We start from the raw sequence: 57,671 nt of genomic DNA on the forward strand, positions 1-57,671 counted from the left end.
CGTCGCCGTACCAACCAAGACTGGAGCACCTTTGGCTTGAATCTCTTTAATCTCGCGGATGATACCTTTATACTTTCCTAACTTGGTTAAGAAAATTTGGTCATCCATGTCGATACGCGCAATCGGCTCGTGCGTTGGAATCACGATGACATCTAAATCATACGTTGATTTAAACTCTGCTGCTTCGGTATCAGCGGTACCCGTCATACCCGATAATTTGTCATAAAGACGGAAATAGTTCTGGAAAGTCGTCGTCGCAAGGGTTTGGTTTTCCGCCTGAATCTCGACGTTTTCTTTGGCCTCTACCGCTTGATGTAGACCTTCTGACCAGCGGCGACCGGGCATGGTACGACCGGTGTTTTCATCAACGATAATCACTTCGCCGTCATCAACGATATAATGGACGTTTTTGACAAACACATGATGGGCACGAATGGCCGCTTGGACGTGAGCCAATAGCGGTAAACGACTTGGGCTATAAAGACTTTCGTTTTCGCCAAGCTCGCCCACTTCGATTAAGAAGCGCTCAATTTTTTCATAGCCTTTTTCACTGATTTCGATTTGACGATTTTTTTCATCAATCCAGAAATCTTCTTCTTCATTATTCTTATTGGCCTCTTCGTCTTTTGAGCGAATCAGCACCGGGATAATGGTATTAATCAGCGCGTACATACGTGAAGAATCTTCGGCTTGACCTGAGATAATCAGCGGCGTACGAGCCTCATCGATTAAAATAGAGTCAATTTCATCGATAATACAGAAGTTTAATGGACGCTGCTTTTTCTCTTTTAAACTAAAGACCATGTTATCGCGCAGATAATCAAAGCCATATTCGTTATTGGTACCGTAAGTAATATCCGCTTGATAAGCGTCGATTTTTTCTTGCGGCGGTTGTTGTGAATAAATGACACCGACGGTCATGCCCAAAAAGCCAAATAATGGACGGTTCAATTCAGCATCACGTGCCGCCAAATAATCGTTGACCGTAACCAAATGCACACCTTTACCACTGATGGCATTGAGGTACATAGCCAAGGTACCCATCAAGGTTTTACCTTCGCCCGTTTTCATCTCAGCGATTTTGCCTTCGTGCAAGGTGATACCACCGATCAGCTGCACATCATAATGACGCATGCCATTGACGCGTAATGACGCTTCACGGCAGACGGCAAACGCTTCGGGTAGTAATGCATCTAAGCTTTCACCTTGTTGGTGGCGTGCTTTAAACTCTTCGGTTTTTTGTTGTAATTGCTCATCAGACAGGGCTTGTACCGCAGCCTCTTGTGCGTTGATTTTGCTGACCACTTTGCGCATGCGCTTTAATTCGCGGTCATTTTTAGTGCCAACCACACTGCCTATAATCTTTGATAACATAATTTTTTGACCTATGGAAATATTCGATAATTAGTGCGCATTAGCCAAAGCTTCGCCCGCTGCCGCCTTGTCATTACAGTCATCACCTGACTAAGTACCTTTTGTTAACAAAGCACCTCTTAATAAGGTACTGCCTAATGAAGTGTCGCCTAATGAAGTATCGCCCAATTAAGTGTGACGTCATTATATATGGTTATGACGCCGATGGATACAAGGGCAGCGAGTAGATATTTGCCGACGTAAAAGCGCGGCAGGACGTGCTAAAATAGTAATTACACTTTCACACTTCTTAGTTTTTTGACTGCTAAATTTGCGCGCTATGATCACCCTTTAATAAAGCTATTTTGGTAAAAATCAACCAGAATCTTGCAAATCAACCACTCATAAGCGAGTGTTTTTCTCATCTATTTTTTACACTGATCTGTATATACCGTCGTACATCTAACGCCAGCTGATTAAACAACCCATTGAAGCATTATAAGAGACTCTGCATGACCGCTAAGCCATCCGCTCAAAACCTTAACGCCGCCAAACCTACTCCGTCAAAGTACGCAATATCAAAACAACAGACCGCGACACCTTTGACCGCCGATCAGTTGATGGTAGGCGATGCCGTTTATCACTTGGCAGATCATACGCCGATGATGGTGCAATATCTAACCATGAAAGCCAACTATCCACAAGCGTTACTGCTGTACCGCATGGGTGATTTTTATGAGTTATTTTTTGATGATGCCAAGCGCGCGGCACAAATATTAGACATCACCTTGACTCGCCGTGGTACGGATAAAGCGGGCAATACCATTGCCATGGCAGGTGTGCCTTTTCATGCGGCCGATAGCTACATGGCAAGGTTGATAGCGGCTGGGCAAACCGTCGTTGTGTGTGAGCAAATTGACGAATCAGCCACTGGCACTAACAACACGAATAATCATTCCAATGCTCCGACGATGGGCGATAAGCAGAAAAAAGATAAAAGCAAATCTGCTGCTGGCAGTATTATGCGCCGTGAAGTGGTTAAAACGCTGACCGCAGGGACAATTACTGATGATGCTTTAATTGCGCCCAATCATACGCCAACTGTGGTCGCTATTGATATCGAGATACCTAAATCGAACAGCAAACAACCTGTGCAAGCTGCCATTAGCCAAATGGATTTAGCCGCTGGAACACTAACGACGCAAACGCTTAGTGCCAGCTATAATAACAGCCATGATGATGTTAAAAATTTGCAAACGCAAATGCTGACGGTGCTGGCACGCTTTGCACCTAGTGAATGTATCGTTAGCGAAGCACTTAGTGAAAGTCTTCACGAAGATTGGATGCTGTGGCTACGTCAACACCTCGACTGTCCTATTATCCAAGTGGCGGCAAATGACTTCCATCGTGAGCATGCCAGCGCAACCCTTTGCCAGCAGTTTGACGTGCAGCGCCTTGATGGACTAGGAATCAATGACGCACTTCTTGCTCAATCTAGCTGTGCAGCGCTCATACATTATGCGCGGCAAACTCAGCAGCGTCATGTGCCACAACTCAACCAGCTAATCATAGAATACAGTGACGATTATTTGATTATTGATGCCAATAGTCAGCAAAATCTTGAGCTATTTACCCCCGTTAGCAGTAATGGTACGTCATTAATATCTGTCCTTAATCATTGTCAAACGCCGATGGGTCGACGCTTACTGGTGCAGCAAATGAAACGCCCACTGCGTCAGCATGCGCGCATTAATTTACGCCTAGATGCCATAACCAGTTTGTTAAATACTGATAAACAGTCTGAGCAAAGCTCGGGAAATATCTCATTAGTTACCAACATACGCGAAACCCTAAACGCCATTGGCGATATCGAACGTATTAGTAGCCGCATTGGACTAATGAGTGCCAAGCCGCGTGACCTGCGTAAACTTGCTGAGGGTATTGCTAGTAGCGACCAGCTTACGATGCTACTGACGAATGCAGGTATTCGCCATGAGCAAGCAGGACTGTTGCCGATGCTAATGCAACAATTGCCTGCGCAGTTACCTGCCATACAGTCCGTCGCTGAGCTGATTGAGCGAGCCATTATCGCAGAGCCACCTGCCCATATTCGTGATGGTGGCATGCTCGCCACTGGCTATGATACTGAGTTTGATCGCCTGACTCATTTACATGACAATATTCAAGTGACTTTGGATGAAATGGTCGAGCGCGCACGTTTAGAGAGTCAATTACCCAGTCTAAAAGTGGGTTTTAATAAAGTGAGCGGTTTTTATTTTGAACTGCCTAAAATGCAGGCAAAGAATGCACCAGCACATTTTATCCGGCGGCAAACGCTCAAAAGCAGCGAGCGCTTTATCACTGATGAGCTAAAAGAAGTCGAAACCGAGTATCTAAGTGCGCAGACATTAGCATTAACTCGTGAAAAGCAGCTATATCACGAACTCTTAACTGAACTCAGTAGCCATTTAGCCGAACTGCAACAGCTGAGCGCGGCTATCGCGCAAATAGATGTGCTTAGTAATTGGGCACAGCTTGCCATAATTTATAATTGGCAACGACCAGTCATGAGTAACGACTCAAAAGACAATAGTAGCTTAGAAAAAATTGATAGCCAAACTAGTATTGATATCAAAGCAGGTCGCCATGTCGTCGTCGAAGCGGCATTAAATCCAATCCATACGAGCAATAATATTCATCAAAGCAGTACCAAACATAGCAGCCATTTCGTTGCCAATGATTGCGCATTGGGCAGTCATACCAATCCTGAAAGACTGTTAATGATTACCGGTCCTAATATGGGCGGTAAATCTACCTATATGCGCCAAACGGCATTGATTGTTTTACTTGCGCATTGTGGCAGTTTTGTCCCCGCATCAAGTGCTCATATTGGTGATATTGATCGTATCTTTACGCGTATCGGCTCAGCGGATGATTTGGCTGGCGGTAAATCGACCTTTATGGTGGAAATGATTGAAACCGCCAATATCCTTAATCAAGCGACCAACAGATCGCTGGTATTGATGGATGAAGTCGGACGCGGTACGGCTACCACTGATGGTTTAGCGATTGCTCATGCTTGTGTTAATCGACTGGTCGAGATTGGCTGCCTGACCTTATTTGCCACCCATTATTTTGAGCTGACAAAATTGGCAGAAAAAAATATAGAAAATAATGCAAGCAATTGTGCCAATATTCGCAACGTCCATGTCGCCGCCAGTGAAGTTGATGGTCAATTATTATTACTCCATCAAATCAAAGACGGTGCAGCAAGCTCTAGCTTTGGACTGCATGTAGCAAAAATGGCGGGGATTCCTACTGAGGTATTAAATGATGCTAAACGTTATTTAATAGACAATTTGAAAGCGGAAAACGAAAAAACCATTGATGATAAAAATGAATTAGCTAAGTCGTTAACGGATAAACAGCAGCAGAATCATGAGAGTAAAGTAGAAAGCGTAAGCGTCAGCAATACTCATCAAACTCAAAACTCAGGTCATAATCCACAACAGAATCAGTTATTTAGCTTACAAGATGAGCTAAGCGCCATTAATCCTGATACCCTAACGCCAAAGCAGGCGCATGACTTACTTTATCATCTAAAGGAAATCATTAGTCATTAAAGGGAATTGTCAATTAGTGGTAAAAGCGCTAAAATGTGCCTTATTTTTAATCTATTCTATTTCGCACAATCCAATAACAGGTAGACAGTACTATGACCTTTGTCGTTACAGAGAACTGCATTCTTTGCAAATACACCGACTGTGTGGAAGTCTGTCCTGTAGACTGCTTTTATGAAGGACCGAACTTCCTCGTCATCGACCCTGATGAATGCATCGACTGCGCACTATGCGAGCCTGAATGTCCTGCCAATGCCATCTTCTCAGAAGATGAAGTACCAAAAGGGCAAGAGATATTTACTCAGCTGAACGAAGAGCTGGCACAAAAATGGCCAAACATCACTGAGATGAAGGGTCAATTACCAGAAGCTGAAAAGTGGGATGGCGTGGAAGGTAAAATTCAGTATTTAGAGAAGTAGATAACCATATACTATTATCACAAATCTAATGCTTCAAATTTAAAAAAGCCAAACGTTATGTTTGGCTTTTTACTTGTGCACATATAATAGTCTAAGGTCGCAAATCGACAATATCTATCACTTGCTGATGCGTGATGTCTATCAAGATCACCATATCTTGCTCATAAGCCACTAAGGGTAGCCAGCCAGTCGCTGCTGGGTAGTCAATCATAACGCTATCGACGCTTTGAGTGGAGTTATTCTTCGACAGCTCAGTCAAGTCATGAGCTTTGGCTGCCATAATAGCCCACTGATTATCTAATGGTTCGTACAGGTTGGGCTGCTTACTCGGTGCAACTCCAGTCTCTAACTCTGAGAATAAGCGCTCACTTCTCTCCTCTGCATTTGCTACCGCTCTGACAGCAACGTATTTCGGTACGCCCCAACCTAGCGTGCTATAACAGGTCTCAGCTTCATCTAGACTTTCTTTCAGTATTTCATTAGCTTGGACGACTTCAAAGCGACTGGTATCAAAAGCAATATACACAGGTCTACTGATAGCGATATTGTAGATGCCGTAGGTGAATGCAGCGAGCTGCAAGACAATAATCACTCCCAAATCAAGCTTTAGAGATTTTTTGCCTTTTTTAGCAATGATTAACGTTAATAAAGGTCCTAAAACAACATCGATACCCAACATCATAATAAATATGTACGTCACACCTACTGCTTTAGCTAAGGGCGCTGGATGCCATACTATGAATACAATATATAGGCTCACCAAAGCAATAAAAACAGAAATACCTAAATGATAAACAAATGCTTTAAGGCGAAATTTTAGAGATGAATGTAGCATAATTTATGTCAATTTTTGAGTGTATATGATTTATAAGCAGAACTATCTTGCGTAAGTTATTAACGTATTCAAAAAGATATGAAGCAGTATAAGCTGTTTTAGTCTTGGCAGCTTGCTGGGAGCTTATCTGTGCCAACTGACCCACTACACACCCACTTGATCACTTGCTGGTTATTTGAGGTATTGATCTCAGGCGTAAGTATCAAGGTCTTACCTGCATTAGTGCCTGTATCGAAGTTTACCGTAATGACCCCAATATCTGCCGTGACAGCGACACCATTAGTCGCCACGTATTTGCCCTCAAGTGCGTTTGCCTGACTGCCGATGATACCAGTGACCGCTACCGCTGCCGCATCGGGGAATACTTTATTTTCAAACACCCATGTGGCGATGTCACTACGTATGGTATCCGACACTACAAAGCCTTCTACCGCCTGGGCGCGCGCGGTATAAGTTAAGTAATTGGGTAAAGCGATGGCGGCTAGAATACCGATAATAGCAATTACGATCATCAGTTCTATTAAAGTAAAGCCTGAATGAGAGCTACTGGTAGGACTAGAATGTGCGATGGTGTACATAATAACTCTCTCATGGAACAACATAAGTATATGACTATCTATAAATATGTCATTGCACACAACGTACCATTATACCGGATGGGCAAAAATGGACAGATAGAAAGCACTACACATAACAAAATTATAGATATAGGTCAAAAACTGACAAAAAAAAGCCCTAGCAATAGCTAAGACTTTTTTATGACCATAAGACTTACAACATAGTTATGCCAACTAACCATTACTGGCAACTAGTAGGCAAACGTGAAGCTTCTAAAGCCGTTGTTGTGGTTGTTACAGCACCAGCTACTGCTGCTCCTGCACAAGTCCAGCCTTTAATTTGTCCGGGCGCGCCTGCTGCTGGCGTTAAGGTCATACCTTTACCAGCATTGGCACCACTAGAGAAGGCTACACCAATTGTAGTTGGCTTTGCTCCTTCAGCCACACCACCTTCTGTAATAACAATATCTTTTGCCTTAATGTATTTACCTTCTAATAAATCAGCACCAGCTACGGTTGTTGGCCATGTACCAGTGTCAGCATAAACAACACCAATATCAGACTGTAGACCAGATGTTATTTTAAAGCCTTCAGCAGCTTGTGCACGAGCGGTATAGTCTTGATAAGCAGGTAGAGCGATCGCAGCCAAAATACCGATAATGGCGATAACGATCATTAGCTCGATTAGGGTAAAACCTTTTTGTGCAGTGTTCATAAGAACTCCTTTTTGGGTATATAAAGATAATTGGCTATCGTTAACACAGCCGCTTTTTATCTTTAGGGATATAATGTATTTTTCTCTTATTATAATTGCTGCAGGTAGCGTGCCAAAATATCACTATTATCGTTTTTATGGCTAAAACAGAGCCATAACTTCTAATTTTGGTATTACTTAGACTTTCATTTTCTTGTTATCCTTACATACCGTTACCAATGTTGCTGCCAACCTACTTAAAATTGTCAGCTAGTTATATTTCAGGAGTGAAAAGTAAACACATCTGACAAAATTTGTCACTTATCTATAAAATTTATTATTTATTCCATTCGTCATCGGTGCCGCAAGTATTCACAGTTTTGATTACTCGACACTTAACTCCTAAGTAATTCAAATTCATGCTGCCGTCATTAGCCATCTGACTACCAGTTTTGGGCGTGGCAATAATCATCCATTTTGAAGTTAATTCATTATCAGGTGGTGTTAGTGGTATGGGATTGATAGCCAAATCATATAGTGCTGTACCCTGTCTCGGGTATCCAACCGCAAATTCTGCTTTAATATCCCTGCTAATAGCTTTATAACTACCCTGTGCTAACTTACGACTCTCAATCTGACTGGCGATATTTTGCATCTCGCTCATCATATCGGTACGATTAGTTTTGATGACGTAACTCTGATAACTAGGATAAGCGATCGATGCCAGTATGCCGATCAGAGCAACGACTATCATCATTTCTATTAATGTAAAGCCTTTATCCTTATTGTTTAGACTTTCCATTACCACTCCTCCTGACCTGTACCGCAGGTAGTCGCATTTAGAGCGATAGTGCTGCTACTTTGACAGCGCACGCCTGTGCTGGTCATTAGCATGCTTTTCGCACGATTAAAAGTTCCTGTTTTATTAGGTGTTGCCACCATCTTCCATGCTCTACCCGTCGCATTATCAATAGCTGTCCCAGTAGTCACCAGTGAATTGGTCGTCACTGTACCATCACTAGGATCAGTGCTAGTGGTGCTATCAATCAAGGTGATTTTGTAACGATGGTTGGTATCCGTACTGCCTTGTGGCACATAAATGATTTTACTATCGTTATCGTCGTAACCATAGTTTGTTTGATTATTAGCGCTGTTGATGACTTGGGGTCTAAAACCCTTATAAGTCAATGCAGACGCTCGCCAACGCTCGAGCTGAAGCTCTAATTGGAGCATCTTCGACTGCACCTCATTTTCAGCGTTTCTAATGACGTACTGTCGATAGCTCGGTATCGCCACTGCCGCAAGAATCGCGATAATCATAACGACAACCATCAGTTCAATGAGCGTAAAACCGCGGCTCTTGCCACTAAGTCTCTTATCAGTATGATTAAGCATTAGTTACTCTCATACCATTGCGTTGGTTTTAGCACATAACGCTCTTTGAATAATATGCTTGCCATAGAACCATCGCCTTTGTCTTTTGTGATACCAGCATACGGGTCATTACCATCTACATAGCCGCCTACTGGTGGCTCTTTGGGACCCTTACCTTTTTTACTATCATCACCATAATCAATAAGATCATTAGCACGACCTGTCAAGCTTTGCGTACCAATGAGCACGGTCGTGTCTAAGTTATTGGCATTCACCGCACCAAGTGTCAGCTCTTGAATACCTTTACCTGCTGGTGTAAAGCCGCCTGTACCGGTTTTAGAGCTGTTATCCATACAGACGCCATAAGGCAGGCAATACATTTGTTGCTCTGAGCCACCAAGCGTTTGTGCCTCACAAATACTATTGTTGCCATAAGACATGTTAGGGTCATATACGGACATAAATAAATAATTGTTCATGACACGATAGTCGCCCATGGCTTTTACATGCGAGACGTTTTCAAATCCTGCAAAACGCGTTAGCGGATAATACCAACCTCTTTTGTCTTCTGAGCTATCTATCACTGAAAGCTCTTCGACCATTGCTGCTTTTGCCGTTTTGGTGTTTTCAGCAAGCTTACTACCACCTAGCTCTATCAAATCATCTTTTTCGTTTAATTCTTTGATAGTGAGTGTTGAGGTAGCACTACTTTCTAAAAGATCATTACGAGTTACATCAGTATCAATAATCCCATATAAACGATTGGCTTTGCTTTTATCACTACTAGTTACATCGCGGCGCTTAGCTAATGGTGAACTGCGATCGCCAGAAGCAATATTGACAAGGGCAAATATCTTGCTTTGCTTATCTCTATAAAAGCTCACTACTGGACGAGCATAGAAGCGATATGGTAATGCAGTGACATTTTCGGAAGCATTAAGCACTCGAACCACGCGTACTTCTTTAAACGCTTTTTTCTTTTCGTTAACGAAGTCAGCACGGAAGACGTTGCCACCTAAATCGGCAAAGTATAAATGGTCAAATAAACCATCATTATTGCGATCTAGTGGCGTAACGCCAGCGACGATACTGTGATTGTACGGATTGTCCCACGACCACAGCTTCTCGCCTGTTTTTGCATCGGTCACATAGATAGAACTGCCTTTGGCTGCCGTAGTCGGTACGAATTGTGGATCTTCGTACTGCATGTCATAACCCCCACCAAATACGATGACGTCTTTGTACTTAGTGTCACTAGCGCCTTCATTTACTCGAGCCGTGGTGACTGTATTCCAGATCTGCCCAACATTATTATAATCACTGTTATTAACAGTGACCTGAGTACCAGTGTCATTTCTATGCAGTTTTGCTGTTGTACTAGTAATATCTGGCGTAATACTAAATAGGATTTTTGGCGTATTTTTGTCAGCTAAGTCTAGAGCATATAATCCTTCTCCGCCCATTCGGAAACCACCATAAGCCGCCATTGACAAGAAATTGCTCGTATTGGTGACGTCATTTACATTACTGCTATCAGGTTTATATAAGGAAACTTTGCGAGTTTTTTGATCGCCTGATGTTGTACTGCTATAACGATATTTGGCACTGACTAACCATGGAGCATCAATCCCAAAGCTTAAATCGCCCATCGCTTCTTTTACTAAAGCTTCTGGTTGTTTACGGAACATCTCATGTAATACCAGTGCCCATTCTTCTTCGCCTGTATTGGCATCTACTAAATGCAAGGCACCATCCATCGAGCCAAATAATAAATAATCTTCTCGGTTATTTGCAGTGATGTTACCTGACTCATTCACTTCGGCACTATAAGAAACTAATGCAGGCTTCGAGTGCACGACTCCACCAACTTGACGAACTGGTTGAGTTGGGAAGTATATTGCTTCCTTCATATTCATTTTATCAATATATAACGGCTTAGTAGGGTCGTCTTTATCTCTATAGTCAGTTAAGTAATCAACGTTGTAGCCTAAGAAGTTAAGCATGATACGCTTGGATTGTAGAAGCGTTTTGCCTCCAGAACTATACACGCCGTCATTTATCTGAGGAAAACCGGTCGGCACTCCATTGTCACCAACGCCAATTTTTACCACACCCTCAGGAATTTTTGTATTATCAATTCCTTTATAGTTTTCGAAAAATACATTGCGTGTGCTAGCAGGGGAACTAAAGTCTGGAGCTACTAAGCGAGCATAAAAACCCCCACTATTCACAGCAGAATTACCTGCTGCACTTATAGGTGACTGGGCCCATAGATCAGCTGCGGCATCATTTAGCGTCCCACCTGCATCACTATACAGTCGTCTGTTGCCCTGACCATACAATGTACCGTTTTTAGTTTCATACTTTTTAAGGTTGCCTGGCCATACTTTAAACGTATCTCCTACTTTAGGCTCTAACATAGGCAGATAGGCATAGGGCAACGTCGTACTGGTTTGATAAGGGTCATCTGGGACAGTAATCGTACCAGCTGGTGTGGTATTAATAGTTTGATTTAAATCCGTGATAAATTTCTGCACACTATTAGCAATATCAAGTGAGGTTTCTGCGTAAAAGAAGCCGCCATTGCCATAGTCAGGGCCGCCCCATTTACAAGCATTTTTTGCATCTATATTAGTTGTTGCGTCACAATTATAAGTACCGTCGGATTTTTTAGGGATACCAGCAAATGATGAACCAAATCCTGCTACTGCTGTTCTAATACTTGCCCCAGATGGATTTTTAGTTTTGTCATGCAGTTTTTTGGCATATTCACCGATATATTCCCAGCCCCCTGTTTCACCAGCAAATAGATTAGATTGCAATTTTGGTGACACTAATCCAGACGGCACACCATTAATTTCATACAAATTGGTTGATAATGATTTGTTCATAATCTTACGCGCCATACCAGGCTTGGTCGAGTTTGGCGCGCCATCGGTTAAGAAGTAGATACCATTACTGTCACAGGACTCTGTACTACTGCCTTTAATATAAGCGGTACCATTAGCATTTTTAGTGTCTGCTGCTGAATATCTCAGACCACCTACTTCATTTTCTGTACCGGGGCTTAGGGAAAATGGACTGGTTCGATAAGATACTAGACCTCTTATACTTTCGCCATAACCCCATACAGTACCGACGATAGGCTCGATATCAAGGGGTTCTTGATCTACCTTTAACCAACCACCATAGCGCCATCCAACAGGTAGAGCTTCATAAGTGTCCCAAAGATTGTTTATAGAAATATCTTTACCAGTTAAACTTTTTATCTTCGTTTTAAAATCAGCTTTGCTAGCGATTTTTAACCATGCGCCTGCAACATCAGGATTTGGGTAGTAAATGCCTTTATCTACTGTTCCTTGGGAGATATTGCTGCCATCGCGTCCTGGCCAGTTATTTACACACTGCTCAACGACCGCTCCAATCGCTGACGTTTTATCTGTACCTAGCTCAACGCAGACAAAATAAATCTGCTTGTCGGCCCCACCATTTTGCTTAACCATATAACCATCATAAATGATTCCTACATTTTTGACGGTATTATTATCTACACCAGTTCCTGTACCCATCATATAAGCGCCAGCTTCTGCATAAGCATGGGCAGTAGGTGTACCACTCGAAGATTTGGTAACGTCTGGATAGCTGTTACTAGAGAGCTTAAGATTAGAGTTTGCCGTACCGTCCTCATTCGTAGTGGTATCAAGCGATTTAAAACCTGCCAATGCCTTAATAATTTTTTTGCGTTGTTCAATAGTCAGAGGTGCCGAAGGTACTAGTATACGTCCAGAGTGACCATCAACTAATACGTTAGTTGCTGTACCAATGGTAATAGTCTTCCTCTCGTTTCCGTCTTGATACTCAGCTTTGGACGAAAAGTGTCCAAGACCCATATAGACTTTATTACTAATTTGATCGCTTACTAACAATGGTATTAATGCGTCTTTTAATCGCGATAGCCGATCTAGTTCTGTAACCGTTTTGGCACTCGCTCCCTGTCCAAATGTCTTTGTACAGCCACGCACATAATAATCAATCGTTTCAGAACCGATAGTAACCGTTTTCTTTTTAGACGTTAGACCTTTAGTTGATGCATTTTTTAGGTTATAAGCCCACTCAAAAATACTATTAGTATTTCTATCCCTATCATATTCACCTACTACAACACGATCGCATAATGGTACATCTACATCACCAGGGCTTCCATATTTATTGTTTTTAGGAAGAACCAACGAGCTGATCCCCATCGAGCCTGAAGTATCGATCATCATCATCAAGTTAGTACGCGCAGCAGAAGCTGGCTGATAAATACTTAGGTCACCGATACTGCTTACTTTGCCATCTTGATTGACAGCGGCTTGAGACATGCTCATACACATCATGCCGAGTACAGCAGCACTTAAGCTAGAGACGCGCCACCAAGAGTTAATATGTTTTTGAGCAGCGGATTCGATAGCCGTCACTTTGGGCGCGCGATAACGATTGAGGTGTTTGAGTTTCATAATGTTATCTCCTGAGCACGGCTACGATAGACGTGACGATATAAATATAGTAGCTTTTAAATCAGTTATAGATCTATAGCAGCGATTCAACTATATAACCGCTACTTTCTTATATGTCCCTATCAAATATCTCTACATAAAGGGTTAGTGCTGTCTGTTTTACCCCCACTACCAAAGTAGTCACATAGCTCACTACTTTGAATATTGGCCAAGTCAACTTGCTCTACCAACATCTTGTTAGGAATATTATTGTCTTTCATACATTTCATCACACCATCTGTTTGGTCTGAAGCATTTTTTGCAAAACATTCTTTGATTTTATCATCCTTCGCCTTTCCATACGCAGGTAGCACTGAAGTCGAATAAATATCGAACGTAAACATTTTTGCGGTTTTCTCATCAGAATCTGTACCGAGATTCATATGCTCAAAATTACCACTATTTGCAGTAGCACTAACGTTCTTTATCATAACTTGCGTCATTGTCGTATTACGATTACTGGTATAGTCAGTAGCTTTGGTAGGGTCACAATAACCTGTTGTATTGTCGACCAACTTACCCGTATTACGACGTATAACGGCATCATCAATATTGAAAAAAGAAGAACGTGGACGGTAACAAAAATCGATAATATCATCGTTGTTATCTTCTAAGATATAGTAGCCAAATATCCCTGTAATACCCATAATTTGCTTATATTGCTCACTGGCTGGAGAACCATTAACCGATATTTCAATCTTATTATTGACACTGTCCGCAGACTGCAAAAGCAAAGTGTTTATCTGATCGCTGGTTGCAAGTTTTAAATCGGTATTACTGTTGCGTACCGCTATGACTCCAACGAGCATAATCAGTATTAAAAACAGTAAAACCACAATCAATACTGCCCCGCGCTGGCTGGAATCTAATGAAGGATAAGTATTAGAATGACTGATATTCATGGCAAATTTTCACCTTTATTCATACGTACAGGACAGAGAGATTATCAACCTTACTTAACTAACACTGTTAATCACATTCACAATTCTAGCATTACGTAACAGGGTATTGGTTTCATAAACACGGCGTAAATATTTTGGTGCATTGGTTTCTGATTTTAGTGTCTGTGTCGTGCCAAGTATACTGAAGGCACTTGCACTATCATCAGGACTATTAGAGGTACTGCGGGTTAATAATGCGACTTTGATATTGGTAATATAGGGCTTTTCTGTCGTAAGATTCATGTAATCTTTTACACTCATTTCAGTATAGCTATAACTTACTACACCACTATTAACTACTGAATGTTTGACACCTAAACGAATATTAAATTGATCGACATTCTTTATAATAGTTTGCCCTACTTCCATAAAGTTAGTAAGCACTCCATTACTTGCTATACGCCCAGCATCACAGTTGAGATTGAGATTTTTTCTATCTTTGTTGGTTTTTACACTGTCTTCGGTTAAAAAATAACGGGTAATGACACGTTCGTTTAACTCAATTTTCTCACCTTCACAGTCATACAATATTTGACCCGTTGTGTTGGTATACTGGAATGTAAGCTGATCACTTTTCTCACCAGTGTTAGATAAAGAACCATCCCATTTATGAATCCCACCTGCAGAATCCATGTCATGACTGCGCGTCAAGTAACCTTCTTCTAATTGAGTACTTGTTACAACATTTACTGCATCAGCATTGGTTGCGCTTGCCGTCAGCACAACTCCGCCCATCACAGTTTTATCATTAAGAGGCACGCCATCATTGCCAAGATTGGCAAGCCTTAATTGTTGTTCAATAGATTGAATGCCAAATACTGCTGAATCCTGAATCTCAGAACCAGCACTCTGTACACGATCCACACGTTGGCTGGTAATAAATACTTGAATGATAGCAGCCGATATCAATAACCCTAAAACCAGCGATATCATTAGTTCAATAAGTGTAAAGCCTCGCTGATATTTGATATCTTGTATCATTATGTGTTTCATTAATACGTCTCCACAATGATACAGTTACTGCCGCTTTTATAGATACCAGATGCATCAGCACAAGCATTTGCATTAGTAGCATCCATCGCAGCGGTAGTGTCGCCCCAAGCTGCTATGATACATTTCACTTCAGAGAAATTAGCTGTTCCAGGACAAGTTACCATTTTCACATTAATACCATAGCTGTATAGCTTATCGTATGCGTCTTTAGACTCATTAATGGCTATTTGCTCAGCGGAACAATCTGTACAGCTTTCACGAGTTTTAGAAGCATCATTAATGGTAACTTGATAGGTAGCAATTTGTTGTGAGTTGGCACGCATATTTTCTGCTAGCCCCCGAATGATGCTTAAAGCTTGAGTACGTATTAAGCTCTCATCAGTTGCACTTATAGCACGCATCTGCAATGCACTAAATCCTAATACGGCAACAGATAGCAATAAGACAGCGACTAATACTTCTATTAGTCCGACACCTTTTTGTTGGCTAAACTGACTCATTAACATGATCCTCCAAGCTTGCTACTCACAATGCCTAGCTTAGTGATATTGACTTGTTTAGAATTAGCAGCTGCATTATCATCGCAGATAGTATATATCCACCTGCCTGAATCAACTGTTTTATTCGGTTTGAACTGAACCTGATTATTATTAGGTTTTATCTTACTTTTAACATCATACTTATAAGTTGAAATAACATTTGAATTATTATCTGTTATTGTAATATCACCCATATTATTTCCATTATTCTTATAAGAAAGTGTCACTTCTTGGCGACGAATAATGCTCTCATTACGAGACTCTTTTAATGCATTTTCCAACATTGAGGCGGTTGATTTGACACGCTGATTAGCCAACTGATTACTGATGCTGGGCGCTGCTATACCGACAATAATGGCAAGCACAGCAATCGTTACCATTAGTTCAATCAGGGTAAATCCTGAGTTGGTTGTTCGTAGCGTAAGTGGTAGATTATTTGTAGATGCGTTCACATCAAATCCCTATTTATAACGGCAATTTTATAATAACTATTGTTTGTCTAATACCAATACTGAACCAAAAACATCAACAATGAATTCATATTGTCATATCATTTTTGCCCGTCTTTTTATTGTTATTCAATCAAAATTATGCAATTTATGTTCCATAATATTTAACAAAAGTTTTGCATAGAAATAACAATAGCCATAGCAGTTATGCAAGCTATTTAGAAAATATCATTTTATAAGCAATGCTATTGAGTGATAAGCACAGTATTTTGGAATATTAATAACAAATAAACATATATTATTTTAATAATATATCGTTAAGGCAACATATTAGCAACATATTAGTAGTTAGCAATAGAGAGGAACAGATTTTAAGACTGATTTCCATGCGCTAAAGCATAGGCAGAAAGATGGTATTTATAATTGGTTTGAATATCTGACATGGTGACTGTTTCAGCCGAGGTAAGCAGTGTACGTCCCAATGCTTGTAAACTAGCACCCGTGGTCGCAACATCATCAAACAATAATAAGCGTTTCACAGGAGGCTTTTCGATTAAAACAAAAGCATTGTCTAGATTACTCAGGCGCTCAGCACGTGTAAGCCCTTGCTGACTGACAGTGTCGTCAATACGCTTTACACCATGCCATAAAGGTATCTGCCAATGCTTAGACAATTGCGCGGATAAAATACTAACAGGATCGAAGCCACGCTTGACCAGTCGTTGCTCGGTTGTTGGCATGGCGACAATCACGCTATTATCATGATGACAACCATGAGGACGTGGTAGCTGACGTATAGCATGTAACAATAACGGCAATTTGGTCATGTCTTCATGATGCTTAAAAGCTCTGATCGCTTGACGCAGCGGATACTCATAATAAGTCGCCGTTTGGATAGATAAAACCGTACCAGCAGCAATATCAACATTGAAGGGTTTCGGCAACCACGCGATACTGTCATGACAATGCGAGCAAAGTAGTCCGCTGTTAAAACGGTGGTTGAATTGCTGGCGCAAATTAGCAAAAAACGAAGGATCGTTTGGCAAGGGGTTTAGAGAGTGCGGTATAGAATCAGCCGTTGGCAAGCTACTAATATTTGATAAAAGGTAATTTTGAGATAGCTGAGATTGGGGTGTGCTGCGATAAACACGGCACAACTGGCAGCGTATATCGAGATACTCTGCCAGCCATAGTCCAGTTTGATAAGGCGCTAAAAGTCGCATGGACGATTATCAAAATGTGCGCTGATATTAGAAACCTTTCCAATCATTCAGTACGATACCAAAACCAATAGAGGTATTTTCGTGGTTATAATCGATGATGGATTCGCCATAGCCTTGGAAAACCTGAACGAAGCCATTAACATTCTCTGATAATGGATAAATATAATCGACTTGCGCCGCCCCTTTATTGGTGCTTGGATTGTAGCGCAATGTACCGCTCAGGCTCTGTTGATCAGGCAAATCATATAAGAATTTGATATCACCATAACCCATGTAGTCCTCGATATCTGGATTGTCTTCACTGCTGCTGCTTTCACTATTCACTCGAGCCCACAGGCGCGGTACGATTGATAGCTTACCCCACTCTGCCCCTGCCATGAGATAAGCACGGTTCCATGAGCGTGATAACGGATCGTCTTGTCCATTAGAATGATGAATGGCACCAGCACCAAGCATACGAAGACGACCACCAAAAGGTAAATCTGCTGTCACTGGCTGAGTCAAAAATATTTCAGGCTGATAGTCGGTGGCACGGAATGGTCGCGAGTTGTCTTCGTTATAAACTTGCCAATGTGACTCTTGGGTATAACCAAACCATAAATCGGCACTGGTATCAAACAAATCTTCCATCACTTTGGTCTTTAATGACAGCTGGAACTTTAGCTCTGTATTACGGGTGTCATTAGAGGTGAATGTTTCACCGGGCTCATCTGGATTACTAGGAGTTGGGCTAAGATTAGGGTCAAAGGTATAAAATACTGGCAATACATAGGTTGGTCGGTATGGTCTGACGGTCCAAGTCCCACGCTCACTGTTTTTATCTAGATCATAGGATAAACTAAGCGGTGTATATTTTTCGATATCTTTTTGAGTGACCCCAACATTTTCTAAAACTTGTGCTTCTCTTTGTGTCAGCCCAACGGTGTCTAAACCTTCATTAATAGCAGGCGCGCGCGCAACTGAGTCAGTAGCGGCATTATTAGCACCAGCAATGGTAGATTTCTCTTCTACAAAGACAACTTGCGGATTACCTGAAAGCGTACTTTGAAAGGTTTTTGCCAAATCTACTGGCTGCTTAGTTGTGGTGTAACTCGGTGTTTTACCTTCTTCGGCCACTTTGTCAAAGCAAGCCAAACGTGCAGCACTGGTCTGTACTTGGGTACATTCAAAAAACAATTTTGCTTGCTGGGCGATAAATTCTTTACTGACTACTTGGCGATCTTGCGCAGCTGTATTGGCATCCTGTGACACCTGATAATCTTCAAACTCAAACGCTGCCTCCGGTACTGGTAACTCATTATCGCTCTGAGTTTTATCGGCAGCTTGGACTTGCACGGTCAAGCAGGTTAGCGCTAGACCAACAGCAATATTCAAATAATGCTTTCTTGTCTGAAATAAAGTGTTTTTGCGCGCTGTAATAAGAGGCATAGAGCGGCGCTGTGCGGTGATATGGGAAAACATAAGTGTCCTTTATCTAACTGACATTATCGCCAGCAGAGTATATAAGATAATGAGTATGACCATCAGCGTCATCGCTAAAATAAACCCAATGACATTCAGATATAGAAGTGAGCAGTTACAACGAGTAATGCGCCTTCAGCATTGTTGCTTTATTGTAATGAAAATGCGTGTACTATACTAGCGTTATCGCTGCTCTATACCAATGTAAATATCAATAATCAACGCTAAACCAAATGCTTAGCGTCAGGATGACAGGTAACCATTGATAAAAATAAAAGAGCCAACGTACTGTATGAATAGTACATTGGCTCTTTTGTATTGTTAAGCCTTTAGAAAAGACTTATTCGTTTTATTAAGTATCAGTTATTAAGATATCAGTTATTAAGCATCGTCAATGCTTGTTCAAACTCTGGACGATCAATCTCGCCTACTTGTTGATTGGTCAACTGACCGTCTTGATAATACAGCAATGCTGGCGGACCAAACAATTTATAGCGCGCTAAGATTGCTTTAGAATCGTCCGTAGTTTCTGTTATATCCAGTCTCACCAACTGCCAATCCTGCATCTGCGCTGGACGATTATGAAATAAGTTTTTATCCATAATACGGCACTCGATACACCATTCAGCAGTGACATCGACAAGCACTTTAGGGTTGGCGGCGATAATGGCATCTAACTCAGTCAGCGTTGTGACGGTTTTATCTGTTGTATTACTCATGGCTGGCTGACCAGTCGTCTGCATCATCGGAGCAGCACTCAAAGATGCCAGCGGATGCAAGCTATCATCGTTACCCAACGCCGCGCCGATGACTAAACATGTTGCCCAAATACCAGCGATTAATCCCAATGCTTGGGTCAGCATACGACCTTTACCCAACCAGCTCCACGCCCACATCGCTACAACCATAAACCATAACGCCCATACCATCAGCATCACGGGTGAGATAAAGACGCGCTCAATTAATAATAAAGCAACGGCAAAGAGCAATAAGGCAAAACCTTGCTTGACCCAATTCATCCACGCGCCCGCTTTCGGCATAATTTTACCTTGGGTGGCACCAATTAAGATAAGTGGTGCGGATAAACCAAAACCCAGCATAAATAAAGCTGCAAAACCCAGTAGTGGACTACCAATCGTCGATACGGCAAGCAGTGCCCCAAACAATGGCGCAGAAACGCAAGGCGATACGACGAGCGCAGATAAGAAACCCGCGATTAAACTACCGCCCGTACTACCCAGCTTACTATCCCCTGCTTGACTCAAGCCTTGCATTTTATTACTCATAAATCTCGGTAAGCGGATACTAAACACACCCAGCATATATAGTGCAAGTAGGACAAAAACAATCGCAAAACCAATCAGGATAATGGGGTTTTGTAGCCAGCCGATAATGCCTAATGATTCACCAAACACGGCGATAACTGCGCCCAAAATACCATAAGCTGTTGCCACGCCAATAGCATAGCTGGTGGTGAGAATAACACCGCGTTTCACCGTTGGATTCTCCTCACGGGCAACGATATTGGCAACGATTGGCAACATTGGTAGTACGCATGGTGTCAATGCCAAACCCAGCCCTGCTAAAAACAATAATACCAATGCCAACCAAGGATGAGAAGCCAGACCAAAAGGATCGCTATCAGTGGCATTATTTCCAGCAACAGTATTGTTGGTTGTCGCAGGAATTTCACTTGTCGTAGTGCCATCGACGCCTTGTTCATCTGCGCCAGAAATCGTATTGGTAGCGCCAAGCTCTCCCTCTAAAGCCTCATCATCCAACAAGGCATAATCAATCACCCCATCATCAGTCAGCGCTTGCTCTGCTGCAAGACTATCGGCAACCGTCGCACTTGACTCAGCGGTGTTGTCATTATCTGTCAGACTGTTGTTGTTAGCAGCTTCTTGAGTAGAAGTACTGGCGCTATTTCCTGCAATTTGTGGTGTTGCAGCAGCGATATCAATTGTCGTTTTAATTTTTTCAGGTGGATAGCATAGTCCTGCTTTGGCACAGCCTTGCCAGCCAATCACCACGGCGGCATCGTCGACGCTTTTACCATTACTGCTGCTCAAGGTCGTCGTCGCCACCATATTCGCTTGGTCAAACACCAGTACTTTTCCGAATGTCGGATCATCGATTGAAACTGGCTTTTGACTAAAGGTAAAAGGCGCGGCGGTCACGCCAGCTGGCAACGTCAGTTTGATTTGGTCTTTATAAACATAATGCTCAGGCGTAATGTCAAAATTAATGGCTAAGCGCGTGCCATTATTGGTAGCTTTACTGTTATCACTGACTTGGAAAGCTTTGTCCACTGGTAAAAACTTCGTCTGTGCCGCATTTTTATCACTGCTAAATAAATCACCCAGCCCTGCCGCATGAGTCATCATGGGCATCGCAGCCAGTCCTGTAAACAACGAGCTACTAGAGACCGCAAATGCTAGTAGATAAGATTTTTTGGACGAGCGATGTACCGTTAGCGATGGTGTTTTTTCTATTGTCTTGATGGACATGAAGAGCTACCTATTTATTACCTAATATGCTATTTATTACCAATATTTGAGTCGATCGGCTTGTGGTCTATTTGCGTGTCACGGCGATATCAACCGTGGTTTTGATTTTCTCTGGCGGATAGCACAGCCCAGCTTTTGCACAGCCTTGCCAGCCAATGACAATCGGTGCATTTTTTGCGCCTTTACCATTGTTAGTAGTCAGAGTCGTGGTTGCTACCATGTTTTTTTGGGTAAAAACGGGAACCTTACCAAAGGTTGGGTCGTCAATGGAGACCGGCGACTGACTAAAAGTAAAGGGGGTTGCACTCACGCCCTTAGGAAAACTGAGAGTAAGCTGATCTTTATAGACATAATGACCTGGCGTAATATCAAAATTAATAGATAAGCGCGTGCCCTTAGACGTGGCCTTAGTGCTGCTAATAACTTGAAACGCTTTATCGACAGGCAAAAACTTCGATTGTGCGGCACCATTATTAGCAAATAACTCGCCCAAACCTGCAGCTTGAGCGCTCATAGATGCCATTGACAACCCTATCATCAATGAAGTACTCATGATTGCAAGTGCGTGAGGCAACTTAGAGACTCGTTTATTTGTAATGACGGCTTGTGAATTGAGTTTGTTGGTAAACATGAGTAATGACCTCTACTGGCTGATTTTAATAACAAATGAGCGGGGCGATATGACTGGCATCAAACGTATAGCTTGTTGGAAAAATGGATGGTTTTACATTATCTATGGAATGCCACGCCATTTATTTACTGATATAAAAATATCAACCAATAAGGTTTTATTGGTTGATATTTAAGAGCTTTAGAGCGACCGTCACCAATAAACATACTATGGAGTAAGGGATCGTTAGCTACCCATATTTTAATTACCCGTCAAGCTAGTGCTTATAATTGGGCATAAAGATCAGCATCTTGACCTTCGCCGCCTTGCTGGCCATCTGCACCCAGCGAGAATAAATCATAAGGACGACCTTCACTGCCTGGGGCGACATATTGCATCTCGTTTTCCCAGCCATCTGTTGGATAGCCGCCTTTGATATAACCACCATCTGGGTAGTTTTTGGCCTCTGCTGGCGGTGTGGTTAATGCTTCTAAACCTTGTGCGGTAGTCGGATAGCGCGAATTATCAACCTTATACATATCAAGGGCGTTGGATACTGTAGCAAGCGCTGTTTCAGTGGTCTTGACACGAGCTTTATCACTTTGTCCCACCACTTTTGGGACAACTAAGCCTGCAAGAATTGCCAAGATTACAATCACGACCATGATCTCGATCAGAGTAAATCCAGACTGGTTATTACGCATAGGCAGTGGCTGACGGGCTCTTGTAGGAGCTGGCTTGTTGGCACTTATATTACTTGCCTGAAACTGGTCTTCACTCATAGCACTTGTTGGCATAGTAGTTACTTGAATTTTGTCAATTATAGTCATCGCTTTTATCATCGCTTTTGGCATCAGGGTGATGTAAATAGGAAAAGTGGCGTTCAAGTAACATTAATGATCGGCGTATTAATGAGCATTGAAACGATTATCACTATAAACCATGATTTTATTTTTATCTAGGGCGTGTCTTCAATTCAATCGTTTACTTTCTAAATGGGCTAAAAATAGCTAAATTTTGCCAAACATCGTCAAATAGCTTATTAATATCTCGATATTATTTGCGCTACTTTTCTTGTTTGACGGTAATTTATCTCATTTTTATCACCATTTTTAAAATGAGGACACGCCCTAGCACCGCAAGTAGATTGTTATGAACACTGACTTTTATAAGCATCAATACTGAACCACAGCATGGTGAGTAATATTTATAAGGATAACTTTTGACTGACGCTTACTATAGCTTGATGGCTGGCTTTACCCTAGTAAAAACCTGGCTCAGTCAACAATCTACAACAGTAAGCAAATCTTAAGAAAGCTAGCGTAATATTTAGTAAGATGGCTACAATGGAAATGTGAGCGGGAGGCACACAAGCTCAGAAGATTTGAGTGCTCATTATCCTGCTAGATCATTCATATTGACAATCGGCAGCATCACTGCCATTACGATAATCATCACTACCACGCCCATCAGCACTAGCATCAACGGCTCAAGTAGCGACAATAAGGTACTGATAAAGTTTGTGGCTTCTGCTTCCTGCATATTGGCGGCACGGCTGAGCATGTTTTCAAGCTCGCCTGAGTTTTCGCCACTTTTAATCATTTGCACCATCATCGGCGGAAAGTAACTGGACTTTTCTAATTGACTCGATAAACTTGAGCCTTCCGTCACCCTATCAGCTGCAGTGATGATGGTTTTTTGAATGTGTAAATTGGTCGTCACCGCCGCACCAATATGCAATGCCTCAATCAACGGCACCCCTGAGCGTACCAATATCGCCAATGTACTGGCAAAACGTGCTGCATTCAGCCCTTTTGATAACCGCGCCAATATCGGTAGTCTTAGCACGATGCTGTCTATCGCTAACTTACCCGCTTGCGTCTGCGCAAAACGATAAAACAAAAATGCCGTTCCTGACAATGCTAGCAGCATCAGCCACCACCACTGCGTAATGAGGTTAGATAGGCTAAGAACAATTTGGGTAATGAGCGGCAATGCCTGTTCAGACTGCTCAAACACTTTGACAATTTTGGGCACCACAAAACTCATCAAGCCCATAATCACGCCGACTGCCATCACCATCAGCACAATCGGATAAACCATCGCGCCTTGGATTTTCTTTTGCAATGCAAAGCGGTTTTCGGTGTAATCTGCCAACTGGTTCAAGATTAAATCTAAGTGACCTGACTTTTCTCCTGCCGCAATGGTCGCGATATATAGTGGTGGAAAACTGGCGGCTTGCTGCAATGCTCGCGCCAAGCTCAAACCCTCTAATACATGCGAGCGCACGGCAAGCATGAGAGATTTAATATGGGTTTTTGGTGATTGTTTGGCGACGGCGGCAAGCGTTTCCTCTAACGGAATACCCGCTGCCAATAATACCGATAATTGACGGGTCAGCAATGCCAACTCGTAAGCAGACGGTTTTTTATAGCGGTTTTTATTCTGGTTTTGTCTATCATTGACGGCACTGACTTCAACGGGTGTCCATTGTTTATCACGCAGCTGCTGGCGAACTTGTCGCGCAGAATCACCTTCAAGCAAGCCTTTTTGCACACTGCCATGGTCATCTAACGCTTTATAATGATAAGCGGGCATAGCAGCGAATATCCTAAAGTGGTCAATAATAAAAGGTAATAAACAAGGACTTATAAAGGAGATCTATCGAGATTTAATGGCTTAAAAAAGCGGTGTAGAATCGCTACTGTCTGGCATCAAACCTTGCAATAACAAAACATCTAAGTGCTGCTGCTGCAGTTTTTTATCGAAGTCGTTGACCTCAGCAATGAGCATTCTCTCGATACGCTTGTCACTGGCAAAGGCACTCAATCGTGCACAGATAACTGCCAACTGATAAATACGTTTTTTACAGTAGCCATCCAGCCCTTGTAGCAGTCTAACCATATATGGCGTCTCAAGACTGGCATAATCGTAATCAGCTATAACCTGCGAACCAAGTGCCGTAACACCATAGCTAATAGATAGATGGGCACAAAAATAACAGCTGAATAAGTAGCCAACGACATGTCCAATATAATAGCCGCGGTCATAGGTAAAACTACTCACGCCGAAGTGCCCAAGTACATAGCTATTTAGACTGCCTTGATCACGAATAGGCTTACTGTTCTTTAATTTGCCAACGGTGGCAAAGCATAGCGGATTTCGCCCATCTTGAGTAGTCAGTTGCCAACCTGCTGGTTGCTGAGCTGGCATATGACGGACAATATCAGCGATGATGTCATCGACCACATGCAGCTGCTGCCAAAGACGCTCTAATCCATCGGTATCCATCAAGCCGCGTTTATCAAGCTGCTGTGCCAGCAAGTATTGCTGATGTTCTGCGAATTGTGATTTGAGCGTTTGTACCAAATAAGTAGGTCGCGTGGCAGCGGATGCCATATATAATAATCGCGTACGCTCATGCTGAGTACGATACAGTGCCACACGCTGCTCGGCAATATTCATCTCGCTAGTAGCAGGCTGTTGCATCACGCTATGGGTATTAGACAACTCATCAGCGGCGACTTTAACGACCTCTTTAACAACTGCCTCTTCAATATCTGGCAGCGTAAACAGTGCCAATAACATCGCTTTGTCAGGTGTCGCACCCGCCTTGTCTTTTTGACCATGCTTGACGTTGCTTGGATTCATATTGCTTTGTTTTTTAGCGGACACAGCTGAGCCTTGTTGGCTATTGGCTCCTGCGCGTGGCTTTGCGGTCGGTTCAGTCATAACATACCATCAGCAGCAAAAATAAATATCATTTAGAGCAAACGATCTGACCACCATACAGTGACATATCTTACGCTAAAAACAAGCGTTTGCGCCTAGACGACTCATTATTCCATAGTACCTGAACACAAGCACATTGTCAGCTGTCCATCGTCAAAATACTCCCTATCAACACCTGTCAACCATAGACGAAATATCTTCATAGAAGTCTCCTACTTCACCATGAGAAAACAAAAAAGCGTTAAGGGCCTAATGGCAACCTTAACGCTTGTTCGGAGTATGAACGATATGCTATGCGATGTTTTCTTGTTGATATTGTTGGCGATAGGCTTTTGGTGATACCCCATAAACGCGCTTGAATGCTTGACTAAAGGTCGAGTCTGACGCATAGCCAACCAACTCACTGATACGGCCAATACTGTTTTGCTGTAAGCGCAAATATCGGGCCGCCAAGCGCAAGCGATAATCAATGAGATAGGTCAGCGGCGGCATGCCAACTGTATCTTTAAAGCGCTGCGCAAAGCTTGAGCGTGACATTCCTGCGACTTCAGCCAGCTTATGAATGGTCCAGTTTTGATTGGGCGCTTGATGCATCGCTGCTAACGCCTTGGTCAAAAACGGGTCTTTCATGGCTTGTAGCCAATTTTCTGTGGCCTCAGGCAAACTTTCAATATAAACCCGCAAACATTCAATCATCATAATACTTGCCCAATGATTGATGATCGCGGTCTTGCCCATGCGCTCACGCTCGGCTTCTAAGGTCAGCAGCTTAATCTCGACATCAATGACCTCAAATCTACCGTCAGACTCATCATTGATTTCAGGCAAAATCGCAGGCAGCACAGACAGCAAAGGACGTATCATTTCTTTGTCATATTTGCATTCAATCAATATCAAAGACGAGTTAGGATCACCATTACCATCGATATCAAGGGTGTTTTCCTTACAATGAGTCAGCAACTCATCCAGCGGTAGCGCATCGTCACCATTATGATCTAAGGCATAGCTCACATGCTTATGAGCACTGGGAATCATAATCATATCGCCAGCGTGCGCCTGTCGCAAACCATTGCCGACATCGATGCAAAAGCTCCCAGACATCACTAAATAAAACAAAATCGTATCTTGTCTAGTGATGGAATAAGACCAATTACCAGTCCCATTCAAACGATAATACTTGGTTTCAAACAAATGCACGTTTTGTAGCAATACGCTCAATGCGTCCATCAATCACTTCCTCAATAATATAAGATCCATAGCAGCGCATCTCAGACAAGCACTCACATCCCTACTACGGTCTTAGGCTTACTTAATCTATTCAATATATTTTTTAACTGACCTTTGGTTTTCTTAACACTCGTATCATCTCCAATGGATCACTTCTTAATGGATGACCTAATATATCAACGTGCTTTAAGACCTTATCATGATGCGTCACTGAAAGCGTTGCCTTTGTTATTCTATATTTTGTTATCCTATATAAAGGCGGTTAAAGAATAACAAAGCAGGTTTAAGGCACGTACAGAGATAGCGAGCGTCTAAAAAGAGAACCCATGATAAAAATAAATGAGACAAAAAACCAGTAAACCAATAGACAATCAAAGGGCTGATGAGTCTACAAATTTTAATCGCAGGGGGTAAGATAGGTTAAAACCAATCATACAGGCACAAAAAAAGCCAAACATGGCAAGTATTATTTAGAATAAGGTTTTTATAATGAGGTATAACAAGAAGAGGATAATGCAGAATAAAATATGGGGCGACTGATGGGACTCGAACCCACGACAACCGAGATCACAACCCGGGGCTCTACCAACTGAGCTACAACCGCCATAACTATTGCCTGATGAGGCAAGATTTGCAGGCTAAATGGTGCGCCTGGCAGGATTCGAACCTGCGGCCACCTCCTTAGAAGGGAGATGCTCTATCCAGCTGAGCTACAGGCGCTCTTAGAGGACTTTTATATACTAAAGCAAGTTTTAAATATATCAAAAACTAAACCATTATACATAAAAAAAAGCCTGTAAGGCTCTTAAAAATAGATGGTCGGAGTGATAGGATTCGAACCTACGACCCTCTGGTCCCAAACCAGATGCGCTACCAAACTGCGCCACACTCCGAAATTTCTATTATTACGATAGTTTGTTGATTAACTCGTTGTTGGCAATGCCACTAACTTGTTAACGTTCCTTGCTATCGAGGTGCACATATTAAGGGGAAAAGCCGATGGTGTCAACACCTATTTTTAATTAATTTAAAAAAACTGCTAAATTACTTAAAAAACGCTCATTTATCATAAAAACCACTATGACAAATCCTTTTCTCCACGATGCTAAGTGCTACTTACTCATCGACAGCGCTCATTATACTCTATTCTAATCAGGAAGCAAGCCGCCGTTTATCTTACCAGTCAGAACATTGAATGGTACGAGCCACAATGGCGCAGGACTCACTTTTTCATCAGTAGCATTATGCCTCTTATCATGGTTGTTAGCACCATCAGTCTTTTTATAATCATGCACTTGTTGGCTGAGTGCAACTGGTAACCGCTCATTATCTTGTACTGGGTAAATCAGCCACACCTGCCCTGCTTGATAGGCCTGAGCGTAACTCATCAGTTGATAAGCATCACTGGCACTAATGCTGGCTGTCTGCGATAAATGCTTCCATTTAATATCGATGACATGGCTATAGTGACCTTTTTCTCTAGCTTCAATAACCGCAGTGCCATTCTGATTGTGACAATTATCATTAGCATTAGTTTTATATATGAGCAAATCAGGTCGTATAGACAGACATGCGCGCCCTTCTGCATCCGTTAGCCAGATACTTTGCGTTTGATATAACGGCTGATATTGTTGACTCACTTGCTGAAACATCGAGGCAATGCGCAGGCTTGCCCATTGCTCAAAGGCTTGATTCATATCAATCAGCAAGCATAAACGCGGAGAGGACAGATTTTGCCTAGATGGTTTATTTAGCGCAATACCATTACCTGTTGTCACATTGGACTGCCTTAGTAACCAATAAGCCATATCTAACAATTGCTGAGCAGCCTGTAGTTGCGGTGCTCGAAGCGGTTGCACGGCTAACTGACGCTTTGCTTGCTTGTATATCGACTCTAACTGTGTCAGCTCTTGATAACTCAACGCCGCTACTCGCTGCCAAGCCTGCAAAAATTTAGGCGCATCTGCTTTCGATAGCGTTGATTGAAAAAATAAAGGTGTCAGCAAAATCAACGTGCTCTTAATCAGCCGATTACCTAGCATGTCTTGGCTCAGTATACTGCTCTCACAGACAAACTTATGCGGCTGCATGCTGTTGTGGCGCATTTGTTCTTTGATGAGAAGTCGACCTTGTATCGATGCTTGATTATCGACCTGCGTCTGATAGTGTTTGCTTGGTCGATAATGAGCCAGCCGCTGCAAAAACTGCGTGATAAGCCAATCTGACAATGGCATTACAGCTATCGATAGCGGCGACAATTGACTGCTAAATTGACCTAGATTTTTTGTATTGGGTAGCTTGTTTTTGACATGACTGCTATTGGTCAAATCCGATAGCATGCCCTGCACCCATTGGCGAGCTTGCCTGATATCGGGGCGATGACTGGCATGGCGATGACTGGTATTCTGTGAAAGGTATGATTGCTGCGCGACTTGATCGCTAGAAGTTTTTGCCGCAAGTTTAGGTAAAATCTCAAGCGTCATGCCGCTAGGCAGTAAAATAACCCCTATATAATGTCCGACTTTTAACTGCCATTGTCCCTGTCTTCGCTTAATGCTAAATACCGCAAACTCTTGCGCCATCAACCAATGGAAATCAGATACCCGTAAGAAGTCATGCGCTATTAGACGCTGATGCTCAAACACAGTGATGATATTGGTATCACGCGCATTAACGTCGGTACTGTCAATATTATTGGCTATGACTTTATGACTAAAGCTTTTATTTATCAACGCTGAGCACCTTTATGGATATAAACGTTGATAGACAGTAGGTGTGGCAAAATCGCCTACCCCCGCAATGAGGTCGGCATTTATCTTATAGCCAGCAGTGCGCATAGACTGACCGAAAAATGCGTTTTGACCAGTAAACAGCGGATTTTGACTATTAGCATTCACTTGATCATTCACACTGTCATTGATGGATACATGACTATCATGAATAAACTGCGCTCGCAGTGGCTGCTGCTCGTCTCTAAAGATATATTGCAAAGTACCCTCTTGCCCACCCGTCGCTTGCATTAACTGCGGAATAATTTGTTCAACCAACGCCGCTTGCAATTGTCCAAGATCCGTCACTGACCATAAAAAAGCATGACCCAATTGCGCTTCCATTCCCACTGTTTGCGTGATGCGATCATTCAAACCAGCTAAGAGCTTTGCCAAATCTATCGTTGCTGCTGGACTGTCAGTTTCTGAGTTTCGGTGTACATGAATCATCGGTAATAACTTGGGCTGCGGAGGACAGTCTATAAAACGAAAGCGCCGACGTAATGCCATATCAAGTGGTGCTAACGAGTGATCTTGGATGTTCATCGTGGCATAAATATCGATGTTAGCAGGGATGCTAAAAACCCGTCCAGAATAGGCCAAATGAACGGCCATCGCGTTTGCCATGCCAGCCCGTTTGTCTGGCTCAATTAGACTGAGTAGCTCGCCAAATACTCGTGACACGTTGGCGCGATTGATCTCATCAATTAAGATGGCATAACGCTGCTCTGGATCATTTGCTGCCCTTTGACACAGTTTTAAAAATGCACCATCTTGAATGGCGTAATTCATTTGAGATAAGCTACTTGTTGTATAATTAGACGCTGCCATGACAGGACGAATGCCTTCGACAAACTCTTCATAGCCATACGCTTGATGGAAGCTAACCATGGTAAAGCGCTGCTGGCTAAAACCTTGATTTGGATTAGCTTGGCTTTGGTTGACACTGTTATCACGCTGCGCTTGCTGAAATTCGGCAAGTTGCTGCGATAGCTCTGTTAATAACTCAAAGCTTTCTGGCAGCAAATACCACGCACCGCCCTCATCTTTATCAAAATAGGCTTGGCTGGCACGGTTTTTATAAGTCACAGTTTTTGAATTGGTAGGGCTATGCATTTGAAGGACAGACCAAGCCGTATTGCTTAAGTTTTTTTCGCGGGCATTCTGTGCGGCTTTCGCGACAAAGAACGCATGATTGACGATTTCAGGCACTTTTACCAAGTCTTGGTGTTTAGATTGAAAATCCAAAAGTACCAAGCATACGATTTCACGCCAGCTAAGCGCTTGCAATAGCTGCCCTAACAAATCTACCTCATCGGCTCTCGGCAGATAGTCGGTATATCGCTTAGCAATTTGTAACAGTCGATAGGTTTTTCCCGTACCAGCAACGCCTGTATAAATGATATTGGTCGGCACATGAATTGACGTGTCAGGCATAGCTTCATCCAGCATAGAAAAAGGAAATAAGAAAAATAATCAATAAGATACGCTAAAATATCATCATTATAGCGTGGCTGTCTTTATGGCATCCAGCAGCACTGTTTATGAAAGCATCTAAGTGATACGATGTTGCGTTGAGCGATAGCATTCCTAGCATCTAGAGTATCATGACGTTAGCCCTATTTTATAAGCGCAACAGTTCATGCTAATAATAGTAGGCAGACGGCGGTTAATGTACCATAGTGAGCATGGCAGCTTGCACAATAGGCATCCTATCAGCTGCTATGATGAAATATGTAACACTCAAAGCGTCATTTAATCTATCTACATTAAGGAATTTTGTATGTCAGGATTATTAAAAAAACTCCCTAGCAAGCTAACCAATAAATTGCCAGCCAAAACCTCTGACAGCACAAGATCGCCCGTCGAAAAACCCAACAGCACGCTCAAGCCCATCAGCAATCAATTTACCAAACTGTTATCTATCACCAAGTACTTACCTGCCAGCGCACGCTCGAGCATCTTATCCAAAGCCTTTGGTAAAGTGGTTCCATATGTAGGCACAACGGGCGTCTATTATGAAACGGTCGAACCCAACCAAGTCGTCGTGAGCTTAAACAACACCAAAGCAGTGCAAAATCATATTGGCTCTATTCATGCGGTCGCCATTACCTTACTTGCCGAAACAGCGACTGGTTTTATTTTGGGTTTAAACCTACCCTCTGACCGCGTACTATTGATTAAATCATACTCGGTTAATTTTTATCGCCCGATTAAAAAAGGTCAAATTGCAGCAGTGGCGTCTTTATCGGATGAGCAGCGCTTAGATATCCTAAATACACCAAAAGGCGAAATGGTAATTCCGTGCGTCATTCATGACCGTGAGTCTGACAGTGATCGTGACCCTATCGTGGTTGAGATGACATGGGCTTGGATTCCTAAGTCTGAATTAGAAGCCCGCCGTCAAGGCAAAAGTAGCGAAAAGCCGCTAGAAGCTGACACTGAATCTAAAACAGAAGTCGAAGCTGAGCAAAACGACCAATAACTGGTTAAGCATAAGTAAGACATAATGTGTCATCTAGTGTGATGAGACATTATGTTTGTTAAACTTGTATAGTGAATTTAAAAAAATTGTGAAAAAAACGTATAATAAGGAGACAGCGATGTCCAAGATTACCCATAAATTGACTACCCATTTAACTAAGGCGTTGCTCGTGGGCGCGTGCTCACTAGGCCTTGCTATGACAGCGAATGCGGCGCCAATGGCAAATACCGCAAGTGTGACTAAATCTAGCCCTGTATTTCTTGGTGATGGCGGTAATTATCCTTTTTCAGAAGCAGTACGTGTGGGCGATACGCTATACATGTCTGGACAAATTGGTTTTAAAGATGGCAAATTAGTCAAAGGTGGTGTCAAAGCCGAAGCCAAGCAAGCATTGGATAATATCAATGAAACCCTGTTAGAGTACGGCTATCAAAAGTCAGACATCGTCAAATGTATGGCGATGCTGACAGACATGGATGACTTTGACGATTTTAATAAAGTCTATAAAGCAGAATTGGCCAAACCTTATCCGGTACGTTCAGCCTTTGGCGTCGCTGAATTGGCGGCTGGTGCCAGCGTTGAAGTTGAATGTATCGCTGCAAAATAATAATGACGTCACACGTTAAATTATTAAAAGCACTGAACTATTCAAAACACTAAAGTATTAAAAACAGTAAAGTATTAAAAACAGTAAAGAATGACCATCAAATAACTGGCTACCATAGCCAGTTATTTTTTTACCTGCTATGCAGACCCTTTGGCTGAGGTAGATTAAACCATCACCAATGCACTCTAGACATTTTATACAAGTATTGTGTCATCAGCTAAGGCACTCTCTTTCGTCACTCGTAGCACTTCCTCTAACGTCGTACGACCTGCAATGACTTTATGCAACCCATCCGCACGAATCGACGCTGTCTGCTGACGTGCGTACTCCTCTAGCTCATACTCGGCGGTATTACTATGAATCATACGGCGCAAGGTATCATCAACGGGCACCACTTCATATATCGCCGTCCGTCCTTTAAACCCTGATTGATTGCATTTGTCGCAGCCAACTGGTCTGGGTAGATTGATAGGTGTAGTTGTTAAAGTTTCAGCACCATTCTCTGAGACTGGCACAATACCAATTTCAGTAAATAATTTGGCTTGCTCACTATCAGCCACTTGCCAACCATGACAATGCGGGCATAACGTACGCACCAAGCGCTGGGCGACGACACCAATCAGCGATGACGATAATAAAAATGGCTCAACGCCCATATCTTGCAGACGCGTGACGGCACCAATGGCGGTGTTGGTATGTAAAGTTGATAAAACCAAATGTCCAGTAAGCGACGCTTGTACGGCAATTTCTGCCGTTTCTAAATCCCGAATCTCACCAACCATCACCACGTCTGGATCTTGACGTAACATCGCACGTAAACTTTTGGCAAAGGTCATATCGACTTTATTATTAACCTGCGTTTGCCCAATGCCATCGAGCTGAAACTCAATCGGATCTTCAGCGGTCAAGATATTACGGGTTTGGTCATTGAGATCGGTCAATGCTGAATATAGCGTCGTGGTTTTCCCTGAACCTGTCGGCCCTGTCACCAAAATAATGCCGTGTGGGCGATGAATCAAGCGTTTTAGCTCACTGTAATCGTTATCAGATAGCCCTAAATATGTCATATTCAGGCGACCTGCTTGCTTATCTAATAGACGCATGACCACGCGTTCACCAAAGCTCGATGGCAATGTCGATACCCGCACATCAACCTCACGCCCTGCCAGCCGTAAGCTGATACGTCCATCTTGTGGCACGCGTTTTTCGGCGATATCGAGCTTGGCCATGACCTTGATACGCGACACCAATAATGGCGCTAATTGGCGTTTTGGCGTAATGATTTCTTTTAATTCACCGTCAACACGAAAGCGCACGACCAAGCGTTTTTCAAAGGTTTCAATATGGATATCTGAGGCATTTAAACGTATCGCTTCGGACAACAATGCATTGATGAGACGAATAATAGGCGCATCATCTTGTTGATCCATCAGATCTTCAGTTTCAGGGACACTATCTGCCAAACTATCAAGATCAGGATGGTCTTCGAGTCCAGCGGCAATATGTTGCGACTCACCAGTATTGCCTGCATAAGCGGCGTTCATGCGCTTTTCAAAGTCATCGGCGCTGATGCTTTCATAAGTGGGCACACCGCGTACCCCTTGCTGCTGTAAAAATCGCACTGCCTCATTAATCGCTGATAATGGCGTGGCTTTGGTCAGCACCAAAGTCGCTGGCAGCTCAGGATCAATGGCAAGTATGGCCAAAATTTGATGGCGTTTCGCAAAACTGTACGGCAGTTGCATCATAAAAGCGACCTGATAGATAAAGATAAACTCAGAAAGAAACTCGTGTCAAAGCGTGGCAAACGTATTATGCTTAACTGGCTAAACCAAAAAAGACTGCAAGTAAGATTGCATGATTTTGTTATAATAGCATTTTGTTTTACTCGCCATTAGGATTTTCAGTTATGTCAGAGAACACAAGCACTGCTACTCATCCGACGCCCCTTTTACAAGACACTTTTACGGTCGGGAGTCGTACTTTTTCTTCTCGCCTGTTGGTCGGTACGGGCAAATATAAAGATATGACTGAAACGGGCGCCGCCATTGGCGCGTCGGCAGCAGAGATTGTCACCGTTGCTATTCGTCGTACCAATATTGGCCAAAACAGCAATGAGCCCAATCTACTTGATGTGATTTCCCCCGATAAATACACCATCTTACCCAACACTGCTGGTTGTTTCGATGCCGAGACTGCCATTCGTACCTGTAAGCTTGCTCGCGAGCTGTTAGGCGGGCATAATCTGGTTAAGCTTGAAGTATTGGGCGATGAAAAAACCCTCTATCCGAATGTGATGGAAACGCTAAAAGCTGCCAAAGTATTGATTGATGACGGTTTTGAAGTGATGGTTTATACCTCAGACGACCCTATCGTCGCTCAAGAATTAGAAAGTATGGGCTGTGTGGCAATTATGCCACTTGGTAGCTTGATTGGTTCAGGTCTGGGTTTGCTGAATCGTCACACCCTCAGTCTTATTATCGAGAATGCCAAAGTACCGGTATTGGTTGATGCAGGCGTTGGCACGGCCTCTGATGCAGCGCTGGCTATGGAGCTTGGCTGTGATGGCGTCCTGATGAATTCGGCGATTGCCAATGCGCAAAACCCAGTCATGATGGCCCATGCCATGAAGCATGCCATCTGGGCAGGGCGCGCGGCGTTTTTGGCAGGTCGTATGCCAATGCGCAAAATGGCGACTGCCAGCTCACCGCAAACAGGATACTTTTTTCAATAGCTTTTAAATTTAATAACCATTATTAAATTGATAGTATTTAATAAAAAGTCAGCTATAAAATAATAATAAAAGAAGTAACTTTTACTCAACTTATCGTCATAAAAGGATTTATTATGCGGCTTCTCACAGCAGTCGACCAGTTGTTTTTACTTCTTGAGTCGCGTAAACAGCCCATGCATGTTGGAGGTCTATTTCTATTCGAATTGCCAGAGAATGCGGGTAGCGGTTTTGTTTGCCAATTGGTCAAACAGATGCAAGATTCTGATGTGTCGCCTACCTTTCCTTTTAACCAAGTGCTTGAGCATTTTGCTTTTTGGAAAAAGGACAAGCATTTTGATGTTGAGCATCACCTCCATCATGTTGCCTTACCAAAGCCTGCACGGGTTCGCGAGTTATTGATGTATGTTTCAAGAGAACATGGTCGGCTGTTGGATCGTGCCATGCCATTGTGGGAATGTCATGTGATTGAAGGTATTCAACCAGAAAACGAAGGCGACCCTGAGCGTTTTGCCCTATATTTCAAAATTCACCATTCGTTGGTTGATGGCATTGCTGCCATGCGCCTTGTCAAAAAATCATTATCACAATCGCCCACTGAGCCAGTAACGCTACCGATTTGGTCATTAATGGCACGCCATCGTAATCAAGTCGATGCGATTTTACCCAAAGAGCGCTCCGCATTACGCATCATTAAAGAGCAAATATCTACCATTAAACCTGTATTTACCGAACTGCTGGATAATTTGAAAAATTATGGTGATGACAGTTATGTCGGTACTTTTGATGCGCCGATGAGTGTGCTCAATAAACGCATCTCAGCCTCACGGCGCATAGCCGCGCAGTCTTATGATATTCAGCGTTTTAACGATATTGCTGAGCGACTAAATATCAGTAAAAACGATGTGGTGTTGGCGGTATGTGCGGGTGCTATTCGTCGTTATCTCATCTCCATGGATGCGCTGCCTAGCAAGCCACTCATTGCTTTTGTACCGATGTCGCTGCGTACAGATGACAGTGTGGCAGGCAATCAATTATCCTTTGTACTAGCCAATTTGGGCACGCATTTAGATGATCCTTTGAGCCGAATCAAACTGATTCATCGCAGTATGAATAACGGCAAGCGCCGCTTTCGACGTATGAATCAAGCCCAAGTGATTAACTACAGCGTGATTGCCTATGCTTGGGAAGGTATCAATTTAGCGACCAGTCTATTTCCCAAAAAGCAGGCGTTTAACCTGATTATCTCTAATGTGCCTGGTTCTGAAAAACCACTATATTGGAATGGTGCACGTTTGCAATCGTTGTACCCTGCGTCTATTGTCTTCAATGGTCAAGCAATGAATATCACCCTTGCTAGTTATCTAGATAAGATTGAATTTGGGATTACGGCTTGTAGTAAAGCACTACCACATGTACAAGAAATGCTGACGCTTATCGAAGAAGAGTTGCAACTGTTGGAAACCACCAGTAAAGCGCTTAAGTTCCAAGGCATTACGGTTGAAGATAAAGGTGACTATAAGAATAATGGTAAAACAAAAAAGCTGGCTCCATAATGGAACCAGCTTTTTAGTGTTAAGTTATCTTAATAATTATACTTAAGTGGTGCTTAAAACACGTCACCCCACGTTGGAACAACCACTTGCATCAATGGCTTCAATAACTTAATGTTACAGGCGAAAATAGAGCCTGAAGTCATTGAGTTGTGTGCACCTGTATGGTCAACCACCACGCCACGTGCTTCGGTCACGATAAGCTCACCTGCCGCGATATCCCAAGGCTTAATTGACATCTCAAAATAACCATCAAAACGACCGGCAGCGACATAACATAAATCAAGCGCAGCAGAGCCTAAACGGCGCACTTGACCGCCAGCTTCAGAGATTTTCTGTAAGCTCTCAAAATGCTGCTTGGCATAAGAGATGACTTCGCCATTGCGTTTACGCTCAAGCGGATGACCAGTGGTAAATAGACCGCCATCAATCGTTTTGCGCTCGCTCACTTGCATGCGGCGATTGTTCAAGCGCGCGCCTTTACCACGGCTAGCAGAGAACATCTCATCACGGACAGGGTCATAGATCACGCCATGTTGGGTCACGCCTTTATGCTGCACAGCGATAGACACACAAAACTGCGGCACACCATGGACGAAGTTTTTGGTGCCATCTAGCGGATCAATAATCCAGCACCAGTCCGCATCTTCACCGCGACCTTCTTGCATACCAAACTCTTCACCCAAGTACGAGTGATTTGGATAGCTGGCTTTTAGGGTTTCAATGGTCAGCTCTTCGCTAAAGCGATCAATACGCGTAACCAATCCATCAAGCCCTTTTGACTCAATATCCAATTCAATTTTATGGCGGTTTTGATGCGCATATAAAATCTCTTTACCAACTTTTTCAGCAGTACGTGCTGCGATGACGACCATGGGTTCCATAAATAACCTATTTGCTTGATGAATGAATGTCAAAAATAAGACGAACTCTGTGCCCACAACATGCCAATCAGCCGCTGCATCACACTGTATTTATACGATTAAAAAATGCGCCATTTAAAAGCGATGATCGCATTATACTAAAATTGTTCGATAAAAAACGAAAAAAACCATGACGTTCGTCAAACCAACCCAAATTTTGGTGGTCATCACAAACTGCGTAAGTTGTAAAAAAGTCAGCACCTACGACTAAGTAGGCGTTCGCTCTATCGATCGAGCTTTTATCTATTTAACCAATACTCTGTCCAAATGACAGCTAAAAATCTTAAAAACGTTAAAAGGTATAACTTAAACTTACAACAGCAACTGTTCAAGCTGCCTTACCACACCATTAACATCTAAACCACAATCAACCATTTGCTCTGCTTGTGAGCCATGGGCGACAAAGCGATCTGGAATGCCGATATTAATAACGGCAGGGCGGTTGTTTTTAAAGGCTGGCGATTCGTTAAGCAAATACTCATTTACCGCACTGCCCGCGCCGCCCATAATCATGTGCTCTTCCAAAGTCGCAATGTGTGTAATACCTTGCTCTAATAATTTTTCTAATAATGCCGTGTCTAAAGGTTTTACCCAGCGCATATTAATGACATGTACCTGACAGTCTGATGCTATATCATTGTCAATTAGGCTTTCTGCCGCTTGCTGAGCCGTCGCAACCATGGTACCAAATGCGAGTAGCGCTAGCTTTTTAGGCGCATCCTCACTACCTACTACCGACTCTATCACTGCCTTGCCAACGTTATAAGTCTGTGCTGGCGATGCAATAACTGCGCCAGTACCGACACCGCGCGGATAGCGTACTGCCGTGCAGCCTTGGTATTCATAGCACGTATTGAGCAAATGGTAGCATTCGTTTTCGTCTTTTGGCGCGGCGATCAGCATATTGGGCACGCAGCGTAAAAAGGCAAAATCGAATACGCCTGCATGAGTTGCACCGTCTTCACCGACTAAACCTGCTCGGTCAATAGCAAACATCACATCAAGGTTTTGCAAAGCCACATCATGAATCAGCTGATCATAGCCACGTTGCAAAAACGTCGAATAAATCGCCACAATCGGTTTGACGCCTTGGGTTGCCATACCAGCAGCCAGTGTGACTGCGTGTTGCTCAGCGATGGCCACATCAAAAAACCGCTCCGGAAATTGACGGGCAAAATCAATCATGCCCGAGCCTTCTTCCATAGCAGGTGTGACGGCAAGCAGCTTATCGTCATCAGCAGCCTTATCACATAAGAATTGCCCAAATACTTGCGAGTATTTTAACGCAGGTTTGGTGTTGGACAGCGATTTTTCTGTGGTGACAGCCTGAGCATCAGTCTTGATTTCGACAGGGAGCTTGCTGATAGCATGATAGCCGACGGGATCTAACTCAGCTGGGGCAAAACCTTTGCCTTTGGTGGTATAAATATGGACTAACACAGGCCCTTTTATCTGCTTGGCAAGTGACAATACCCGCAGTAGCTCAGGGATATTGTGACCATCAAACGGACCAAAGTAGGTAAAACCAATCGCTTTAAATAAGTTGTCTTCTAACTGCGGCACATCACGCATCTCTTTGTGACGCTTGCGGCGATCAAAGCCTTGCATATCAGGGCGCTGGCATAGTACTGGCTCGCCTGCATCAGAGATATCAACCTGATATCCTGACTCCCATAGCATCGCTAAATGCCGTGAAAAACCACCGATAGAACAAGAGATCGACATATCATTGTCATTTAAAATGACCAATAAATCTGCATCTTGTTGCACCGCATCATTCATCGCTTCAAACGCCATACCACCGGTCATTGCACCATCACCAATGATACAAGCAACGGTTTGCGCGCGACCTTGATAGCGCAGTGCTAAGCCCATGCCTAAACCAGCTGAGATTGACGTCGATGAATGACCAACGCCAAAGGTATCGTAAACGGATTCTGCACGCTCAGGAAAAGCAGTCAAACCATCTTTTGAGCGAATCGTCGCCAACTGATCACGGCGACCCGTCAAGACTTTATGGGCATAGGCTTGATGACCCACGTCCCAAACGATTTGATCTTGCGGCGTATCTAGTAAGTAATGCAGCGCAATGGTCAACTCAACCACGCCCAAATTGGCACCAAAATGCCCACCGCTTTGACCTGCTGAATACAATAGAAATAGCCGCAGCTCATCAGCCAAGGTGATAAGTTGAGCGGTTGTCAGAGTATTAAGATCAGCTGGCGCTGCAATGCTATCCAGCAAAGGCGTATCAGGACGGACGCGTGGAATCACAGTATAAGTCTGCTGTAAATTCGACAGCTGGGCAGCAGAATCGACAGCTGGCATAGATACGGACTGAGACTGTGGGGAATGAGGTGACTGCTGCATAAACCGTACGATACCTACCAATCTGCTGACAAGACAGCCTCTTAGTGCATAATGCTACCTAAGTGACGTCAATAATATCTACACCATTATTGGTGTAATCGACCATATAACTGTTCATAAATTTATTCAGGCAGCCTCTATGTCTTTATATAAACATATAGAAGATGCGCCGAATAGCACGTACGCTGCCGTAATGGACAGCGATGGAGCTTTGCTTTCGCGCTTTCATAACAAGGGATAATATTATGCCTTATTATTCTGCATCAATATTGGATGTTAGTGACGACATAGTAATGTAAGGGCAAAGACTTGTCACTGTATCCGTCAAAATAGTATGGCATAATAGCATTTATTTTTAATTGTCGCTTTAATCATCGTGCGTCGTTTGTGAACTTTGTGTGTTTTTATAATAAAGACAATCAGCATGCACTCTTTACGAATGAATTATACTGGCATAATCCTACTTTCATCATGCAGCTAGGATGTCATCGCTGTTTTAATATGGTTAAAAAAGACCCTCTACCGCCACGCTTATCGGCTTATGCAGGACATTAATGTCATATCAATTTATTACCAGTGCCAAACTACCTACTCGTCATGGCGAGTTTGATATTCATATCTTTGAAAACGACGAAGGTCAAGAGCATGTGATGCTGACTGTCGGTCTGCCTGTCGTCGATCAACATACGGCGGACAACTCCCCGAGTCAAACGGACGCCACGCGAGCAGAAAAAACCATTCCATTGATTCGTATTCATTCAGAATGCTTGACGGGCGATGCTTTTAGCTCATTAAAATGTGACTGTGGACCGCAGCTCAACACGGCGATGCAGGCAATACAAGAAACTGGCTGCGGGGCGATATTATACTTGCGCCAAGAAGGTCGCGGTATTGGTCTGACCAATAAGATTCGCGCTTACGCCCTGCAAGACCAAGGTCATGATACTTTAGATGCCAACCTCATGTTGGGCTTACCCGCTGATGCGCGCATTTATGATATGTGCGGCCCGATGCTCGCTCATATCGGTGTTGACGCCGTCAGACTCATCACCAACAATCCAGACAAAGTGGCTTATCTAACCGAGCACGGTATTAATGTCGTGGAACGCGTGCCTTTATTGGTTGGGGTGAATGATATGAATGCTGAATATTTAGCGACCAAGCGCGACCGCATGGGTCATTTATTAGATAAAGATTTCAATACCGCGTTACATCTTAATAAATAGACATCAATACACTAAATAAATAGATATTTTATGAGTATTTCAAATACAGATAATAAGACAGAGCTATCAGCGACAGACTTAACAGTGCCAGCCAATAACGACATCATGCGTGTGCGTGAATTTCTGGTCGATTTGCAGGCTCGTATCTGTCAAGCCTTAGAGGCGCAAGAGCGCGATGGTGGCGGCAATGCAACCTTTGTGCCTGATGACTGGGAACGTCCTGAAGGCGGCGGCGGTCGCTCGTGTGTCCTAGCAGATGGTGAGGTGATTGAAAAAGCGGGTGTAATGTTCAGTCATATTCACGTGCATAACTTGCCTGCTTCAGCCACTGCACGCCATCCCCATATCGCTGGTCGTAAAGCCCAAGCCATGGGGGTCTCATTGGTTGTCCATCCCAAAAACCCGAACGTCCCAACCAGCCATGCCAATGTGCGTTTGTTCGTTGCTGAAGCTGAGGGCGAAGACCCTATTTGGTGGTTTGGTGGTGGTTTTGATTTGACGCCGTTTTATCCCGTACTCGCTGATTGCGTGCATTGGCATCAAGTCTGTCATGATCTGTGCGCGCCTTTTGGTGACAGCGTCTACCCTGACTTTAAGCAATGGTGTGATGAGTATTTTCACCTACGTCATCGTGATGAGCAACGCGGTATCGGCGGCTTGTTTTATGATGATGTCAATACAGAAAGTCGCGGCTGGGACTTTGAAACCTGTTTTAATTTTATGAAGGCGGTCGGCAACGGTTATCTTGACGGTATCATGCCCATCTTTGAGCAGCGTAAAGATACCCCTTATACCGAGGCACAGCGCGAATTTCAGCTCTATCGCCGTGGTCGCTATGTTGAGTACAACCTTGTTTATGACCGCGGCACGCTATTTGGACTACAAAGCAATGGTCGTATCGAGTCTATCTTAGTCAGTATGCCGCCGCTTGCCAGCTGGCATTATCGCTTTGAGCCGACTGAAGGCTCGCCTGAGTTTGCATTGACCGATTTTTATCTAAAACCACGCGATTGGTTGACTCTATAGTTTGTGTGAATATAATAAAGGCTAAGGTATTTATTAGCTTGTCTTTAGAGAGTATCAAGAAGGTCAGCTATCCACGCTGACCTTTTTATATGAGCGCAAATTTATATGGGCGCAAATTTATATGACCGATAATCACTGACTCAAAAATTACGATGATATAACAACTAAATTTACGTCCACTGCACGGATAACCGTTACAATGAAAACTATTGTTGGAAAAATCCTTTAGAAGCGAATGCGTTTCCAAAAGATGATGAGGTAATTTTTATAACAATACGCTTTATTTAAAAGCAGTATTTAAAAGAAACCTTTCGATTTAGAAGAAGCCTTTAAGGGCAGATACTTAAAAATAGTATGTAAAGCCAGCGTTTATAAGCGCGCCTACTACTAACCAATTTTACAGGAGTAATTCACATGGCACAGTTTCATACCAACCAATCATTAAAATCTATCTTTGGCATCACATTGATGGCAGCCGCCCTAGGTCTAACAGCGTGTAGCACTGCCACTGACCCTGATGTAAAAGCCCGCCAAGATAGCATGAAAAGCTATGGTGATGCGATGGGTGTCATGGGTGATATGATGAAAGCACCTGACACCTTTGATGCCGCCGTATTCAAAGAGCAAGCCGCATTTTTAGCAGAAGACGCTGCTACGCCTTGGACTCATTTTGAAAATAAAGAAGCCGTTGGCAATGCGACTGATGCCGTTTGGTCAAATGCCGATGGTTTTCGCGCAGAAGCAGAAAACTTTCAAAAAGTCACTGCTGAGCTGAACGCTGCTGCACAAACAGCCACTAGCATCGATGATGTCAAACCAGCCTTTGGTGAAGTCGGCGCCAGCTGTAAATCATGTCATACCGATTTTAAAGTCAAAACTGACTAAATTGTCATAAATTGATATCGTAAAAAAATCCGCCATGTCATTTGATATGGCGGATTTTTATTTCGAAAATTTTGTGTAAAAGGCCGTTCTTTAAAATAACGCGCTAAACAAATTACTCTGCCGCTGCTTTATTAACATCGTTATTAACATCGATCGCCTTTTGCTCATGCAATTTATTCACAATCGATGTCACTGATGGATCACTCAAATCTATCGTGCGTATCGGGAATGGAATGTTGACGCCTGCTGCATCGAGTGCGCTCTTAATCTCAACGATCACTTGATGAATCGAGGTCACTTTGTTGGCTTGGGTGCCGTCTTCGATAAACCAACGTACCATCAAATCAATCGTTGAATCACCAAAACCCGTAGCAATCACACTTGGCTGCGCTTTCTTCGATACGCTTTCGACTTTATCTAACGCTTGCAGAATCTCAGCTTTTGCTGCTTCGATATCATCTTCATAGCCAATACCAACAGCCACTTGCAAACGGCGCTGCTTATAGGCGGTATTGACAGTCAATGCTGAGGTATACAAATCAGAATTGGGAATAACCACTTGCCGACCGTCATACGTCTTGATAGTCGTGGCGCGTATCTTAATATCCTCAACCGTCCCTTCATAGTCGCCTGAGACAATCTGATCACCGATGCGAAACGGCTCTGAGATTAGCAGCAAAATACCAGAGAGCAAGTTTTGAAAAATATCTTTAAAGGCAAAACCAATAGCGACGGAACCAATACCGAGTGCACCAATCAGCTTAGCAGGGGTAAATCCGGGCACGGCAATCACCATAGCAATCATAAAACCGATAAAAATGATGAGTGCGCCGCCTACTCGCTGAAACACTTTAACCAAGTTCTGATGCCGACTGCGACTGCCTAAAAGTTTGTATACCACTTTTTTGAAGACAATCGATAGAAACCAAAAAATCAGAATAACAATAATTGATGCGATAAAATAGGGAATGCGTTCAACAAAGCCAACCACTATCTCATTTGCTGAATCAATGATGCTTTGATATGTCAGTACATCCGTCGTTACTGGTTCAGCCGCTATATTGGTATTTACTGTCGTTTCTGCCTCAGAGGTAGGCATCTAGACGTCACTCCTTTGGTTGGTTGGCTTTATGCTTCCATTCACTCGATTAATTGATTGTTTGACTGGGGTATGTCCTAGATTAACTGACGTATTGACGTACCAGCCTGTCAAGCTAGCCCATTAAATCTGCTTGTACAATTTCAATCCAGTAGCCATCAACATCTTTGATAAAGGCAATGTTTTTCATGCTGCCATCTTCTGGACGTTTTTTGAATTCGACATTATTTTTATCAAACCAAGCAACCGCTTCATCGAGACTAGGTACGCTAAAACAGATATGTCCAAAGCCTTGTGGCTCACCATTACCATCATGGTAACTAAAGTCAGCTTTCGTTTCGGTACCATAATTATGGGTCAATTCTAAGATGCCGCGTTGACGGAAGGCAAAGATTTCCAAATCATCACCCGCGGGCAAATTGTCGCGCTCGCTTTCAGTTAACTTGGCTAAAAAATATAAATCAAAACCCATGTCAGGGAATTTTTTTACCGCCAGCAAAGTCATACCAAGGACACCGGTATAAAACGCCAACGACTTGGCAGGATCTTTGACACGTAGCATGGTGTGGTTAAAAGTAAAACCTGTCGTCTGTGCTGAGATAGGCTGCACACCATCGGTATTGACGCTGCTCGTTGGTTGAGCGATAAGTGATTCGTTATTATTATCAGTGGCTGAGCCAGTATTTGCTATAGACATAGTCATCCTAATATTGACAAAATAGAGAGTTTAAAAGCAAGCGCGTGAATATTTTTTACGCGCTTGACCCTTTTATCATAATAAAAAATCGCGAAAGCATTGAGTGGATTTTGTAAGAGCGCACACTGGGTGCTACCCATTTAACCTATTAATTAGCTGTCTAAGAAACGTACTTTTCCTGTCTCCAAATCATACTCTGCACCCACGACCAGCAATTGACCGCTATTGGTTAAGTCCTCTAATGCCCGCGAGCCATGTTTGAGCTGGCTAACTGACATACGGACGTTGGCGCGGATAGAGCGATCGACCAACTCGTCGGCATCGACATCTTGACCATTGGCAGTGGCAAGCTCATGCAAGTTATAAACGCTTGGGCGAATGCGATCGACAATCGACTGCAAGTTGGGTGAATAGTTTTTCTCAGGATTGATCAGTGTCTCAACACAAGCCGTGACAGCGCCGCAATGTGAGTGCCCAAGCACGACCACCAATTTTGTACCGAACTTTTCGGCCGCAAATTCAATCGAGCCAATCTGTGAAGGCGCGACGACATTACCCGCGACTCGAATAACGAACAAATCACCCAAGCCTTGATCAAATACAATCTCAACTGGTACTCGTGCATCCGAGCAACCCAAAATAATGGCCAATGGATCTTGATCTTTAACCAATTCAGGTCGTCTTTGCATTGTTGGGTCAGTGGTGGTCAAACTATCTATGTAGCGCATATTGCCTTCTTTTAAAAGCGCAAGAGCTTCTTGACCAGTTTTCGGGCGTGTATCGTTAGGCATAAGACATCCTTTATCATTAATAATATTAGCGTTATAAACAGCTTTCCACACATGTATTCAAACATAGATTTGCGAATGGCTACTAACCTATCAGGCACATTATGTTTGTCTGCCATACCGTGATTGTATAGGAATAAAAACCAAAAAATGATAAAAAATTTTGTTTAAATATCGTCATAGAATGGCAGTTATTGCCAATCATACAGAATTATAAAGTTGGAAGTGAAACTGAAAAACAGAAATGCGTTAGCCAAAACCGAGCATCAAACAGACAACACCAAACTATCAAGCATCAACAGCCATTGACAGCGTAACCGTGTTGCTCGCAGAACTTATAACGAACTTGCACTGATTTATATCAAGGGTTTGTTATAATACGCGGCGACCAAATCGGGTTTACACCCATCGCTTATATCCATATCAAATCACCTTGACCACAGTGTCCTAAATAAATAGCTGTACTGCGATGTCGGACACGTAGGAATAAATATTATGACCAATTCACCGCCAAATATGCACAGAGCCTCTGCATCACCTCAAGATGACAAAGTACTACTGCAACTGACTGGTCTAAAAAAAACCTATGATCAAACTGAAGTATTAAAAGACATCAATCTTGATATCAAGCACGGTGAATTTTTGACGCTGCTTGGTCCATCAGGCTGCGGTAAAACAACCTTACTGCGCCTAATCGCTGGTTTTGAGCAGCCAAACGCTGGGGCAATTTATCTAGACGGCGTACAGATGGCAGGCTTGCCAGCGGATAAACGTCCCGTGAACACAGTATTTCAGCAGTACGCCTTGTTTCCACATATGAGTGTCGCGCAAAACGTTGCTTACGGGCTTAAGCTCAAAAAAGTACCCAAAGATGAGATCCAAACCCGCGTGCGCGAGATGCTCGCCATGGTACAGCTGGAGCATTTAGCCAATCGCAGACCACAAGACTTGTCTGGTGGTCAGCAGCAGCGTGTCGCCATTGCACGAGCCGTCATCAATCGTCCTAAACTGTTGCTACTTGATGAGCCACTATCTGCGCTCGATCATAAACTGCGTTTGCAAATGCAATCTGAGCTTAAACGGCTGCAACGAGAGCTTGGCATCACTTTTGTATTTGTCACCCACGATCAAGAAGAAGCACTATCAATGTCGGATCGTATCGCCGTAATGAAAGATGGCACTTTTCAGCAAATCGGCACGCCTATTGAGATTTATGAAACGCCAGCGAATTTATTTACCGCCAAGTTTATCGGTGAGACCAATTTGTTTAAAGCGGAAGTCAGAGGCGTTTATCCTAACCAACCAGATCGCGACGGTCGCGTGACCAATGGCCGTATCGAAGTCGAAGTTTGTGAAGCACAAGCGCAAGACGGTCCGACCACCTTACGCAATTTACGCCGTCCTGATTTTGCTAACGATGTACAAGTGGGCGATATCGTTAATTTATTGCTACGCCCTGAAGATTTACGAATTTATGACCCCAATGATAAAGAACATGGTGGCTTACTCGGGCGAGTGATTGAAAGCAACTATAAAGGTAGCACCTTAGATTCGATTATTGAGTTAGCAAACGGTCACATTATTAAGGCTTCTGAATTCTTTGATGAGGATGATCCAAGCTTTGATTACAAGTTAAATGAAGGTGTCAAAGTATCATGGGTCGATGGCTGGGAGTGGGTACTACCAGAAGACGGTACGCTTGATGATGAAGCCAATCATCAAGCTGCCAGTTTAGCTGCTCAAAAGGATATTAGCTGATGGCAGGTCATAGCTTAGGCAGCAAAAGTCCTTTTCGTACCGTAACGCTCTGGCTGATTTGGGGTTGGTTATTAATATTTGCGCTATTACCAAATATCTTAGTCATCGCTGTCAGTTTTTTGAGCCGCGATAGCAGTGCTTTTATTAGCTTGCCTGTCAGCATCGACAGCTATATACGCATGATTGATCCGCTATATTTTGGCGTATTTATTCATTCGTTATGGATGGCAGGTATCACAACCATTATCTGCTTGTTACTTGGCTACCCTTTTGCTTGGCTGATAGCCAAGGCCAAAACGCGTTGGCAGCCACTACTCATGATGCTGTTAATCCTACCATTTTGGACCAACTCTTTGGTGCGGACGTATGCGCTTAAACTGCTATTTGCCAATAATGGTTTGATCAATAAATCACTGCTGGCAATCGGTATCATCGATACTCCTATCGATATTTTATACACGCAAGTGGCGGTGATTGCTGGTTTGACATATTTATTGTTCCCATTTATGGTGTTGCCGTTATACGCAGTATTTACCGATTTGCGCCATGACATGCTACTCGCTTCACAGGATTTGGGCGCATCAAAGACTCAGACTTTTTGGCATATCATATTGCCATTGACGACGCCTGGCATTATCTCAGGGGTATTATTGGTGCTGCTGCCTGCAATGGGTATGTTTTATGTGGCAGATATTTTGGGTGGTTCACGCAATTTATTGGTCGGCAATATCATCAAAAACCAGTTCTTGGATGCGCGTGACTGGCCATTTGGCGCAGCTGCCAGCGTGTTATTAACACTAGCAATGGCAGTATTATTACTCGCCTACCGTGCCAGTAGTCGCCGCATTGGCAAGACCGACTTTAATGAGGTGGCCTAATGTCTGATAGTTCACTGAATCATCAACTGAATAGCTCGGCAACTAAAAAAAGATCGTCTATTAAGATTGGCAGTATCGCGGCTAAAGGCTATCTTGGTCTCATTTATACTATGCTGTATTTGCCAATTATCGTCTTAGTCGTCATGTCCTTTAATAAGTCAAAAGTCGGCTATAACTGGGGCGGCTTTAGCTTAAAGTGGTATGAGTCGCTGCTGAATAACCAAGCGATGCTCGATGCTTTTTGGCATTCTATTGTATTGGGATTGGTCGCAGCCACCGTCTCAACTTTGATAGGAACGCTAACTGCTCTCGCGCTACATCGCTATAACTTTCGCGGTAAAGGCTTACTAAATGGGCTGTTATTTGTATTAATGATGTCGCCTGAAATTGTACTCGCTATTTCATTATTGGCATTATTCTTATTAATAGGGTTGCAATTAGGGTTCGTCTCGCTGTTACTCGCGCACATTACTTTTTGCTTACCGTTTGTAGTCATCACGGTGTTTGCACGATTGAGCAGTCTGGATGAACGCTTGATGGAAGCCGCACGCGATTTGGGCGCTAGTGAATCAACGATGGTGCGTACCGTGCTCATTCCTGTCATTCTGCCCGCAGTGATGGCAGGTTGGTTGCTCGCCTTTACCTTATCACTCGATGATGTGGTGGTTTCTACCTTTGTCACGGGGCCCAGTTATGAGATTTTACCGCTGCGGATTTATTCGATGGTACGAGTAGGACTCAAACCAGAGGTCAATGCCATTGGGACAATTTTACTGGTTGCCTCGCTGATATTGGTGATTATTTCGCAGCTATTATTACGTCGACGCTAGTTTGCCATTGCTCATTTAGCATTGCTGATTAAAAATCAGACTTTGAATGAAAATCAGTGCTATATCTATTATAATGAATTTTTCTCACTTTAGCGGTTAGGTTGTCTTATGTTAGAGCTTCGTCATCTCAATACCCTAACCGCGCTGCGAGCGCATGGTTCACTCGCTGCGGCTGCCGATGAACTGCACGTCACGGCGTCTGCGGTCTCGCATCAGCTAAAAGAGCTGGAAAACTATTACGATATCAGCTTGGTCAATCGCCGAACACGCCCGCTGACTTTTACGCCAGCTGGCAAGACGGTATTGGCATTGGCAGATAGCATCATGCCACAAGTCACCCGTACCAAATCCAACCTTAAGCGCTTAGCTCACGGTCAAGCGGGTAGATTACGGCTAGCCTCTGAATGTCACAGTTGCTTCGATTGGTTAATGCCGATACTCAATCATTACCGCCGCGAATGGTCGGATGTAGAGCTAGATTTTGCGACTGGTTTTGAGCCAGAGCCGCACCACTTATTGATGGAAGGTGATATCGATTTACTCATTACCACCAGCGATTTACCGATAGACGGTATCAGCTATCAGCCGTTATTTGAGTATGAAAGTCGCTTGGTGCTATCGCCAACGCATGATTTGGCGGCGCAGAAATTTATTGAGCCAGATAATTTAACCAATGAAACCCTGATTGCGTATCCAGTGGAAGCCAAGCGCCTCGATATTATTGCCAATTTTATGACCCCTGCGCAGGTAAGCTTTGATAGCATTCGTACCACAGAGTTGACGGCGATGCTGATTCAATTGGTGGCCAGTGAACGCGGTGTGGCGGCGTTACCTGATTGGGTGGTTGCTGAATATGAGAAAAAAGGCTGGGTCGTCTCGCGTCCATTGGGTACGGGTGTGCATTGTCAGCTATATGCAGCGACGCGCACATCAAGCCAAGATACCGCTTATATGCAAGGTTTTGCGAATTTATTAGAAGGTATTGTGAAGCCGGTGTAGTATTTCACTATCTACTAAATTATTCCAGTTGAGAAATATCATCCGCTCTCTTACGCTATGACGAGCGTTATGGTAAATAACGGTACCCTAGTGAGGACTTGAACCTTTGGCTGTAGGCTAATGATGGTAACGAATTTAGTTATCTAAATAGTGGCAGTGTACTTTCTGAACAGTTTAAGGCTGTATCTACAATAAAGTACTTATTATAAAGAGTGTGCGGAATTTCGTTTAAGCATTAACACAAGTCAGCGATAGGGACACCTTTTATAAGTGTTCTTATTTATCGTGGGAGATTACCGCTTGCGACTATTCTACAAACTCAATCATACTTCATAAAATTTGACTGCTTTTTAAGGTCAGATTTATGTTTATACTCATTAATGGAATTTGAGGATGTTGCTCTCTCACTGGAAGCAATAATCCTATGATTTTCAATTGTTATACTATTTTCGGTATAAAAAATATCATCAGCCGTTAGGATTTTTTCATCATTAAACGCAGTGAAAGATGACTCAGATTGAAAAATTTCCGATGCCATGGGCAGGATGGCAAAAGTAGAGGTGACGGGCACCATGGCTAAAATAAGTAATGTTAAGCTAAATAATACTTGGGATTTTATACGAACCAAATTATTCTTCATGAGCGCGATCCTTTATATATACCATTGCTCATCATAATGCTGATAAAACAATATTTTAAGCCAAACCTGTTTTTTTTAATTAACGATGACGGTTGTGGTTCTGATTTTGATTATATTTACCTTGGTTGTGACCATTTTATTGACCACGTTTTGCTCTATTTCCAGCTCTCATTTTTTCTAACTGATTACGCTGTGATACGGTCAGTACTTTTGAGATTGCCGCATGGTTATTTTTATAACCGTTTTTACCATTGTTATGATTTGATTTTTGAATCGCTTGAATTTGGCTTTTTTGTTTTTTGGTTAGATTCAGTTTAGACAATGGACCATCATTTACATCCATTCCATAGTGAGTAGGGTTAGAAGGTGCCGCGTTTGCCTGACCAACCATGGCTAGGCAGGTAGAGATTGCTAATACTGAGCCTACGGTGATTTTTTTAAACATAATAATTTTCATCGTTACTTCCTTTTTAATTGACACTGGCTATAAATCTTAGTTTTTGTTATCCATCTTTTTTTGAGAGAAAGACGCTCAAATAGTATGATCAAACTTCGTTCTGTCGACAAAGGAAATGATAACGGATTATGGTGTTACGTAGATTTATGAAAGTTAAAGAAGAGTAACGACTGTGGCTGAATAGCGCGTACTTATTACCTGTTTGATAATGTCTCGTTAAATATAGGTAATAGGTGAATGAGGGTTTGGTTTTGTAATGATAAAAGAGGGATGCGGCTTCATAATATGGTACTTATATAACATACATAATACTAATAATACGGCGACAACCGACACGGAATTCACTTGTACCATTTTTGCCGCATAGCGACCAAACCAAATATCGAAGTGATTGGGACTAATAATATGGACAAGATCGAAGGTAACTAAAAATATACCCCAAGGGAACCAGCTAAAAAGTCTCGAAAACCTATTAATAGACCACTTAAAACAGACTGATATAAGGGAACCACTTATATTAGACCATTATGCGAATGACATCTATCGAAGCTTATAAAACCAGCTTAAAAAAGTAAAATCCGATAGCCGTTGCTAGCAATGTCAGTCCCAGATGTAGCCCAACCAATCCCAAACCTGCTAATAATTTACCAGCGTTGATAAAGGTAAAAACTTCTGCACTAAAAGTACTAAAGGTGGTCAATCCGCCCAAAAAACCGGTAATCACAAATAGTCGGACATTGGGCGATAAACTGCTGCCCACGCGCTCAAACCACACCAGTGCCAACCCTATTAATAGTCCACCCAATACATTGGCACCAAGCGTCCCAAGGGGTATCCAGTGGTGCAGCGGATTAAAGCGAGCCAACCATGCCCGCAGGCAAGCCCCAATGGCAGCCCCTAGTCCAATAGTAAGCCACTGCATAGTTTATCCTTAGGTTAATAAAGGTTAACGGAGATAGTATTGAGCAAAGCCGTCTTACACTGCTGGTAGCTCAGTCATCGGCCAACGCGGCACACAGCTCACCGCTAAATCATCAGACTGCCCTGCCTGCAGGCGCTCATAACCAGCATAAGCAATCATCGCCCCATTATCAGTACATAATGCAGGCGGCGCATAATGCACAGTGGCATTTATCTTAGCAAGCTCGCTCTCCAAGGTTTCACGTAAATGAGTGTTGGCACTGACACCGCCCGCGATCACCAATCGACTCATCTCTACTTGCTTCAGTGCTTTCACGCACTTTCTCACCAGCGTATCGACGACTGCATGCTGAAAGCTGGCGGCGATATCGGCGCGAACTTGCGAATCGCTATCCGCATTATTCCCTGAGCCACCTGAACCATCGGTGTCTTTAATAAGGTTATGCACGGCGGTTTTCATACCGCTAAAAGAAAAATCTAATCCGCGATGCAGCATGGGTCTTGGTAAACTGTAAGCAGTTGGGTTGCCTGTTTCAGCCAATTTGGCAATATTGGGACCACCTGGATAGGGCAAACCTAGCATTTTGGCAGCTTTATCAAAGCATTCACCTGCTGCATCATCGATTGACTCACCCAATATCTCATATTGCCCAACACCACGTGCGGCGATGAGTAACGTATGACCACCTGAGACCAATAATGAAACAAACGGAAAGGCGGGTGGATTAGCACCCATCAGCGGTGCGAGCAGATGTCCTTCCATATGATGGATACCAATGGCAGGGATATCCAAACCATATGCCAAACTGCGCCCAAATAATGCGCCCGTCATCAGAGCTCCAATGAGTCCGGGTCCCTTAGTATAAGCAATGGCATCAATCTCATTTTTCTTTACATTGCACTGCTCTAACAACTCATTAAGCAAAGGCACCAACTTACGAATATGATCGCGGCTGGCAAGCTCAGGCACAACGCCACCATACAGTGCGTGCAGCTCTATTTGTGAATACAGAACTTGTCCAACCAGCCCTTGATTGTCACTATTCATCTGCTCACTGTCAAAAATCGCCAGACCTGTCTCATCACAAGAAGTCTCTAAACCCAATACTTTCATATTTTTGCCTTTATCATACTTTGGTCTGCGTATTATTTTTTACAACGTTGCTATCTTTTAGGTCGTGTCGTCTTTTTAAAAATGGTGATAAAATGAGATAAATTGCCGTCAAACAAGGAAAGCAGCGTAAATACTATCGAGATATTAATAAGCTATTTGACAATGTTTGGCAAAATTTAGCCATTTTTAGCCTATTTAGAGGTTAATCGATTGAATTGAGGACACGCCCTAGTATCTGCCAAAAACCGTGCATAAAAAAACCGCCATTGTCAGTCACAATGACGGTCATTTTAACAAATTTCAATGGTCAATATCTCTTAATATACCGGATCAGCTAACTGCTTCAATCATGTAATCTACAGCTGCGTAAACTTGGGCTTCACTGACCTTATCGGTGGCTTGGGCTGGCATCTTATTAAAGCCTTTTGCCGAATGCATGTGCAGCGTCTCTATGCCTTTAGCCAGACGCGGCTCCCACGCGGCTTTATCACCATATTTCGGCGCGTTCAGCAGCCCTCCTTCATGACAAACCTTACAGTTGGTCTCATAAAGCTTGGCGCCTGCATCGGCAGCCAACACTTCTGGCTCCGCAGAGATTTCCTGCACTGGCTCATCTTCAATGACCGTCGTCTCGGTATCTGCCACAGGTTCAGGTGTAACGACTTCAGGTTCGACTATAGGCGCGTCTTCTACCACTACCGTTGTATCGGCAGATTCATTGACAACAGCAGGCTCTTCAACCGCTGCATTGTCACCACTACAAGCAGTGATTGCTAATAGCGCACTTAAACTAATGGCAGATAAGACCAGTTTATTCATACGCTGCTGTTTACTTATCATGATCACACCTCTATTCGATATTTCATGTTAGCGACTGTTTATGACAGCGCATAAATTCAAAACATATCAACACACAAACCGTGATTAGTTCGTAGCTGGTTCAGCGTCAGCAGTAGGCGTTGCCGCCGTATCAGCAGCTGGCACATCTGCACTACTAGCTGGCATATCTGCACTGTCAGCGACAGCAACATCGCTATCCGTTGCATCTGTCATATCAGTAGCATTCGTCCCTGCTTCAGTAGTTGCAGCACCATCTACGGTGCCATCAGCTTCAGTTACTGGCGCTGGAGCCGTTTCTGGGAACTCCATTTTTTCAGCTTCAGGCGCGTTTTTGCGAGCCAGCTCAGCGGCTTCATCAACGCGATCTTTTGCCAATACTTCGTGTGATTCGCCTTCTTTCTCACCACTACAAGCGCTAATGCCAAAGCCAAGAGCAATGATAAATGCGGTACTTAGCGCTGTATTTAGTCCTGTTTTTTTCATTCCAACATCCTCAATAAAATACACATAAAATGGTTAATATACTGACTATTATATGCAAATTATCATAGCATAAACTCCAACCAAACCGTTATAGACAGTAGGGTTTTTATTCATAGTAATTTTATACTTTGCATTTATAGTTTCATTAAAGCTGGAGCAAAAACCTGCGCTCTAACTGCTCTTAGAATTGTCTCTGCGTATTGCCCCTTGCAACTTAATGATAAATATGGATTAATGTGCTAAAATCATTGACTTAACTGACATTTTTTATTAAAATGCTTGCCCTTGTGCTCATGCGCAAGATTATCCTAGTTTGAGCTGATGCCTGTAATCTTGAGATATTACGGCTAAATACTAATACACAGCCAAACTAATGCCCTTATATCTCATCCTAATCGAGGAGTCTTCATGCCTGCAGTTAAGGTTAAAGAAAACGAACCAGTTGACATCGCTATCCGTCGTTTCAAGCGTGCTTGCGAAAAAGCTGGCGTATTATCAGACGTACGTAAGCGTGAGTTTTATGAAAAACCAACGCAAGTACGTAAGCGTAAAAAAGCTGCTGCCGTAAAGCGTTATAAGAAAAAATTACAACGCGAAACTATTCGTACCACTCGTATGTACTAATCGATAATTCGATTAATTAAGTACAAGTGCTACATTAACGCCACTGTTATCCATTGATATCAGTGGCGTTTTTTATGCTACAATTTTTATTATTATTGCTTAAAAATTTGAATAAATACCTCTTAACAAATAAGGATAATAACAATGAGCCAACTTAAACAGACTTTATCAGACAATGTCAAAGTGTCTATGAAAGCGCGTGAGCTTGAGCGTGTCAAAGTACTACGTAACGTGCAAGCGGTTATCAAGCAAATTGAGATTGACCGTCAAATAGAGCTTGATGATGCGCAAGTCTTAGATATACTGCAAAAGCAGCTAAAACAACGCCATGAGTCATTGACTATTTTTACCGAAAATAATCGTGATGATCTGGCAACCAAAGAGCAGTTTGAGATTGATATTATCAATGAGTTTATGCCAAAACAAATGGATGATGCTGAACTTGCGGCTTTGGTCAATGCGGAAATCGCTACACAAGGCGCGACATCTATGCGTGACATGGGCAGTGTGATGGGTGTATTAAAGAACAAAACCGCAGGACGCGCAGACCCTGCGCTCATCTCTAAGCTGGTGAAAGATGCGCTGCAAGGCTAGTAATTAGTGTCATCAAAAGCTAATGACGACAGCGTAAAAATAACCGCCTAAGGCTCAAAGTCTTTGGCGGTTTTTACTGCTTTGATTTCTGCATTGATATTGGCAAGCAATGGACGGGCGCTACTGGCTTGAGCCGTGGTTTGTAGTTTTTCCGCCAGTTGTTTGGCTTGGGTGAGTGACGTCAATGCACTCTCGTAACGACTACTCCATAGTTGGTCATGACTGCGATAGCGTAGCGCGTTAATGGTGGCAATATTTTTCAGGGACGCAGAGTCGGTCGTTTTTGCCAGTTTTTCATTGGCCAGTTGCAGACTTTGCCAAGCATAACGGTCGCTTGGCTGCTGCTCGGTCAGTGGCTTGAGTAGTGCTTGGGCTTTGATTGGCTGATTGCTATTGGTGAGCGCTTCTGCCAAATAAAGACGCAGATCACGACGCTCAGGATAAACACGCTGCTGGCTGGCTAATACGTCCGCCGCTTGTGACCATTTATTCTGCTCCGTTAGAATTTGGCTATGAGTAATTGATAGTAAAGGCTCTATATTTTGGCGCTGCGTAAGCGGCAGTCGATTGATTTCAGCCAGTAAATCGCTTGCCTCTGTGAAGCGTTGTTGTTCGCCATACCAGTTCATCAAAGCCAATTTGGCACCTACGCTATTTTTAGCAGCCGTCATTAGCACTGTCTCTGAGGCATGTTTACCCGTACTTTGGACACGCCAGTAGAGCAGATCAAATAAAGCCTGATGGCGCTGCTGCTGATTTAGTGACAATGAGGGATAATGCTGGGCACGACTTTGCGCTTCACTTAAGCGCTCGTTACTGAGTGGATGCGAGCGTACAAAGCTTGGTAAAAATCGATTTTCAATTTGGTTGAGCTGGCTGCGTTGGTTCATCGTGGCAAAGAATCGCGGCATCGCCCTTGGGTCGTAGCCTGCTTGGGTCATGATTTGCATCCCCACCCGATCGGCCTCGCGCTCATTATTTCGACTAAATGCCATCGTGCTGTTCATCGTCGCCGTTTGGCTGCCCATCATCACTGCCGCCGCGGCATCACCATCGACCGCCGATGCTGCAATCGCTGCCAGCATACCGCCTATCTGCATCAGCAAAGCCTTTTTGCGCTCATCAGCACCACTTTCATAATGGCGCTGGCTGATGTGAGCAACTTCATGCGCCACCACACTGGCAAGCTCATCCATACTGCTAGCGGCCAGAATCGTCCCTGTATTAAGTCCAATGACCCCGCCTGGTGCTGCAAAGGCATTGATACTTGGGTTATCAATGATAACCAAACCCATCGGCG

General features: G+C 43.2%; 49 protein-coding genes and 3 tRNA genes (1 of these 52 cut by a window edge). 15 read left to right on the forward strand and 37 right to left on the reverse strand.

The window, feature by feature from the left end; all coding sequences use genetic code 11:
- A partial coding sequence (locus B2575_RS04545) for a DEAD/DEAH box helicase (RefSeq protein ID WP_349681510.1) occupies positions 1 to 1,374 on the reverse strand: 1,374 nt, incomplete at its 3' end.
- Between the two features lie 491 nt (positions 1,375 to 1,865).
- On the opposite strand from B2575_RS04545, the gene mutS reads away from it, so the two are divergent.
- Positions 1,866 to 4,976 carry a DNA mismatch repair protein MutS gene (gene mutS / locus B2575_RS04550; RefSeq protein ID WP_296240353.1) on the forward strand — a complete coding sequence of 1,037 codons (3,111 nt, stop codon included), beginning with the start codon at positions 1,866 to 1,868 and terminating at the stop codon, positions 4,974 to 4,976.
- A gap of 92 nt (positions 4,977 to 5,068) precedes the next feature.
- The gene (gene fdxA / locus B2575_RS04555; RefSeq protein WP_133103830.1) at positions 5,069 to 5,392 is read left to right on the forward strand and encodes a ferredoxin FdxA; all 324 of its coding nucleotides are present in this window, start codon (positions 5,069 to 5,071) and stop codon (positions 5,390 to 5,392) included.
- Between the two features lie 91 nt (positions 5,393 to 5,483).
- On the opposite strand, the gene tfpZ is transcribed toward fdxA, so the two are convergent.
- The 23 genes from tfpZ to B2575_RS04675 form a co-directional block, all read right to left on the reverse strand.
- The gene (gene tfpZ, locus B2575_RS04560; RefSeq protein ID WP_296240354.1) at positions 5,484 to 6,227 is read right to left on the reverse strand and encodes a TfpX/TfpZ family type IV pilin accessory protein; all 744 of its coding nucleotides are present in this window, start codon (positions 6,225 to 6,227) and stop codon (positions 5,484 to 5,486) included.
- Between the two features lie 98 nt (positions 6,228 to 6,325).
- Positions 6,326 to 6,805, reverse strand: a complete 480-nt coding sequence (locus tag B2575_RS04565; protein WP_296240355.1) for a pilin — start codon at positions 6,803 to 6,805, stop codon at positions 6,326 to 6,328.
- A gap of 220 nt (positions 6,806 to 7,025) precedes the next feature.
- Positions 7,026 to 7,499, reverse strand: coding sequence for a pilin (locus tag B2575_RS04570; protein WP_349681511.1), 474 nt, complete (start codon positions 7,497 to 7,499; stop codon positions 7,026 to 7,028).
- A gap of 316 nt (positions 7,500 to 7,815) precedes the next feature.
- Positions 7,816 to 8,280: a type IV pilin protein gene (locus B2575_RS04580; protein WP_296240356.1), complete on the reverse strand. Its 465-nt coding sequence runs from the start codon at positions 8,278 to 8,280 to the stop codon at positions 7,816 to 7,818.
- Positions 8,280 to 8,873 (reverse strand): type IV pilin protein, encoded by a 594-nt coding sequence (locus B2575_RS04585; RefSeq protein ID WP_296240357.1) that lies wholly within the window; start codon positions 8,871 to 8,873, stop codon positions 8,280 to 8,282. Before B2575_RS04585 ends, B2575_RS04580 begins: the two co-directional genes overlap by 1 nt.
- Entirely contained in the window at positions 8,873 to 13,351 is a 4,479-nt protein-coding gene (locus tag B2575_RS04590; RefSeq protein ID WP_296240358.1) for a pilus assembly protein PilC, read from the reverse strand. The genes B2575_RS04585 and B2575_RS04590 overlap by 1 nt, the downstream gene beginning before the upstream one ends.
- A gap of 122 nt (positions 13,352 to 13,473) precedes the next feature.
- The gene (locus B2575_RS04595) at positions 13,474 to 14,292 is read right to left on the reverse strand and encodes a PilX N-terminal domain-containing pilus assembly protein (RefSeq protein ID WP_296240359.1); all 819 of its coding nucleotides are present in this window, start codon (positions 14,290 to 14,292) and stop codon (positions 13,474 to 13,476) included.
- 54 nt (positions 14,293 to 14,346) lie between these two features.
- Positions 14,347 to 15,312, reverse strand: coding sequence for a PilW family protein (locus B2575_RS04600; RefSeq protein ID WP_250163617.1), 966 nt, complete (start codon positions 15,310 to 15,312; stop codon positions 14,347 to 14,349).
- An 11-nt stretch (positions 15,313 to 15,323) separates the two neighbouring features.
- Entirely contained in the window at positions 15,324 to 15,824 is a 501-nt protein-coding gene (gene pilV, locus B2575_RS04605) for a type IV pilus modification protein PilV (RefSeq protein ID WP_087814583.1), read from the reverse strand.
- On the reverse strand, positions 15,824 to 16,315 hold the full coding sequence (locus B2575_RS04610; RefSeq protein ID WP_250163616.1) for a GspH/FimT family pseudopilin: 492 nt from the start codon (positions 16,313 to 16,315) through the stop codon (positions 15,824 to 15,826). The genes pilV and B2575_RS04610 overlap by 1 nt, the downstream gene beginning before the upstream one ends.
- Before the next feature lie 368 nt (positions 16,316 to 16,683).
- A complete protein-coding gene (locus B2575_RS04615; RefSeq protein ID WP_296240360.1) occupies positions 16,684 to 17,535 on the reverse strand; it encodes a ComF family protein in 852 nt (283 codons plus the stop codon).
- A 27-nt stretch (positions 17,536 to 17,562) separates the two neighbouring features.
- Positions 17,563 to 18,996 carry a phospholipase A gene (locus tag B2575_RS04620; protein WP_296240361.1) on the reverse strand — a complete coding sequence of 478 codons (1,434 nt, stop codon included), beginning with the start codon at positions 18,994 to 18,996 and terminating at the stop codon, positions 17,563 to 17,565.
- A 374-nt stretch (positions 18,997 to 19,370) separates the two neighbouring features.
- Positions 19,371 to 21,506 carry a protein-disulfide reductase DsbD domain-containing protein gene (locus B2575_RS04625; RefSeq protein WP_296240362.1) on the reverse strand — a complete coding sequence of 712 codons (2,136 nt, stop codon included), beginning with the start codon at positions 21,504 to 21,506 and terminating at the stop codon, positions 19,371 to 19,373.
- Between the two features lie 67 nt (positions 21,507 to 21,573).
- On the reverse strand, positions 21,574 to 22,137 hold the full coding sequence (locus tag B2575_RS04630) for a protein-disulfide reductase DsbD domain-containing protein (protein ID WP_296240363.1): 564 nt from the start codon (positions 22,135 to 22,137) through the stop codon (positions 21,574 to 21,576).
- 263 nt (positions 22,138 to 22,400) lie between these two features.
- Positions 22,401 to 22,820 carry a type II secretion system major pseudopilin GspG gene (gspG, locus tag B2575_RS04635; protein WP_045443801.1) on the reverse strand — a complete coding sequence of 140 codons (420 nt, stop codon included), beginning with the start codon at positions 22,818 to 22,820 and terminating at the stop codon, positions 22,401 to 22,403.
- Between the two features lie 691 nt (positions 22,821 to 23,511).
- Positions 23,512 to 24,714, reverse strand: coding sequence for a type II secretion system inner membrane protein GspF (gspF, locus tag B2575_RS04640; RefSeq protein WP_270894696.1), 1,203 nt, complete (start codon positions 24,712 to 24,714; stop codon positions 23,512 to 23,514).
- A gap of 81 nt (positions 24,715 to 24,795) precedes the next feature.
- Complete coding sequence (locus B2575_RS04645) at positions 24,796 to 25,848, reverse strand: hypothetical protein (RefSeq protein ID WP_296240365.1); 1,053 nt, start codon at positions 25,846 to 25,848, stop codon at positions 24,796 to 24,798.
- A gap of 291 nt (positions 25,849 to 26,139) precedes the next feature.
- Entirely contained in the window at positions 26,140 to 27,075 is a 936-nt protein-coding gene (locus B2575_RS04650; RefSeq protein ID WP_296240366.1) for an AraC family transcriptional regulator, read from the reverse strand.
- Positions 27,076 to 27,603: 528 nt separating this feature from the next.
- A tRNA-His gene (locus B2575_RS04655) sits at positions 27,604 to 27,679 on the reverse strand.
- A gap of 39 nt (positions 27,680 to 27,718) precedes the next feature.
- Positions 27,719 to 27,795 (reverse strand) — tRNA-Arg (locus B2575_RS04660).
- Positions 27,796 to 27,891: 96 nt separating this feature from the next.
- A tRNA-Pro gene (locus tag B2575_RS04665) sits at positions 27,892 to 27,968 on the reverse strand.
- Between the two features lie 255 nt (positions 27,969 to 28,223).
- Positions 28,224 to 29,807: an McrC family protein gene (locus B2575_RS04670; protein ID WP_296240367.1), complete on the reverse strand. Its 1,584-nt coding sequence runs from the start codon at positions 29,805 to 29,807 to the stop codon at positions 28,224 to 28,226.
- Positions 29,808 to 29,819: 12 nt separating this feature from the next.
- Positions 29,820 to 31,280: an McrB family protein gene (locus B2575_RS04675; RefSeq protein ID WP_296240368.1), complete on the reverse strand. Its 1,461-nt coding sequence runs from the start codon at positions 31,278 to 31,280 to the stop codon at positions 29,820 to 29,822.
- A gap of 346 nt (positions 31,281 to 31,626) precedes the next feature.
- Here B2575_RS04675 and B2575_RS04680 point away from each other — a divergent pair, with 346 nt between their 5' ends.
- Positions 31,627 to 32,328: a DUF4442 domain-containing protein gene (locus B2575_RS04680; RefSeq protein WP_201580827.1), complete on the forward strand. Its 702-nt coding sequence runs from the start codon at positions 31,627 to 31,629 to the stop codon at positions 32,326 to 32,328.
- Between the two features lie 118 nt (positions 32,329 to 32,446).
- Positions 32,447 to 32,935 carry a RidA family protein gene (locus tag B2575_RS04685; protein WP_201603884.1) on the forward strand — a complete coding sequence of 163 codons (489 nt, stop codon included), beginning with the start codon at positions 32,447 to 32,449 and terminating at the stop codon, positions 32,933 to 32,935.
- A gap of 194 nt (positions 32,936 to 33,129) precedes the next feature.
- On the opposite strand, the gene gspE is transcribed toward B2575_RS04685, so the two are convergent.
- A complete protein-coding gene (gene gspE / locus B2575_RS04690) occupies positions 33,130 to 34,683 on the reverse strand; it encodes a type II secretion system ATPase GspE (protein ID WP_296240370.1) in 1,554 nt (517 codons plus the stop codon).
- Positions 34,684 to 34,844: 161 nt separating this feature from the next.
- Between gspE and B2575_RS04695 the strand changes: the two genes are divergently transcribed.
- On the forward strand, positions 34,845 to 35,669 hold the full coding sequence (locus B2575_RS04695) for a thiazole synthase (RefSeq protein ID WP_087814573.1): 825 nt from the start codon (positions 34,845 to 34,847) through the stop codon (positions 35,667 to 35,669).
- A 113-nt stretch (positions 35,670 to 35,782) separates the two neighbouring features.
- Positions 35,783 to 37,222 carry a WS/DGAT/MGAT family O-acyltransferase gene (locus tag B2575_RS04700; RefSeq protein WP_296240371.1) on the forward strand — a complete coding sequence of 480 codons (1,440 nt, stop codon included), beginning with the start codon at positions 35,783 to 35,785 and terminating at the stop codon, positions 37,220 to 37,222.
- A 53-nt stretch (positions 37,223 to 37,275) separates the two neighbouring features.
- On the opposite strand, the gene B2575_RS04705 is transcribed toward B2575_RS04700, so the two are convergent.
- Together B2575_RS04705 and dxs are read right to left on the reverse strand one after the other, a co-directional pair.
- Positions 37,276 to 38,103, reverse strand: coding sequence for an inositol monophosphatase family protein (locus tag B2575_RS04705; RefSeq protein ID WP_250163603.1), 828 nt, complete (start codon positions 38,101 to 38,103; stop codon positions 37,276 to 37,278).
- 351 nt (positions 38,104 to 38,454) lie between these two features.
- Positions 38,455 to 40,512, reverse strand: a complete 2,058-nt coding sequence (gene dxs / locus B2575_RS04710; protein ID WP_296240372.1) for a 1-deoxy-D-xylulose-5-phosphate synthase — start codon at positions 40,510 to 40,512, stop codon at positions 38,455 to 38,457.
- Positions 40,513 to 41,066: 554 nt separating this feature from the next.
- Between dxs and ribA the strand changes: the two genes are divergently transcribed.
- The 3 genes from ribA to B2575_RS04725 all read left to right on the forward strand — a co-directional run bounded on the left by ribA (position 41,067) and on the right by B2575_RS04725 (position 43,649).
- Positions 41,067 to 41,738, forward strand: a complete 672-nt coding sequence (gene ribA / locus B2575_RS04715; RefSeq protein WP_045452548.1) for a GTP cyclohydrolase II — start codon at positions 41,067 to 41,069, stop codon at positions 41,736 to 41,738.
- A gap of 30 nt (positions 41,739 to 41,768) precedes the next feature.
- The gene (gene hemF / locus B2575_RS04720; RefSeq protein ID WP_045452551.1) at positions 41,769 to 42,764 is read left to right on the forward strand and encodes an oxygen-dependent coproporphyrinogen oxidase; all 996 of its coding nucleotides are present in this window, start codon (positions 41,769 to 41,771) and stop codon (positions 42,762 to 42,764) included.
- Between the two features lie 414 nt (positions 42,765 to 43,178).
- The gene (locus tag B2575_RS04725) at positions 43,179 to 43,649 is read left to right on the forward strand and encodes a c-type cytochrome (RefSeq protein ID WP_045452554.1); all 471 of its coding nucleotides are present in this window, start codon (positions 43,179 to 43,181) and stop codon (positions 43,647 to 43,649) included.
- 112 nt (positions 43,650 to 43,761) lie between these two features.
- Here the strand turns inward: B2575_RS04725 and B2575_RS04730 are convergent, their stop codons facing one another.
- From B2575_RS04730 to B2575_RS04740, 3 genes are all read right to left on the reverse strand, one after another.
- Entirely contained in the window at positions 43,762 to 44,748 is a 987-nt protein-coding gene (locus B2575_RS04730; RefSeq protein WP_296240373.1) for a mechanosensitive ion channel family protein, read from the reverse strand.
- Between the two features lie 115 nt (positions 44,749 to 44,863).
- On the reverse strand, positions 44,864 to 45,445 hold the full coding sequence (gene gloA / locus B2575_RS04735; RefSeq protein WP_055123520.1) for a lactoylglutathione lyase: 582 nt from the start codon (positions 45,443 to 45,445) through the stop codon (positions 44,864 to 44,866).
- Between the two features lie 152 nt (positions 45,446 to 45,597).
- Entirely contained in the window at positions 45,598 to 46,236 is a 639-nt protein-coding gene (locus tag B2575_RS04740; RefSeq protein ID WP_045443399.1) for a carbonic anhydrase, read from the reverse strand.
- 492 nt (positions 46,237 to 46,728) lie between these two features.
- On the opposite strand from B2575_RS04740, the gene potA reads away from it, so the two are divergent.
- The 4 genes from potA to B2575_RS04760 all read left to right on the forward strand — a co-directional run bounded on the left by potA (position 46,729) and on the right by B2575_RS04760 (position 50,698).
- The gene (gene potA, locus B2575_RS04745; RefSeq protein ID WP_201605919.1) at positions 46,729 to 47,991 is read left to right on the forward strand and encodes a spermidine/putrescine ABC transporter ATP-binding protein PotA; all 1,263 of its coding nucleotides are present in this window, start codon (positions 46,729 to 46,731) and stop codon (positions 47,989 to 47,991) included.
- Entirely contained in the window at positions 47,991 to 48,869 is an 879-nt protein-coding gene (gene potB / locus B2575_RS04750) for a spermidine/putrescine ABC transporter permease PotB (RefSeq protein ID WP_296240374.1), read from the forward strand. The genes potA and potB overlap by 1 nt, the downstream gene beginning before the upstream one ends.
- Positions 48,869 to 49,699, forward strand: a complete 831-nt coding sequence (potC, locus tag B2575_RS04755) for a spermidine/putrescine ABC transporter permease PotC (RefSeq protein WP_201603870.1) — start codon at positions 48,869 to 48,871, stop codon at positions 49,697 to 49,699. Before potB ends, potC begins: the two co-directional genes overlap by 1 nt.
- A 108-nt stretch (positions 49,700 to 49,807) precedes the next feature.
- Positions 49,808 to 50,698, forward strand: a complete 891-nt coding sequence (locus B2575_RS04760; protein WP_296240375.1) for a LysR family transcriptional regulator — start codon at positions 49,808 to 49,810, stop codon at positions 50,696 to 50,698.
- 319 nt (positions 50,699 to 51,017) lie between these two features.
- Here the strand turns inward: B2575_RS04760 and B2575_RS04765 are convergent, their stop codons facing one another.
- The 6 genes from B2575_RS04765 to B2575_RS04790 all read right to left on the reverse strand — a co-directional run bounded on the left by B2575_RS04765 (position 51,018) and on the right by B2575_RS04790 (position 55,153).
- Complete coding sequence (locus B2575_RS04765) at positions 51,018 to 51,338, reverse strand: hypothetical protein (protein WP_296240376.1); 321 nt, start codon at positions 51,336 to 51,338, stop codon at positions 51,018 to 51,020.
- Between the two features lie 136 nt (positions 51,339 to 51,474).
- Complete coding sequence (locus B2575_RS04770; RefSeq protein WP_296240378.1) at positions 51,475 to 51,795, reverse strand: hypothetical protein; 321 nt, start codon at positions 51,793 to 51,795, stop codon at positions 51,475 to 51,477.
- A 550-nt stretch (positions 51,796 to 52,345) separates the two neighbouring features.
- Positions 52,346 to 52,717, reverse strand: a complete 372-nt coding sequence (locus tag B2575_RS04775) for a CrcB family protein (RefSeq protein ID WP_296240379.1) — start codon at positions 52,715 to 52,717, stop codon at positions 52,346 to 52,348.
- Between the two features lie 54 nt (positions 52,718 to 52,771).
- The gene (gene tsaD / locus B2575_RS04780) at positions 52,772 to 53,830 is read right to left on the reverse strand and encodes a tRNA (adenosine(37)-N6)-threonylcarbamoyltransferase complex transferase subunit TsaD (RefSeq protein ID WP_296240380.1); all 1,059 of its coding nucleotides are present in this window, start codon (positions 53,828 to 53,830) and stop codon (positions 52,772 to 52,774) included.
- A gap of 330 nt (positions 53,831 to 54,160) precedes the next feature.
- Positions 54,161 to 54,670, reverse strand: a complete 510-nt coding sequence (locus B2575_RS04785; protein ID WP_296240381.1) for a c-type cytochrome — start codon at positions 54,668 to 54,670, stop codon at positions 54,161 to 54,163.
- A gap of 84 nt (positions 54,671 to 54,754) precedes the next feature.
- A complete protein-coding gene (locus B2575_RS04790) occupies positions 54,755 to 55,153 on the reverse strand; it encodes a hypothetical protein (protein WP_296240382.1) in 399 nt (132 codons plus the stop codon).
- Positions 55,154 to 55,561: 408 nt separating this feature from the next.
- On the opposite strand from B2575_RS04790, the gene rpsU reads away from it, so the two are divergent.
- Both rpsU and B2575_RS04800 read left to right on the forward strand, forming a co-directional pair.
- Positions 55,562 to 55,777: a 30S ribosomal protein S21 gene (gene rpsU, locus B2575_RS04795; protein ID WP_010195908.1), complete on the forward strand. Its 216-nt coding sequence runs from the start codon at positions 55,562 to 55,564 to the stop codon at positions 55,775 to 55,777.
- Between the two features lie 144 nt (positions 55,778 to 55,921).
- Complete coding sequence (locus B2575_RS04800) at positions 55,922 to 56,371, forward strand: GatB/YqeY domain-containing protein (protein WP_296240383.1); 450 nt, start codon at positions 55,922 to 55,924, stop codon at positions 56,369 to 56,371.
- Between the two features lie 47 nt (positions 56,372 to 56,418).
- Here the strand turns inward: B2575_RS04800 and B2575_RS04805 are convergent, their stop codons facing one another.
- A protein-coding gene (locus B2575_RS04805) for a M48 family metalloprotease (RefSeq protein ID WP_296240384.1) crosses the window boundary here: on the reverse strand, positions 56,419 to 57,671 show its 3' portion. It continues 418 nt past the right edge of the window; 1,253 of the gene's 1,671 nt are visible here — the last part of the coding sequence; the start codon falls outside the window, past its right edge; the stop codon is at positions 56,419 to 56,421.

Origin of the sequence: Psychrobacter sp. UBA6739 (assembly GCF_002453835.1) — a bacterium.
Classification (GTDB): domain Bacteria; phylum Pseudomonadota; class Gammaproteobacteria; order Pseudomonadales; family Moraxellaceae; genus Psychrobacter; species Psychrobacter immobilis_A.

Coding starts and splice junctions, on each gene's coding strand:
- B2575_RS04775 (WP_296240379.1), bottom strand. CDS start 52,717: ATGCAGTGGCTTACTATTGGACTAGGGGCTGCCATTGGGGCTTGCCTG.
- dxs (WP_296240372.1), bottom strand. CDS start 40,512: ATGCAGCAGTCACCTCATTCCCCACAGTCTCAGTCCGTATCTATGCCA.
- potC (WP_201603870.1), top strand. CDS start 48,869: ATGTCTGATAGTTCACTGAATCATCAACTGAATAGCTCGGCAACTAAA.
- B2575_RS04695 (WP_087814573.1), top strand. CDS start 34,845: ATGTCAGAGAACACAAGCACTGCTACTCATCCGACGCCCCTTTTACAA.
- gspG (WP_045443801.1), bottom strand. CDS start 22,820: ATGCGTAATAACCAGTCTGGATTTACTCTGATCGAGATCATGGTCGTG.
- B2575_RS04740 (WP_045443399.1), bottom strand. CDS start 46,236: ATGCCTAACGATACACGCCCGAAAACTGGTCAAGAAGCTCTTGCGCTT.
- B2575_RS04685 (WP_201603884.1), top strand. CDS start 32,447: ATGTCCAAGATTACCCATAAATTGACTACCCATTTAACTAAGGCGTTG.
- B2575_RS04650 (WP_296240366.1), bottom strand. CDS start 27,075: ATGGACGCATTGAGCGTATTGCTACAAAACGTGCATTTGTTTGAAACC.
- B2575_RS04725 (WP_045452554.1), top strand. CDS start 43,179: ATGGCACAGTTTCATACCAACCAATCATTAAAATCTATCTTTGGCATC.
- tfpZ (WP_296240354.1), bottom strand. CDS start 6,227: ATGCTACATTCATCTCTAAAATTTCGCCTTAAAGCATTTGTTTATCAT.
- B2575_RS04680 (WP_201580827.1), top strand. CDS start 31,627: ATGTCAGGATTATTAAAAAAACTCCCTAGCAAGCTAACCAATAAATTG.
- B2575_RS04620 (WP_296240361.1), bottom strand. CDS start 18,996: ATGTTTTCCCATATCACCGCACAGCGCCGCTCTATGCCTCTTATTACA.
- pilV (WP_087814583.1), bottom strand. CDS start 15,824: ATGAGTCAGTTTAGCCAACAAAAAGGTGTCGGACTAATAGAAGTATTA.
- B2575_RS04705 (WP_250163603.1), bottom strand. CDS start 38,103: ATGGAACCCATGGTCGTCATCGCAGCACGTACTGCTGAAAAAGTTGGT.
- B2575_RS04630 (WP_296240363.1), bottom strand. CDS start 22,137: ATGTTTACCAACAAACTCAATTCACAAGCCGTCATTACAAATAAACGA.
- B2575_RS04730 (WP_296240373.1), bottom strand. CDS start 44,748: ATGCCTACCTCTGAGGCAGAAACGACAGTAAATACCAATATAGCGGCT.
- B2575_RS04580 (WP_296240356.1), bottom strand. CDS start 8,280: ATGGAAAGTCTAAACAATAAGGATAAAGGCTTTACATTAATAGAAATG.
- B2575_RS04590 (WP_296240358.1), bottom strand. CDS start 13,351: ATGAAACTCAAACACCTCAATCGTTATCGCGCGCCCAAAGTGACGGCT.
- B2575_RS04770 (WP_296240378.1), bottom strand. CDS start 51,795: ATGAAAATTATTATGTTTAAAAAAATCACCGTAGGCTCAGTATTAGCA.
- B2575_RS04585 (WP_296240357.1), bottom strand. CDS start 8,873: ATGCTTAATCATACTGATAAGAGACTTAGTGGCAAGAGCCGCGGTTTT.
- B2575_RS04765 (WP_296240376.1), bottom strand. CDS start 51,338: ATGAAGAATAATTTGGTTCGTATAAAATCCCAAGTATTATTTAGCTTA.
- B2575_RS04785 (WP_296240381.1), bottom strand. CDS start 54,670: ATGATAAGTAAACAGCAGCGTATGAATAAACTGGTCTTATCTGCCATT.
- B2575_RS04615 (WP_296240360.1), bottom strand. CDS start 17,535: ATGCGACTTTTAGCGCCTTATCAAACTGGACTATGGCTGGCAGAGTAT.
- B2575_RS04625 (WP_296240362.1), bottom strand. CDS start 21,506: ATGTCCATCAAGACAATAGAAAAAACACCATCGCTAACGGTACATCGC.
- fdxA (WP_133103830.1), top strand. CDS start 5,069: ATGACCTTTGTCGTTACAGAGAACTGCATTCTTTGCAAATACACCGAC.
- B2575_RS04645 (WP_296240365.1), bottom strand. CDS start 25,848: ATGACTGAACCGACCGCAAAGCCACGCGCAGGAGCCAATAGCCAACAA.
- tsaD (WP_296240380.1), bottom strand. CDS start 53,830: ATGAAAGTATTGGGTTTAGAGACTTCTTGTGATGAGACAGGTCTGGCG.
- B2575_RS04800 (WP_296240383.1), top strand. CDS start 55,922: ATGAGCCAACTTAAACAGACTTTATCAGACAATGTCAAAGTGTCTATG.
- potA (WP_201605919.1), top strand. CDS start 46,729: ATGACCAATTCACCGCCAAATATGCACAGAGCCTCTGCATCACCTCAA.
- gspE (WP_296240370.1), bottom strand. CDS start 34,683: ATGATGCAACTGCCGTACAGTTTTGCGAAACGCCATCAAATTTTGGCC.
- gloA (WP_055123520.1), bottom strand. CDS start 45,445: ATGTCTATAGCAAATACTGGCTCAGCCACTGATAATAATAACGAATCA.
- gspF (WP_270894696.1), bottom strand. CDS start 24,714: ATGCCCGCTTATCATTATAAAGCGTTAGATGACCATGGCAGTGTGCAA.
- potB (WP_296240374.1), top strand. CDS start 47,991: ATGGCAGGTCATAGCTTAGGCAGCAAAAGTCCTTTTCGTACCGTAACG.
- mutS (WP_296240353.1), top strand. CDS start 1,866: ATGACCGCTAAGCCATCCGCTCAAAACCTTAACGCCGCCAAACCTACT.
- ribA (WP_045452548.1), top strand. CDS start 41,067: ATGTCATATCAATTTATTACCAGTGCCAAACTACCTACTCGTCATGGC.
- rpsU (WP_010195908.1), top strand. CDS start 55,562: ATGCCTGCAGTTAAGGTTAAAGAAAACGAACCAGTTGACATCGCTATC.
- B2575_RS04760 (WP_296240375.1), top strand. CDS start 49,808: ATGTTAGAGCTTCGTCATCTCAATACCCTAACCGCGCTGCGAGCGCAT.
- B2575_RS04790 (WP_296240382.1), bottom strand. CDS start 55,153: ATGAAAAAAACAGGACTAAATACAGCGCTAAGTACCGCATTTATCATT.
- B2575_RS04600 (WP_250163617.1), bottom strand. CDS start 15,312: ATGATACAAGATATCAAATATCAGCGAGGCTTTACACTTATTGAACTA.
- B2575_RS04565 (WP_296240355.1), bottom strand. CDS start 6,805: ATGTACACCATCGCACATTCTAGTCCTACCAGTAGCTCTCATTCAGGC.
- B2575_RS04675 (WP_296240368.1), bottom strand. CDS start 31,280: ATGCCTGACACGTCAATTCATGTGCCGACCAATATCATTTATACAGGC.
- B2575_RS04595 (WP_296240359.1), bottom strand. CDS start 14,292: ATGAATATCAGTCATTCTAATACTTATCCTTCATTAGATTCCAGCCAG.
- B2575_RS04700 (WP_296240371.1), top strand. CDS start 35,783: ATGCGGCTTCTCACAGCAGTCGACCAGTTGTTTTTACTTCTTGAGTCG.
- hemF (WP_045452551.1), top strand. CDS start 41,769: ATGAGTATTTCAAATACAGATAATAAGACAGAGCTATCAGCGACAGAC.
- B2575_RS04570 (WP_349681511.1), bottom strand. CDS start 7,499: ATGAACACTGCACAAAAAGGTTTTACCCTAATCGAGCTAATGATCGTT.